The 55,443-nt window shown below is 72.2% G+C and carries 53 protein-coding genes (2 of these 53 only partly in view); 30 read left to right on the forward strand and 23 right to left on the reverse strand.

Annotated elements, in window-relative coordinates:
- Positions 1-397, forward strand: partial view of a pyridoxamine 5'-phosphate oxidase gene (pdxH, locus tag ABZ078_RS09775; protein ID WP_356573420.1) — the 3' portion only. Its footprint begins 272 nt before the window's first position; the window shows 397 of its 669 coding nt (coding positions 273-669); its start codon lies beyond the left edge, outside the window; it ends in the stop codon at positions 395-397.
- 467 nt (positions 398-864) lie between these two features.
- Positions 865-2,304, forward strand: coding sequence for a PAS domain-containing protein (locus ABZ078_RS09780; protein ID WP_356573422.1), 1,440 nt, complete (start codon positions 865-867; stop codon positions 2,302-2,304).
- Between the two features lie 54 nt (positions 2,305-2,358).
- On the opposite strand, the gene ABZ078_RS09785 is transcribed toward ABZ078_RS09780, so the two are convergent.
- Positions 2,359-3,114, reverse strand: coding sequence for an SIS domain-containing protein (locus ABZ078_RS09785; protein ID WP_356573423.1), 756 nt, complete (start codon positions 3,112-3,114; stop codon positions 2,359-2,361).
- Between the two features lie 241 nt (positions 3,115-3,355).
- On the opposite strand from ABZ078_RS09785, the gene ABZ078_RS09790 reads away from it, so the two are divergent.
- Together ABZ078_RS09790 and ABZ078_RS09795 are read left to right on the forward strand one after the other, a co-directional pair.
- Positions 3,356-4,048, forward strand: a complete 693-nt coding sequence (locus ABZ078_RS09790; RefSeq protein ID WP_019753883.1) for an iron dependent repressor, metal binding and dimerization domain protein — start codon at positions 3,356-3,358, stop codon at positions 4,046-4,048.
- Positions 4,049-4,745: 697 nt separating this feature from the next.
- On the forward strand, positions 4,746-5,615 hold the full coding sequence (locus tag ABZ078_RS09795) for an alpha/beta hydrolase (protein WP_356573425.1): 870 nt from the start codon (positions 4,746-4,748) through the stop codon (positions 5,613-5,615).
- 24 nt (positions 5,616-5,639) lie between these two features.
- On the opposite strand, the gene ABZ078_RS09800 is transcribed toward ABZ078_RS09795, so the two are convergent.
- From ABZ078_RS09800 to ABZ078_RS09810, 3 genes are all read right to left on the reverse strand, one after another.
- Positions 5,640-7,232, reverse strand: a complete 1,593-nt coding sequence (locus ABZ078_RS09800; RefSeq protein ID WP_356573427.1) for a transporter — start codon at positions 7,230-7,232, stop codon at positions 5,640-5,642.
- Complete coding sequence (locus ABZ078_RS09805) at positions 7,229-7,999, reverse strand: ABC transporter ATP-binding protein (protein ID WP_356573429.1); 771 nt, start codon at positions 7,997-7,999, stop codon at positions 7,229-7,231. Before ABZ078_RS09805 ends, ABZ078_RS09800 begins: the two co-directional genes overlap by 4 nt.
- Before the next feature lie 63 nt (positions 8,000-8,062).
- Positions 8,063-8,725 carry a bifunctional DNA primase/polymerase gene (locus ABZ078_RS09810; protein ID WP_356573431.1) on the reverse strand — a complete coding sequence of 221 codons (663 nt, stop codon included), beginning with the start codon at positions 8,723-8,725 and terminating at the stop codon, positions 8,063-8,065.
- A gap of 318 nt (positions 8,726-9,043) precedes the next feature.
- Here ABZ078_RS09810 and ABZ078_RS09815 point away from each other — a divergent pair, with 318 nt between their 5' ends.
- Positions 9,044-10,429, forward strand: coding sequence for a transcriptional regulator (locus ABZ078_RS09815; RefSeq protein WP_356573433.1), 1,386 nt, complete (start codon positions 9,044-9,046; stop codon positions 10,427-10,429).
- A gap of 201 nt (positions 10,430-10,630) precedes the next feature.
- Positions 10,631-12,457 (forward strand): hypothetical protein, encoded by a 1,827-nt coding sequence (locus tag ABZ078_RS09820; RefSeq protein ID WP_356573435.1) that lies wholly within the window; start codon positions 10,631-10,633, stop codon positions 12,455-12,457.
- A gap of 34 nt (positions 12,458-12,491) precedes the next feature.
- Here ABZ078_RS09820 and ABZ078_RS09825 read toward each other — a convergent pair whose 3' ends face one another.
- On the reverse strand, positions 12,492-13,802 hold the full coding sequence (locus tag ABZ078_RS09825; protein WP_356573437.1) for an ABC transporter substrate-binding protein: 1,311 nt from the start codon (positions 13,800-13,802) through the stop codon (positions 12,492-12,494).
- Positions 13,803-13,919: 117 nt separating this feature from the next.
- On the opposite strand from ABZ078_RS09825, the gene ABZ078_RS09830 reads away from it, so the two are divergent.
- Positions 13,920-14,420, forward strand: coding sequence for a hypothetical protein (locus ABZ078_RS09830; RefSeq protein WP_356573439.1), 501 nt, complete (start codon positions 13,920-13,922; stop codon positions 14,418-14,420).
- Between the two features lie 82 nt (positions 14,421-14,502).
- Complete coding sequence (gene purU, locus ABZ078_RS09835; protein ID WP_356573441.1) at positions 14,503-15,384, forward strand: formyltetrahydrofolate deformylase; 882 nt, start codon at positions 14,503-14,505, stop codon at positions 15,382-15,384.
- Between the two features lie 190 nt (positions 15,385-15,574).
- Here purU and ABZ078_RS09840 read toward each other — a convergent pair whose 3' ends face one another.
- A complete protein-coding gene (locus tag ABZ078_RS09840) occupies positions 15,575-17,020 on the reverse strand; it encodes a zf-HC2 domain-containing protein (RefSeq protein WP_356573443.1) in 1,446 nt (481 codons plus the stop codon).
- A complete protein-coding gene (locus tag ABZ078_RS09845; protein ID WP_356573445.1) occupies positions 17,017-17,610 on the reverse strand; it encodes a sigma-70 family RNA polymerase sigma factor in 594 nt (197 codons plus the stop codon). Before ABZ078_RS09845 ends, ABZ078_RS09840 begins: the two co-directional genes overlap by 4 nt.
- Positions 17,611-18,013: 403 nt before the next feature.
- Between ABZ078_RS09845 and ABZ078_RS09850 the strand changes: the two genes are divergently transcribed.
- Both ABZ078_RS09850 and ABZ078_RS09855 read left to right on the forward strand, forming a co-directional pair.
- Complete coding sequence (locus tag ABZ078_RS09850; protein WP_356573447.1) at positions 18,014-18,394, forward strand: STAS domain-containing protein; 381 nt, start codon at positions 18,014-18,016, stop codon at positions 18,392-18,394.
- A 151-nt stretch (positions 18,395-18,545) separates the two neighbouring features.
- Positions 18,546-19,058 carry an EF-hand domain-containing protein gene (locus ABZ078_RS09855; RefSeq protein WP_356573449.1) on the forward strand — a complete coding sequence of 171 codons (513 nt, stop codon included), beginning with the start codon at positions 18,546-18,548 and terminating at the stop codon, positions 19,056-19,058.
- Positions 19,059-19,061: 3 nt separating this feature from the next.
- Here the strand turns inward: ABZ078_RS09855 and ABZ078_RS09860 are convergent, their stop codons facing one another.
- The gene (locus tag ABZ078_RS09860) at positions 19,062-20,570 is read right to left on the reverse strand and encodes an AMP-binding protein (RefSeq protein WP_356573451.1); all 1,509 of its coding nucleotides are present in this window, start codon (positions 20,568-20,570) and stop codon (positions 19,062-19,064) included.
- Between the two features lie 156 nt (positions 20,571-20,726).
- Here ABZ078_RS09860 and ABZ078_RS09865 point away from each other — a divergent pair, with 156 nt between their 5' ends.
- The 3 genes from ABZ078_RS09865 (at position 20,727) to ABZ078_RS09875 (ending at position 23,709) form a co-directional block, all read left to right on the forward strand.
- Positions 20,727-21,860 carry an acyl-CoA dehydrogenase gene (locus ABZ078_RS09865; RefSeq protein ID WP_356573453.1) on the forward strand — a complete coding sequence of 378 codons (1,134 nt, stop codon included), beginning with the start codon at positions 20,727-20,729 and terminating at the stop codon, positions 21,858-21,860.
- Positions 21,861-21,863: 3 nt separating this feature from the next.
- On the forward strand, positions 21,864-22,739 hold the full coding sequence (locus ABZ078_RS09870) for an acyl-CoA dehydrogenase family protein (RefSeq protein ID WP_356573455.1): 876 nt from the start codon (positions 21,864-21,866) through the stop codon (positions 22,737-22,739).
- A 493-nt stretch (positions 22,740-23,232) separates the two neighbouring features.
- On the forward strand, positions 23,233-23,709 hold the full coding sequence (locus ABZ078_RS09875) for an ATP-binding protein (protein WP_356573457.1): 477 nt from the start codon (positions 23,233-23,235) through the stop codon (positions 23,707-23,709).
- 457 nt (positions 23,710-24,166) lie between these two features.
- On the opposite strand, the gene ABZ078_RS09880 is transcribed toward ABZ078_RS09875, so the two are convergent.
- The gene (locus ABZ078_RS09880) at positions 24,167-25,093 is read right to left on the reverse strand and encodes a cyclase family protein (protein ID WP_356573459.1); all 927 of its coding nucleotides are present in this window, start codon (positions 25,091-25,093) and stop codon (positions 24,167-24,169) included.
- 95 nt (positions 25,094-25,188) lie between these two features.
- On the opposite strand from ABZ078_RS09880, the gene ABZ078_RS09885 reads away from it, so the two are divergent.
- The 4 genes from ABZ078_RS09885 (at position 25,189) to ABZ078_RS09900 (ending at position 29,810) form a co-directional block, all read left to right on the forward strand.
- Positions 25,189-26,100 carry an SDR family oxidoreductase gene (locus tag ABZ078_RS09885; RefSeq protein WP_356573461.1) on the forward strand — a complete coding sequence of 304 codons (912 nt, stop codon included), beginning with the start codon at positions 25,189-25,191 and terminating at the stop codon, positions 26,098-26,100.
- A 116-nt stretch (positions 26,101-26,216) separates the two neighbouring features.
- Positions 26,217-27,368: an acyl-CoA dehydrogenase family protein gene (locus tag ABZ078_RS09890; protein WP_356573462.1), complete on the forward strand. Its 1,152-nt coding sequence runs from the start codon at positions 26,217-26,219 to the stop codon at positions 27,366-27,368.
- The gene (locus ABZ078_RS09895) at positions 27,368-28,417 is read left to right on the forward strand and encodes an alcohol dehydrogenase catalytic domain-containing protein (RefSeq protein ID WP_356573464.1); all 1,050 of its coding nucleotides are present in this window, start codon (positions 27,368-27,370) and stop codon (positions 28,415-28,417) included. The genes ABZ078_RS09890 and ABZ078_RS09895 overlap by 1 nt, the downstream gene beginning before the upstream one ends.
- A 142-nt stretch (positions 28,418-28,559) precedes the next feature.
- On the forward strand, positions 28,560-29,810 hold the full coding sequence (locus ABZ078_RS09900; protein ID WP_356573466.1) for an MFS transporter: 1,251 nt from the start codon (positions 28,560-28,562) through the stop codon (positions 29,808-29,810).
- Here the strand turns inward: ABZ078_RS09900 and ABZ078_RS09905 are convergent.
- Positions 29,721-30,737 (reverse strand): helix-turn-helix domain-containing protein, encoded by a 1,017-nt coding sequence (locus tag ABZ078_RS09905; protein WP_356573467.1) that lies wholly within the window; start codon positions 30,735-30,737, stop codon positions 29,721-29,723. The genes ABZ078_RS09900 and ABZ078_RS09905 overlap by 90 nt on opposite strands.
- Before the next feature lie 71 nt (positions 30,738-30,808).
- Between ABZ078_RS09905 and ABZ078_RS09910 the strand changes: the two genes are divergently transcribed.
- Positions 30,809-32,113: an MFS transporter gene (locus ABZ078_RS09910; protein WP_356573469.1), complete on the forward strand. Its 1,305-nt coding sequence runs from the start codon at positions 30,809-30,811 to the stop codon at positions 32,111-32,113.
- On the opposite strand, the gene ABZ078_RS09915 is transcribed toward ABZ078_RS09910, so the two are convergent.
- Positions 32,110-32,712: a flavin reductase family protein gene (locus ABZ078_RS09915; RefSeq protein ID WP_356573471.1), complete on the reverse strand. Its 603-nt coding sequence runs from the start codon at positions 32,710-32,712 to the stop codon at positions 32,110-32,112. The genes ABZ078_RS09910 and ABZ078_RS09915 overlap by 4 nt on opposite strands.
- A gap of 82 nt (positions 32,713-32,794) precedes the next feature.
- Here ABZ078_RS09915 and ABZ078_RS09920 point away from each other — a divergent pair, with 82 nt between their 5' ends.
- Positions 32,795-33,784, forward strand: a complete 990-nt coding sequence (locus ABZ078_RS09920) for a hypothetical protein (RefSeq protein WP_356573473.1) — start codon at positions 32,795-32,797, stop codon at positions 33,782-33,784.
- Positions 33,785-33,814: 30 nt separating this feature from the next.
- Here ABZ078_RS09920 and ABZ078_RS09925 read toward each other — a convergent pair whose 3' ends face one another.
- The 4 genes from ABZ078_RS09925 to ABZ078_RS09940 all read right to left on the reverse strand — a co-directional run bounded on the left by ABZ078_RS09925 (position 33,815) and on the right by ABZ078_RS09940 (position 39,981).
- Positions 33,815-34,636, reverse strand: coding sequence for an enoyl-CoA hydratase-related protein (locus ABZ078_RS09925; RefSeq protein WP_356573474.1), 822 nt, complete (start codon positions 34,634-34,636; stop codon positions 33,815-33,817).
- A gap of 25 nt (positions 34,637-34,661) precedes the next feature.
- The gene (locus ABZ078_RS09930; RefSeq protein WP_356573476.1) at positions 34,662-36,887 is read right to left on the reverse strand and encodes an acetate--CoA ligase family protein; all 2,226 of its coding nucleotides are present in this window, start codon (positions 36,885-36,887) and stop codon (positions 34,662-34,664) included.
- Positions 36,888-37,084: 197 nt separating this feature from the next.
- On the reverse strand, positions 37,085-38,542 hold the full coding sequence (locus ABZ078_RS09935) for an FAD-dependent oxidoreductase (RefSeq protein WP_356573589.1): 1,458 nt from the start codon (positions 38,540-38,542) through the stop codon (positions 37,085-37,087).
- Between the two features lie 248 nt (positions 38,543-38,790).
- A complete protein-coding gene (locus ABZ078_RS09940; RefSeq protein ID WP_356573478.1) occupies positions 38,791-39,981 on the reverse strand; it encodes an NAD(P)/FAD-dependent oxidoreductase in 1,191 nt (396 codons plus the stop codon).
- 253 nt (positions 39,982-40,234) lie between these two features.
- Between ABZ078_RS09940 and ABZ078_RS09945 the strand changes: the two genes are divergently transcribed.
- The 4 genes from ABZ078_RS09945 to ABZ078_RS09960 all read left to right on the forward strand — a co-directional run bounded on the left by ABZ078_RS09945 (position 40,235) and on the right by ABZ078_RS09960 (position 42,820).
- The gene (locus tag ABZ078_RS09945) at positions 40,235-40,684 is read left to right on the forward strand and encodes a DoxX family protein (RefSeq protein ID WP_356573480.1); all 450 of its coding nucleotides are present in this window, start codon (positions 40,235-40,237) and stop codon (positions 40,682-40,684) included.
- Positions 40,681-41,154: an OB-fold domain-containing protein gene (locus ABZ078_RS09950; protein ID WP_356573482.1), complete on the forward strand. Its 474-nt coding sequence runs from the start codon at positions 40,681-40,683 to the stop codon at positions 41,152-41,154. Before ABZ078_RS09945 ends, ABZ078_RS09950 begins: the two co-directional genes overlap by 4 nt.
- A gap of 21 nt (positions 41,155-41,175) precedes the next feature.
- The gene (locus tag ABZ078_RS09955) at positions 41,176-41,826 is read left to right on the forward strand and encodes a GNAT family N-acetyltransferase (RefSeq protein ID WP_356573484.1); all 651 of its coding nucleotides are present in this window, start codon (positions 41,176-41,178) and stop codon (positions 41,824-41,826) included.
- Positions 41,827-41,947: 121 nt separating this feature from the next.
- Positions 41,948-42,820: a GNAT family N-acetyltransferase gene (locus ABZ078_RS09960; protein ID WP_356573486.1), complete on the forward strand. Its 873-nt coding sequence runs from the start codon at positions 41,948-41,950 to the stop codon at positions 42,818-42,820.
- Between the two features lie 14 nt (positions 42,821-42,834).
- Here the strand turns inward: ABZ078_RS09960 and ABZ078_RS09965 are convergent, their stop codons facing one another.
- From ABZ078_RS09965 to ABZ078_RS09975, 3 genes are read right to left on the reverse strand one after another with little or no spacing between them, the layout of a single operon-like run.
- Positions 42,835-43,491, reverse strand: coding sequence for a pyridoxal 5'-phosphate synthase (locus tag ABZ078_RS09965; RefSeq protein ID WP_356573488.1), 657 nt, complete (start codon positions 43,489-43,491; stop codon positions 42,835-42,837).
- Between the two features lie 27 nt (positions 43,492-43,518).
- Entirely contained in the window at positions 43,519-43,944 is a 426-nt protein-coding gene (locus ABZ078_RS09970) for a pyridoxamine 5'-phosphate oxidase family protein (protein ID WP_356573489.1), read from the reverse strand.
- A gap of 31 nt (positions 43,945-43,975) precedes the next feature.
- Entirely contained in the window at positions 43,976-45,148 is a 1,173-nt protein-coding gene (locus ABZ078_RS09975; RefSeq protein WP_356573491.1) for an acetyl-CoA acetyltransferase, read from the reverse strand.
- Positions 45,149-45,224: 76 nt separating this feature from the next.
- On the opposite strand from ABZ078_RS09975, the gene ABZ078_RS09980 reads away from it, so the two are divergent.
- Both ABZ078_RS09980 and ABZ078_RS09985 read left to right on the forward strand, forming a co-directional pair.
- Positions 45,225-46,418 (forward strand): acyl-CoA dehydrogenase family protein, encoded by a 1,194-nt coding sequence (locus ABZ078_RS09980; protein WP_356573493.1) that lies wholly within the window; start codon positions 45,225-45,227, stop codon positions 46,416-46,418.
- Positions 46,415-46,888 (forward strand): nitroreductase family deazaflavin-dependent oxidoreductase, encoded by a 474-nt coding sequence (locus ABZ078_RS09985; RefSeq protein ID WP_356573495.1) that lies wholly within the window; start codon positions 46,415-46,417, stop codon positions 46,886-46,888. The genes ABZ078_RS09980 and ABZ078_RS09985 overlap by 4 nt, the downstream gene beginning before the upstream one ends.
- Before the next feature lie 5 nt (positions 46,889-46,893).
- On the opposite strand, the gene ABZ078_RS09990 is transcribed toward ABZ078_RS09985, so the two are convergent.
- Positions 46,894-47,517, reverse strand: a complete 624-nt coding sequence (locus tag ABZ078_RS09990) for a LysE family translocator (protein WP_356573497.1) — start codon at positions 47,515-47,517, stop codon at positions 46,894-46,896.
- Between the two features lie 82 nt (positions 47,518-47,599).
- Between ABZ078_RS09990 and ABZ078_RS09995 the strand changes: the two genes are divergently transcribed.
- Entirely contained in the window at positions 47,600-48,052 is a 453-nt protein-coding gene (locus ABZ078_RS09995; RefSeq protein ID WP_356573499.1) for an Lrp/AsnC family transcriptional regulator, read from the forward strand.
- A 117-nt stretch (positions 48,053-48,169) separates the two neighbouring features.
- Here the strand turns inward: ABZ078_RS09995 and ABZ078_RS10000 are convergent, their stop codons facing one another.
- On the reverse strand, positions 48,170-48,805 hold the full coding sequence (locus tag ABZ078_RS10000; protein WP_356573591.1) for a TetR family transcriptional regulator: 636 nt from the start codon (positions 48,803-48,805) through the stop codon (positions 48,170-48,172).
- Between the two features lie 134 nt (positions 48,806-48,939).
- Here ABZ078_RS10000 and ABZ078_RS10005 point away from each other — a divergent pair, with 134 nt between their 5' ends.
- The 3 genes from ABZ078_RS10005 to ABZ078_RS10015 all read left to right on the forward strand — a co-directional run bounded on the left by ABZ078_RS10005 (position 48,940) and on the right by ABZ078_RS10015 (position 52,999).
- Positions 48,940-49,695 carry a VOC family protein gene (locus ABZ078_RS10005; protein WP_356573501.1) on the forward strand — a complete coding sequence of 252 codons (756 nt, stop codon included), beginning with the start codon at positions 48,940-48,942 and terminating at the stop codon, positions 49,693-49,695.
- Between the two features lie 225 nt (positions 49,696-49,920).
- The gene (locus ABZ078_RS10010; RefSeq protein WP_356573503.1) at positions 49,921-52,290 is read left to right on the forward strand and encodes a PQQ-binding-like beta-propeller repeat protein; all 2,370 of its coding nucleotides are present in this window, start codon (positions 49,921-49,923) and stop codon (positions 52,288-52,290) included.
- 199 nt (positions 52,291-52,489) lie between these two features.
- The gene (locus ABZ078_RS10015) at positions 52,490-52,999 is read left to right on the forward strand and encodes a hypothetical protein (RefSeq protein WP_356573593.1); all 510 of its coding nucleotides are present in this window, start codon (positions 52,490-52,492) and stop codon (positions 52,997-52,999) included.
- A 1-nt stretch (position 53,000) separates the two neighbouring features.
- Here ABZ078_RS10015 and ABZ078_RS10020 read toward each other — a convergent pair whose 3' ends face one another.
- The 3 genes from ABZ078_RS10020 to ABZ078_RS10030 are packed head-to-tail and all read right to left on the reverse strand — an operon-like array spanning position 53,001 to position 55,340.
- Positions 53,001-53,771, reverse strand: coding sequence for an enoyl-CoA hydratase/isomerase family protein (locus ABZ078_RS10020; protein ID WP_356573505.1), 771 nt, complete (start codon positions 53,769-53,771; stop codon positions 53,001-53,003).
- Positions 53,768-54,184: an OB-fold domain-containing protein gene (locus tag ABZ078_RS10025; RefSeq protein WP_356573507.1), complete on the reverse strand. Its 417-nt coding sequence runs from the start codon at positions 54,182-54,184 to the stop codon at positions 53,768-53,770. Before ABZ078_RS10025 ends, ABZ078_RS10020 begins: the two co-directional genes overlap by 4 nt.
- Before the next feature lie 7 nt (positions 54,185-54,191).
- Entirely contained in the window at positions 54,192-55,340 is a 1,149-nt protein-coding gene (locus ABZ078_RS10030; protein ID WP_356573509.1) for a lipid-transfer protein, read from the reverse strand.
- A gap of 95 nt (positions 55,341-55,435) precedes the next feature.
- Here ABZ078_RS10030 and ABZ078_RS10035 point away from each other — a divergent pair, with 95 nt between their 5' ends.
- On the forward strand, positions 55,436-55,443 hold the 5' portion of the coding sequence (locus ABZ078_RS10035) for a FadD3 family acyl-CoA ligase (RefSeq protein ID WP_356573511.1). The gene runs 1,558 nt beyond the window's last position; 8 of the gene's 1,566 nt are visible here — the first part of the coding sequence; its start codon is at positions 55,436-55,438; the stop codon falls past the right edge of the window.

Raw genomic sequence — 55,443 nt, forward strand, 5'->3', positions numbered from 1 at the left:
GGCCCGCGACCTCGCCGAGAACCCGTACGTCTCCCTGCTGTTCCCCTGGCACCCCATGGCCCGGCAGGTCATCGTCACGGGCGTGGCGCGGCGCACCGGCCGCGACGAGACGGCCGCCTACTTCCGCACCCGCCCGCACGGCTCCCAGCTCGGCGCCTGGGCCAGCCCACAGTCCACCGTCATCCCGTCCCGCGCCGAACTCGACGCCTCCTACGCGGAGTTGGCGGCGCGCTACCCCGAGGGTGAGCAGGTGCCGGTGCCACCGCACTGGGGCGGCTTCCGGGTGGCACCCCAGACGGTGGAGTTCTGGCAGGGGCGCGAGAACCGGCTGCACGACCGGCTGCGGTACGTGGCGGAGCAGGACGGGAGCTGGCGGGTGGAGCGGCTCTGCCCCTGAGCCGATGTCGCTCTGAGGGCCGCACATGCAGACGACCCGCGAGCTCGGGTCCCTCCGTCGGTGACGGGGGGAGCCGGCCGGACGTGCCGGCGAGCTCGCGGGTCGGGTGACTGCTTGGGATTGGGCCGGCTGCACGCATCCGTCACGTGCTGGTCCGGCACCGCACTGGGTGGGGTGACGGGCCGCTAGCCCGCAGCCACCTCACGCGTCCGGTTCTCATACATCTGCCGAACCACCTCCCTTCTCGTGTGCCCCACACACTAAGAAGCGGTCGGCCCCCGATCAACCGCTTTTTTCCGTGTCCGTATCCGCGCTGGTCACCCAGACCGAGGCCGCACAACCGCTCGTACAACGATTCCTTCAATCTTGGGGAACTTGGTGTGCGCTGCGTCACGTTCCAGTTAGATGATTGCTGGTGAGCGAACGGACGCGTCGTACGTGCGGACGCAGCTTGGCAGGGGGTCCAGGTGAGTGCTTCCCGGCGTAGTGGGACCACCGACGAGCTGGGGCCGGACGAGCCCGAGCGGGACGGTCGGGGCGGTCCGGACGGTTCGGCGGCTGGTGCGGAGGGTTCGGCGGGCGGCTCGGATCTGCTGGCCGCGCTGCTGGACGGCATGGACGCGGCCTTGTGCGCCTTCGACGCGGACGGGGTCGTCACCCATTGGAACCGCGAGGCGGAGCGGATCCTGGGCTGGAGCGCGGCCGAGGCCGTGGGGCGGCACGGATTCGCCGGGTGGGCGGTGCGCGAGGCCGACGCCGAGGAGGTCGAGGGGCGGCTGATGTCCGCCATGCGGGCCCCCGGGCGGCAGGTGCACGAGTTCGCCCTGCTGACCAAGGACGGCGGGCGGGTGCTCGTACGCACGCAGTCGGCGGCGGTACGGGGGCCGGAGGGAAAGCCCGCCGGGGTGTACTGCGCCTTCAGCGAGGTGCACACGCAGATCGATCTGGAGCGGTCCATCGCGCTGAGCGAGGCGCTGTTCGAGGACGCCTCGTGGGGTGTGGTGCTGGTCGACGTCGATCTACGGCCGGCGGTGGTGAACGCCCATGCCGCGCGCGCCCTGGGCATCGGCCGCACCTCCGTCCTCGGCCGGCCCCTCGGGGACCTGCTTGCCCAGGGGGTCGAGGAACTGGAGAGCGCGCTCACCCATGTGCTGGCGGAGGGCGCGCCGCCCGCGCCCGCGGAGATCTGGGTGAGCGTACGGACGCCGGAGGGTGAGCGGCGCCGGTGCTGGCGCTGCGGATTCGTACGGCTGGCCTCGCCGCTCGCGGAGGAGCCGGTGCCGTTGGGTGTGGGCTGGATCTTCCAGGACGTGACCGAGGCCAAGCAGGGGGAGCAGGAGGCGGCGCTGCTGCGGTTCCGCACGAACCAGTTGCATCGGGCGGCCCGGGCCGCCGCGGAGTGCGAGGACGCCGCGGAGGCGGCGACCGTGCATCTGGACTTCGCGCTGGCCGGGTTCGCCGATCACGCGCTGATCGACCGGGTCGCGGGTGGTGCGGTCAGGGACGCGGAGGCGGCGGAGCCGGTACGGCTGGTGCGCGTCGCCGTGACGCCCTCCGGGGCGCCGGGACCGAGCCTCCTCGGCGGGGAGGCCGGGCTGCCGGTGCGGTACGGCGAGGGTCACCCGGCGCTGCAGTGCGTGGCGCGAACCGGGTCGGTGCGGGCCGACGCGGGCAACGTCCCGTCGGACCGGGCGCGCGAGTGGGCGGTGGGCCGGCAGTGGCCGGCGGACACCGTCCACGCGCTGTGCGCGGTGCTGCGCAGCCGGGGGCGGACGCTGGGGGTCGTCACGTTTCTGCGGGGGGCCGGGCGGAGCGCGTTCGAGCGGGCCGACGCGGTGTACGCGGAGGACGTGGCGGTACGGATCGCGTCCGCGCTGGATCTGGCTGCGGCGGTGGGACGGGAGTAGCGGGCGGGCCGGCCGCGCGGGTGGGGCAGCGGCGGGCCGGCCCCCGAACGTCCCTCAGCGCCGGTAGAAGATCCGGTCGCCGTACTTCTCGAACACCCGGCTGTTCCAGTCGTGGCCGCCGTCGACGTTGCCGGAGCGCAGGAGCGGGGGCTCGATGCCGCGGGCGGCCAGGGAGGCGGCGGCCGTGGCCATGACGGCCTGGAGGAGGGCCGTGGTGACGACCGTGGACGCGGGGGCGAAGGGGGCCGGGATGGTGTCGAGGGTGAGTTCCGCGTCGCCGATCGCGATCTTGGAGTCGAGGACGACGTCGCAGTGGTCCTTGAGGTAGGTGCCCGAGGCGTGGCGGGACTTCGTCTGCGAGGCGTACGCCACCGAGGTTACGCCGATGACCTTGACGCCGCGGGCGCGGGCGTTCATGGCCATCTCCACGGGGAGGGCGTTGCGCCCGGAGAGGGAGATGACGACGAGGGTGTCGCCGTCGCGCAGGGGCGAGCTGTCCAGGACGGCGCTCGCGAGGCCGTCGACGCGTTCCAGGGCGGAGCCGAGGGTGGCCGGCATGACGTCGACGCCCACGACGCCGGGGACCGCGAGCAGGTTCATCAGGGCGAGGCCGCCGGCCCGGTAGACGATGTCCTGGGCGGCGAGGGAGGAGTGACCGGCGCCGAAGGCGAAGAGTCGGCCGCCGGCGGCGACGGTGTCGGCGAGCAGGGTGCCGGCCGCCTCGATGTTCTCGGCCTCGTCGTCACGGACCCGCTGGAGCAGTCCGATCGCGGCGTCGAAGAACTGGTCGGCCGGCTTGCTGTCGCTCATGCGGGGCCCTCCCGGGGTGGCTGTCGGTGGGAGTGTGTCGCGGATCACCGTGCGGTCTGGACCAGTGCGGTGTCAATACGGCCGGGCTGCGTGCGGTACCGGCCGCGGTAACCGGCTGGTTTCCACGGCGCGGCACGGTTGTCAGTGGTATCCGGCAGAATTGACTGCAGGGCCAGCGCACGCGCCGTGGAGCTGTCTCGCTTCCGGCTGAGCTAATCGCAGAGCTAATCGAGGGGCACGTATGTCCGGACTGATCGACACCACGGAGATGTATCTCCGCACCATCCTCGAGCTTGAGGAGGAAGGTGTGGTCCCCATGCGCGCCCGGATCGCCGAGCGGCTGGACCAGAGCGGGCCGACCGTGAGCCAGACGGTGGCGCGGATGGAGCGTGACGGGCTGGTGTCCGTGGCGTCCGACCGGCATCTGGAGCTCACGGACGAGGGGCGGCGCCTGGCCACCCGTGTCATGCGCAAGCACCGCCTCGCCGAGTGTCTGCTCGTCGATGTGATCGGGCTCGAGTGGGAGCAGGTGCACGCGGAGGCGTGTCGCTGGGAGCACGTGATGAGTGAGGCCGTGGAGCGGCGCGTGCTGGAGCTGCTGCGGCACCCGACCGAGTCGCCGTACGGCAACCCCATCCCGGGCCTGGAGGAGCTCGGCGAGAAGGACGGCGCCGACCCGTTCCTGGACGAGGGCATGGTCTCGCTGGCCGACCTCGACCCGGGCACCGAGGGCAAGACGGTCGTCGTGCGCCGTATCGGCGAGCCGATCCAGACCGACGCGCAGCTGATGTACACGCTGCGGCGGGCGGGCGTGCAGCCCGGCTCGGTGGTGAGCGTGACCGAGTCGGCGGGTGGTGTCCTGGTGGGCAGCGGTGGCGAGGCGGCGGAGCTGGAGGCGGACGTGGCCTCCCATGTGTTCGTCGCGAAGCGCTGAGCCGGCGGCGTCTGTACCTCGCTGGGTCTCTCTTCCGCTCAACTCCCGGTAAAGCATTGGGAGTTGGGGTGATGCGCCGAGCGCGTCGAATCCAAGATCCAGTGCACCGAATCGCAGCGCTCGGACATTTCGCGTGCGAGGCTGTCGCGTGAGGCATATGACCTGAGGGCTCTTGGCGTGGTCGACGGCGATCGACCGGCCGGGGAGGGGGCGGGCGGATGTGCCGTGATCGTGGAGAGGGCCCCGGCGCCTTACGGCGCCGGGGCCTGTCCTCCCCTGTGCTGACCCGGAGCCCCGAGCTCTCAGGGTCATCCCCCTCGGACCGTTTTCCCCGAGCGGTCCGCCTCCCGCTGAAGATCTCCCCTCGGCAGTGCCGATCAATCCTTGAGGGGGGTCACTCGAATGAGGGGTGTTGTCCGGCGAGACCGCATTTTCGAATGCGAGTTCGATACTCTGCGGAGTGACGGGCCGCGCGGAGCGTGCGCTGATGGAATGTGCGCATAAGATCACGTCGGACACACAGGACATGCACATCGCGTGCGAGGGCATCCACCACGCGTGCCGCGCAGGTGGCGCGCGGCGCCCGAGCGGGCGACGGCAGATACGGCAGGCAAGGCAGGCAGGACGCTGTTCACGGGACCGGCCGGCTCGAGCGGGAGCGATCGGTCCGAGCGGAGCTAGGGGGGTGCCAGGACGAATGGCGCGACGCATCGACGTGACGGGGACAGGCGGCGTACGTCTCGCGGCCTGGGAGTTCGGCGACCCTCCCAAGACCGACCCGGCCAAGGAACACGACGGCTCCCCGGGTGTCCTGTTACTGCACGGCCTGATGGGCCGGGCCTCGCACTGGGCCCCCACCGCCCGCCGGCTCGCCGAGCGGCACCGTGCCGTGGCGCTGGATCAACGCGGCCACGGCCGTAGCGACAAACCCGCGCGGGCCGCCTTCACACGTGAGGCGTACGTCGAGGACGCCGAGGCCGCCCTGGAACAGCTGGGCCTCGCCCCGGCCGTCCTCATCGGCCACGCCATGGGCGCGCTGACCGCATGGCAGCTCGCCGCCAAGCGGCCCGACCTGGTGTGCGGCGTGATCCTCTGCGACATGCGGGCCTCCGCGCTCGGCGCGGCCTCGCAGCGGGAGTGGGAGGACTGGTTCAAGTCCTGGCCCGTCCCCTTCGCCACGCTGGCCGACGTACGCAAGTGGTTCGGTGAGGACGACCCCTGGGTCGAGCGGCCGAATCCCGCCCGGGGTGAGTTCTACGCCGAGGTGATGCACGAGTGCGAGGACGGGTGGCGGCCCGTTTTCGAGCCGGAGCAGATGCTCGCGTCCCGGGAGACATGGGTGTACGACGCGCACTGGGAGGAGCTGGCGCAGGTTCAGTGCCCCGCGTTGGTCGTGCGCGGGCTGGACGGGGAGTTGGGGCGGGCCGAGGCGCAGGAGATGGTGCGGGTGTTGCCTCGCGGGGAGTACGCGGAGGTGGCCGACGCCGGTCACCTGGTGCACTACGACCAGCCGGAGGGGTGGAGCGCGTCGATCGAGCCCTTCCTGGACGCGGTTCTCACCACATGAGACGGGGCCGGGTGCCCGGCCCCGTCACCCCCTGCTCACCGCCGTCAGGATCTCCGGAAGGCGGCCCGCCGTGCGCGGCGCCGCCAGCCGTAGCCCCAGCAGCGTGATCGCCGTCCCGTACAACGCCCCGCCCGGCAGCAGCAGCCACGTCCAGGCATCCCCGCCGTCGCTCACGTGCAGCCAGATCGTCACCGCGATGACGGGGGCGCACAGCAGGGAGGCCGCGATCATCCCGCCGAAGATCGAGATCCAGGCGAGGCCGGTCTGACCGGGAGCGACGTTCTTGTAGCCCTCCTGCGGGATGGAGTACGGGAAGCGGGCCGACGTCCAGGCGCCCGTCGCCAGCATCGCGCCGAGGAGGGCGAACGACAGGCCCAGCACCTCGGCGAGTCTGTGCCAGTCGCCGAGGAGCGCCGTCGTCAGGACGGTGACGAGCACGGCGTACGGCAGGGTGATCAGCAGCAGTGCCAGCGCCCGGCCGCGCAGCTCGACGTAGGCGTCCCGACGGGACGAGATCGTCATCGCCACCATCCAGAACGCGGACGTGTCCTGCCCGAACTGGTTGTACATCTGGATGCCGAGCATCCCGGCGGCGAAACAGGCGAAGTAGATCGAGCCGGTGCCCTGGAAGGCGTTGAACAGCGGCACGATCAGGCCGATGGCGAGCGAGGTCACCCAGGCCGCCTTGGTCTTCGGGTCGCGCCAGACGTAGCGCAGACTGCGCTCCATGACGGTGCCGGTGCGGCCGGCCGGCCAGAAGCGGGCCGGCCCGGTCGAGGCCCGTTCCCGTACGGCGCCCTCGGTGGCCGCCTGGAGCGTGGAGCCGTCGGGTGAGGTCATCAGCCGCGTCAGATGCCGCGACCACACGCCGATCAGCGCCACCAAAGCCGCCGCGCTCAAGGCGAGTTGCAGGAGCCCGGTGCCGTACGACCCCTGGCTCACCGACTCCACCGCACCGATCGCGGACGCCGGTGGCACCCAGCGCAGCACGTCCGCCAGCGGATCGAGCTGGGCCAGCCCCGAGGAACCCAGCCGCTGCGCCCCGAAGTTCACGACCTGCGCCCCGATCGCGATGACCAGCCCGCTCAGCACCGCCAGATCGCGTCCCTTCCGGCTGGTCAGCAGCCGGATGTTGGCCACGGCGACCGCCCGCGCGAACGCCACGCACACCAGCAGCGCCAGGGCGACGCCGACGACGGCGACGACGTAGGCCAACCCGCCGCGCGCGAGCGCGATCACCGAACCCACGAGCAGACACAGCGTGAACAGCGGACCGATCCCCACCAGCGAGGCCACGAGCAGGGCCCGCACCAGCGGTTGGGGCCGCAGCGGCAGCATCACCAGCCGTGTCGGATCGAGGGTCTCGTCCCCGCCGGGGAAGAACAGCGGCATCACGGCCCAGCCCAGCGCGAGCACCGCCACCAGCAGGACGACCAGGGAGTCGGCGTGTGCGGTGCCGCGCAGCATGATCAGCCCGAGGAGTTGCAGCGCGGCGAAGATCAGCACCGTGACGGCCGAGGCGATGTAGGCGGCCCGACGCCCGCCGGACTGCCGCAGCCCGTTCCTGAGCAGCGACAGCTTCAGCCGTACGACGACTGCGGTGATCTCGGTGCTCATCGCGCCCCGCCGCCCAGCCAGTCCAGTTCGGTTCCGGCGTCGCGGCCGTTCGCGCCGACGAGTGCGAGGAACGCCTCCTGCAGCGAGGCCGCCTCCCCGCGTACGTCGGCGAGGGGCCCGTGAGCCCGGATGCGCCCGGCGGCCATGACGGCGACCCAGTCGCACAGCGACTCCACGAGCTCCATGACGTGGGAGGAGAAGACGACGGTCGCGCCGGAGGCCGTGTAGCGCTCCAGCACGCCCCGGATGGTCTGGGCGGAGACCGGGTCGACGCCCTCGAACGGCTCGTCCAGGAACAGCACTTCGGGATTGTGCAGGAGCGCGCTCGCGAGCCCGATCTTCTTGCGCATACCGGTCGAGTAGTCGACGACGAGCTTGTGCTGGGCCCCCGCCAGATCGAGCACGTCGAGCAGCTGGGTGGCCCGCTTGTCGACCTCGGCCCCGGGAAGCCCGCGCAGTCGTCCCGAGTACGCGAGCAGTTCCCGTCCGGAGAGCCGCTCGAAAAGCCGGAGCCCTTCCGGCAGCACTCCGATCCGCGCCTTCACCTCGACGGGGTCCCGCCACACGTCGTGCCCGGCGACCTCGACGGACCCCTGATCGGGCCGCAGCAGCCCCGTCACCATGGAGAGAGTGGTGGTCTTGCCGGCTCCGTTGGGACCGACGAGCCCGATGAACTTCCCGGCAGGCAACTCCAGATCGATCCCCGCGACAGCAACCTGCTGCCCGAACCGCTTCCAGAGCCCACGCACACTTACGGCCGACGTCATGAAGGCCAACCTAAGGGGGCGCGGGGCGGTTTGACGATCAACCGGACAGATGAGCGGGCGCTTCTACCGATCCCTGCCGCAGGCGTAGGCGAGCGGCGAGATCAACTCCTCCGCGTCCGGCAGCCACCGGTTCGCCGGGGTCGGCCGGCAGGCCCACTGCACGGCCCCCCGCGACCCGAACCGCGTGGGCGGCGCCGCCACATACGCCCCCTCGCCCAGTGTGACCAGGTCCAGCGACGCCACCGACCACCCGAGCTTCCGCACCAGTTCCGGCACCTTCACCGAGGCGCCCGGCAACACGAAGAAGTGCATCCGGCCGTCCGGCGCCAACGTCACCGGCCCCAGCGTCAGCTCCATCCGCTCCATGCGGGCCAGCGCGAGAAAGCCGGCCGTCTCCGGGACGGAGATCGCGTCGAAGGTCCGTCCCGTCGGCAGCAGGATCGACGCGTTCGGCTGCTTCTGCCACATCCGGCGCGCGACCGTCGCGCTCCCCGTCGCCTGCGTCGCCCAGTCCGGGCGCGTGGGGTGCGCGCCGGGCGCGGGGCACGCGGCATCGCCACAGGAGCAGTGCTGCACCCCGTCGACGGCTTCCAGCCAGGTCCCCGGGAACACGTCCCAGTGGCGCTCCTCGGCATAGCGAACGGCGGTATCCAGCAGCGTTTCCCCGCGCTGCTTCGGAATCTGTGCGGCTTCGGTGGCCGGGATCGTCTCTTCCACGCTGAACACAACTCCCGCACCCACCTGGAGTTACGGGGCCGGCGCGCGCGGGGGAGGAGCATCGATTCCTCTTCTGGGGCGCATGGGTGCATGGGTGGGGGCGCGCGGGAGGATCCGTGGCCGCGGCTGGGTAGCCCCATGTGGGGTCGGCTTCCGCCGTTACCCCGGCAATCCTCGCAAGCCTCGCATTTTCGGTATGCCGACGGGGCATTGATCTTCACGGCCGGTTCCTTTCGGCGCACCGCCGGTGCGTCGATCCCGATCCGGCACGTGGAAGACACGTCAACTCGGTGCGTGGGCAGGCACCGCAGCCACAGGGGGTACGCCATGGCCGCAAGGCCTCTCGTCGCGCGACAGCCGAACGAACGGCTGCAGGCACTCATCCAGGAAGCGGGTTGCTCGAACGCAGGGCTGGCCCGCCGCGTCAACATGTGCGGCGCGGAGCACGGCCTCGACCTGCGCTACGACAAGACCTCGGTGGCCCGTTGGCTGCGCGGACAGCAGCCGCGCGGGCGGGCGCCGGCGATCATCGCGGAGGCACTCGGCCGCAAACTGGGCCGTACGGTCACGATCGACGAGATCGGCATGGCCAACGGCAAGAATCTCGCATCGGGCGTCGGTCTCCAGTTCTCGCCGACTGTACTGGGGGCCATCGAGCAGGTCTGCGAGCTGTGGCGCAGCGACGTCGGGCGCCGGGACTTCCTGTCCGGCTCGTCCGTCGCCGCGTCCGCGCTCGTCGAGCCCAGCCGCGACTGGCTGATCTCGTCGCCCGACTCGCAGGTGGCGCGCTCGGCGGGGCCGCGTGTGGGGCAGTCCGACGTGGCGGCCGTGCGCGCGATGACGCAGGCGCTCGTGGATCTTGATCACCAGTACGGCAGCGGACATGTGCGCCCGGTCGTCGTGCACTACCTCAACAGCGTCGTCTCCGGGCTGCTGGCCGGCTCGTACCGGGAAGCGGTCGGGCGGGAACTCTTCGCCACCGTGGCGCGGTTGACCGAGCTCGCCGGGTACATGGCGGTCGACACGGGGCAGCCGGGGCTCGCGCAGCGGTACTACATCCAGGCGCTGCGGCTGGCGCAGGCGGCGGGTGACCGCGGGTACGGCGGGTATGTGCTGGCCGCGTCCATGAGCCACCTCGCCGCGCAGCTCGGGAACCCGCGTGAGATCGCGCAGTTGGCACGGGCGGCGCAGGAGGGGGCGCGGGGGCGCGTGACCCCGCGCGCGGAGGCGATGTTCTACGCGGCCGAGGCGCGCGGGCATGCCCTGATGGGCGACGCGCGGGCCGCCCAGGTGGCGTCCGGGCGGGCCGTCACCGCGCTGGAGACGGCGGAGCCGGAGTCCGGGGACGACCCGGCCTGGATCACGCACTTCGACGAGGCCTACCTCGCCGACGAGTTGGCGCACTGCCATCGCGACCTCGGCCAGGCCGAGGCGGCGGCGCGGCGCGCGGAGGAGTCGCTGGCCGGGCTCCCGGAGACGAAGGCGCGGCGCCGCGCGATCGGCTATGTGCTCCTCGCCACAGCGCAGGTGCAGCAGCGCGAGATCGAACAGGCCTGCCACACCGGCCTGAAGGCCGTGGAACTGCTGGAGACGCTCCGCTCCAACCGGGGCGCCGAGTACCTGGAGGACTTCCAGCAGCGGCTGGAGCCGTACCGGGACGAGCCGGTGGTAAGGGAGTTCGGGGCGCGACTGGACCTCCAGGCCGCGGCGTGAAACCAGGGGGTACGGCGGCGTGAACGACAGGGAAATGAAGGCTCCGGCGTGAAGGGAGGGCGTATATAGCGGATGGGGGGACCGGGTTGTTACGGAGGTCACAGGGACGCAGGTCAGGTCCTTGACTGCGTAGCACCCGGAACGGAGGACCCGGTAGCGTGAGCCGACAATTCCGAAGGTCCCCCATTCGTAGGAGTCCCGGTGACGCAGAGTGGACAGGGCGAGGAGCCCTCGGCGCGGCCCGCGCGCGAAGGCATCGTGCTGCCCTCCGACGGTGGTGAGCCGCTGCTGCCGGGTATGACGGGCGGGCAGGGCGGCCGGCCCACGTCGGTACCGGCCACGCCGCCGGCGCCCCCGCCCTCGGCACCGCCCGGCGGCCAGGCGTGGGGCACCCCGTGGGGACCCGACCAGAACCAGAACCCGAACCAGAACCAGAACCCGCCCTCGCCGTCGGTCGCGCCCGGCCAGGCCTGGGGGACGCAGCAGCCCGGCCAGTCCTGGGCCGGGCAGGACCAGCAGTACCAGCCGCAGCCGCAGTCACCGCAGCAGGCGCAGGCGCCGGCCCCGTGGAACGGGGCGCAGGGCGTGCCGCCGAGCACGCCGGCGTACGGCCAGGGCACCCCGGCCGGCTCACCGATGCCCGCGCCGCAACCGTCGTACGGCCAGGGCGGTCCGTCGGCGCCACCGCTGCCGCCCGCTCAGCAGGGCGCCGCCCCGGGCTCCGGCATGCCCCTGCCCCCCGCCCCCGCCGCGCACGGCGCTCCTCACGCGCCCCTGCCGCACCCGGGTGCCGGTGCCGGTGCCGGTGGCTTCGGGGCGCCGTTGCCGCCGGCCGACGAAGGCGCCACCCAGTACATACCGCCGGTCAGCGCCGCCCCTGCGGGCGCGGACGACCAGGCCACGCGCTACATACCGCCCGTCGGCGCGTCCCCCGCGTCCCCCGCTCCCCCCGCGCCGCCCGCGCCCGCCGCCGACGAAGGCGCCACGCAGTACCTCCCGCCGGTGGGGCCGGGGCCGCTGCCGCCCGAGGCGCCCGCGGAGAGCACGCAGATCCTGGGACGGGCCCGGCGACGCGGCGGCGCCGCGCCTCAAGGCGGTGCCGGACCGATGCCGCCGGCCTCGGGTCGCGACGCGGAGGCCACGCAGTACCTCCCGCCCGTCACCGGTCAGCCGGGAGGCGGGCCGCAGCGGCAGCCGCTCTCCGACTTCGACAGCCTCTTCCGCAGTGAGCCGGGCGGCGAGCCCCCGGCCGCGGCCACCCAGCAGATGCCGAGCTTCCAGCAGCCGCCTCCGCAGCGGCCCGGCCCGCACGAGGCGGGGTACTTCCCGCCCGGCCCGCCCGGCGGATACGGCCCGGGCGACGGCGGCCGGGGCGGTCGCGGCGGCGGTCGCAAGAGCTCCAAGGTGCCGCTCCTCGCCGGCGTCGGCGTCGGCATCGTCGCCCTCGGCATCGGCGCGGGCGCGCTGCTCGCCGGCGGGAGCGGGGACGAGCAGAAGACCGACAACCGGCCCGTCTCCGCCACGGCCCCGGCGACCGAGGGCAATTCCCCCTCGCCGTCCGCCGACCCGGCCGAGCGGCAGGCGATCGCCCTGGACAAGCTGCTGGCCGACAGCGGGGACAGCCGTACCGCCGTGATCAACGCGGTGGCGGACGTCAAGTCCTGCGACAATCTCGCTCAGGCCGCCAAGGACCTGCGCGACGCGGCCAAGCAGCGCGACCAGCTGGTCACCGATCTGTCCAAGCTCGCCGTCGACCGGCTTCCCGACCACAGCGCGCTGACCAGCGCGCTGAACAAGGCATGGAAGGCGTCGGCGTCCGCCGACAACCACTACGCGGCGTGGGCGGACCAGGTCGCGGCCAAGAAGGGCCAGCTCTGCAAGAAGGGCCAGGCCCGCACCACCGGCCAGACCCAGGCCGGCAACCGGGCCAGCGGCACCGCGAGCGCGCAGAAGAAGACGGCGGCGCAGCTGTGGAACACGATCGCCGAGAAGTACGGCCTGACTCAGCGCCAGCCGACCCAGCTCTAGCGGGCTCCCGTGACCGCCCGGAAGGGCCGGGCGGTCAGTTCAGCTCGGCGTTGCGCAGGGTCCTCGTCACGTTGATGAAGCCCTTGCGGGCCGCCACCAGCCGGCCGTCCCGTACGACCTGGAGGGTCACCTCGCGGTTGACCAGACGGGGGTAGCCGACGGCGGCCAGGACGTCCTGGAACTTCCACCCGAGGGTCGGTGTGAGTCCGCCCGTGGAGACCCTCAGGCCGTCGTTCAGCGCCCCTCGCACGGCGTCGGCGGTCACCTCGCGGTCGCCCAGCGACTCGACCGCCTTCCTGAACACCGTGTACGCGATCCACGTGGTCTGCACGCCGGCGTCGGCGGGATCGATGCGGTTGTCGCCGAAGGCCTGCTGGCTGATCACCTTCTTCATGGCGTCCCAGCGCGGATCGCTCGCGACGGGGTACCAGCCGGTGAGGTACGACCCCTCGTACGGGCCCGACGCACCGCCGTTCGCGTTGATCACGGTCTGGTCGACGCTGCCGAGGACGGTGGCGGTGCGCACGTCGGGGTAGTCCGCGCGGGCACGCCGGAAGGAGTCCATGAAGGTGGTGGTGCGGTCGCCGAGGGCGGGCACGACACAGCCCCGCCTGGTCGCGTCGGTGGTGGAGAACTCCAGCGCCCGTACCGCCTGGCCGCCGTACTCGGTGGCGTCCTCGTCGGCCAGCTGGTCGCTGGACGTGGTGTGTCCGCCCGCCCTGAGGCCGGAGTTGAGCAGCGGCGGCAGCTCGTCGCCCGCGATGGTGTCGGGGCGCACCAGCATGACGGGGCCGCAGGAGCGGGCCAGTTCCCTGCCGAGACCCGCCAGGAGGCTGGGCTGGCCGCCGTTGACGGGGTAGGAGACCGGGCTGGTGAACTCCGCGTTGGTGACGCCGTAGCCGCCGATGTAGGGGATGCCGGCGCCCTCCAGGGAGGGCAGGAAGGTCTCGCCGTACTGGCTGTAGGAACCGACGACCGCGACGACGTTCTCCTCGACCGCGCGGTCGGCGCACCTCGCCGCGGCCACGCTGTCGTTGTGGTCGTTGCAGGTGAGGACCTTCAGCTTGCGGCCGCCGATGCCGCCGTGGGCGTTCACCCAGCGGGCATACGCCTGCGCGAAGGCCGGCATACCGGGCTTGTTGGTGGCCTTGGTGCCCTGCGGGGCCCAGGTCATGACGGTGATCGGCGCGTCCCCGGAACCCCCCGTGGTGCCGGGGACGGCACCGCACCCGACGGCGAGCGACGCACATGTCACCAGCGTCGCCGCGGAGCGGGCCACCGCTCTCGCGGGCCGGTCGGTGATCACGGGGAGGGAGGTGCTGCGGATGCGTCGCCTGCCGGTCATGGGCACGCACGATTCCGCCACACACCAAACCCCGGCGTGACCTTCGGTTATCAGGTGGTGACCGGAAGGTGAATTGCGGGGGGCGGTGACGCTCCCGTGAAGAGGATCGTACGATCGATGACCGTGCAAGGTTCGGAAAGTTCTTCCCGTCGCGGCCGTCGCTCCTCCACCATGGGCGGCATGCCACTCAACGACATGCCGTGGTGGCGCTGGCGCAGCAATGTGCGCTCCGCGCTGCACATGCTCTCCGATCCGGTGTTCCAGCGGGACGTCTGGCTGGCCGGCGTCGACGGATACGGCGACGTCACCGACGCCGTGTACCGCCTGGTCGAGGACACTTGGCTGGACAACTGGTCCGCCGAGAAGTACGTCGGCACGATCTTCCGGGACTCGCAGGAGGCGGCGCTCGTCGACACCGCCGTGCTGCGGGTGCTGCGGATCATGCACCAGGTCGGCCCGGACGCGCCGGTCTCCGCGTACCTGGAGAACCAGGGGTGGCCGGAGGCGGTGCGGGCGGCGCGGGACGCGCATGTCCGGATGGCCATGGCCGACGGCGAGGACCCGGACGCCCCGCCGCGCACGCTCGAGGTGCTGCGGATCATGACGCGGTCCGCGTAGGGATCACGACGGGGCGGGCCGAGCGGTCCGGGTGCCGGGACGCCTGCCCACCGGGCGCCCCGGATATGGGACCCTGTGCTGCATGAACGAGCAGTCCACCCGAGCCGCGGTCCCCTCCGACCAGTACGTCCTCACGCTCTCGTGCCCCGACAAGCAGGGCATCGTGCACGCCGTGTCGAGCTACCTCTTCATGACCGGCTGCAACATCGAGGACAGCCAGCAGTTCGGCGACCACGACACGGGACTGTTCTTCATGCGCGTCCACTTCTCGGCGGAGGCGCCGGTCACGGTGGACAAGCTGCGGGCGAGCTTCGCGGCGATCGGGGACTCCTTCCACATGGACTGGCAGATCCATCGGGCCGAGGAGAAGATGCGGGTCCTGCTCATGGTGAGCAAGTTCGGGCACTGCCTGAACGACCTGCTGTTCCGGGCGCGGATCGGTGCGCTGCCGGTGGAGATCGCCGCCGTGGTGTCCAACCACACCGACTTCGCCGAACTCGTGGGGTCGTACGACATCCCCTTCCACCACATCCCGGTGACGAAGGACAACAAGTCCGAGGCCGAGGCGCAGTTGCTGGAGATCGTGCGCGAGGAGGGCGTGGAACTGGTCGTGCTGGCCCGCTACATGCAGGTCCTCTCGGACGACCTGTGCAAGCAGCTCAGCGGGCGGATCATCAACATCCACCACTCCTTCCTGCCGAGCTTCAAGGGCGCTAAGCCGTATCACCAGGCGCATGCCAGGGGTGTCAAGCTGATCGGTGCCACGGCTCACTACGTCACCGCCGATCTCGACGAGGGGCCGATCATCGAGCAGGAGGTCGAGCGGGTCGGGCACGACGTGACGCCGGACCAGCTGGTGGCGATCGGGCGCGATGTGGAGTGCCAGGCGCTGGCTCGGGCCGTCAAGTGGCATGCCGAGCGGAGGATTCTGCTGAACGGGCGGCGGACGGTCGTTTTCGCCTGATAGCTCGGGTACTTCTGGTTTACGGCGGCTGCGGGTGGTTCGTGGCTGCTCGCGCAGTTCGCCGCGCCCCTTGAGTACGTGCAGTGGACGCACCTCCGGGGGCGCGGGGCTGTATCGATATGCGGCTCCGCCGCGTGGGCGCGACCAGCCCACACACACCCGCAGGCGCCCGTGAATCCGCAACCCACCCCTACATACGGCTCAAGCTCGCCGCGGCGAACAGGACGTCCCTGATCGCCTCCCGGTCACCGACCTGCCCCGCCGCCGCCTCCGTCGGAGACACATGGCCCGCGGCCAGCCGGCAGAACTCCCCGCCGTCCAGGGCGACATGCGCCACCTCGTGCTCCGCGGAGCCGACCGCCGCCGGGGAGTCCAGCGGGATCAGCCACTCTCCGCCGCCCGAGCCCTCGATCTCCAGGCGCAGGCTGCGGCCCGGCTCGCCGGCCGGCACCAGACGGCGGTGCGGTCCGGGAGGCGGCGGTGCCGCCAGGCCCGCGCGGCGGCGGGCGGCCAGGACCGTGGGGAGCATACGGGCCGCCAGGTCGACCAGGGAGTGCAGGTCCCGGCCGGTCGGCGGCTCGTACGGGTAGTTCACCGCCTCGGCGATGTCCTCCGCGTGCACCCAGCACTCGAAGGCGCGGTCCAGCATCGCGTCGTGCAGCGGCAGTTCGAAGTCGCCGTAGGGCACCGACAGTCTGCCCGCGCCGCCGCCCGTGAAGGACACCGTGCGGACCAGGGCATGGGTCTGCTCGCGCCACGGTGCCCGTACGGCGCGGGTCGGCGGGTAGTGCGACGCCCGCCAGTACGCCTCCGTGCGCGCGGCCGGCGTCGGCCGGTCCGCGGCCACGTCGCCCAACGGGTCGTCCAGTCCCAGCGCGACCGCCACGAGCCCGTCGACCGTCAGCAGATGCGCGATGACCCCGGCGACGGTCGTACGACGGCTCGTCGGCTCGTCGCCCCGGAACCACCGCAGCCGCACGGGCGCGTGCCACTCCGCGTCCCCGAAGTCCTGGAGCAGGGCGTCGAGGCGGGCCGTCTCGGCGTCGTACGGCCTCGCCCACTCGGGCACCGGGATGCGCGGCGGGCGCCGTTCCAGGCAGCCTCGCAGGACGCGGGTGCGCAGGGACGGGTCAAGGTCGAGGGTCTCGGCGGGGTGCAGCAGACCGACGGCCTCGCGCAGCCGCCTCGCCTCGTCGGCGCAGGGGCCGCAGGTGCCGAGGTGCTCCTCCACGGCCGCCGTCTCCTCCGCGGAGCACGCGGCCAGCGCCCACGCCCCGAGGAGCGACTTCAGGACGCGGTGCTCAAGGGCGAGGGCAGGCGGACCGGGCAACTCGTCGAGTGGGGGCAGGGGCCGGCCGGTGTCCTCCACGGAGGCGCGGGGGAGAGGTATGCGGGGCGGCTGCTCAGGGTCGGGGCCGGGGTCGGGGTCGTTGCCCTGTCCGTCGCCGGGGCCGCTCGGGCCGCCCGTGCCGGTGCGGTCGTCCCCGGCGGTCCTCCGGAACTCCTCGTGTCCCTCCTGGCCGTCGTGCGCTGACCGCTCCTGGCGTCCGTCGTGATCGCGTCCGTCGTGGTCGTGTCCGTCGTGGTCGTGTCCGTCGTGGTCGTCGTACGCCTCGAAACCGCCCGCTCCGCTCACGCCGCACCCCCGTACCCCGGCGGAGCGCCCGGCGCTCCGGCGTCGTGGGCCGTGTCGTGGGCCGTGGAGAGCAGTTGCAGCCCCAGACGCAGGCGGCGACGGGCCTCGTCCTCAGTGACGCCGAGGTCGGCCGCGGTCTGGCGGTAGTCACGGCGCTGGAAGTACGCCAGCTCCAGTGCGGCGCGCAGCGGGACGGGCATGGACTGGACGATGTAGTCGGCGCGGGCGGCGACCGAGGCGTGCCGCACCTTGCGCTCCAGTTCCTCGGTGGAGCCCTGGCCGGCCCGGGCCAGGGCGGCGGTCTCGGTGGCGCGCAGGCGCTGCACGGCGAGGCGGTGGGTCAGCGCGGCGACCCAGCTGCGCAGCGGGCCCTGTTTGGGGTCGTAGGTGTCCGGGTGCTCCCAGACGTGGGCGAAGACGTCACGGGTGAGGTGGTCGGCGGCGCGCTCGTCGCCCAGCACGGTGTGGGCGAGGCCGTGCACGAGCGAGGCGAACCGGTCGTAGAGCTCGCCGAGGGCGGCCGCCTCGCCCCGGGCGAGCCGCTGCTGCATCTTGCGGTCCCAGCGGGGCAGTGCGTCCTTCTTCGCCATACGGCCCCCCTTCAGAGCCTGTGAACCATTCCCCGTCTGGGCCGCGACGTGGATGGGTTCACAGGCTCTCACCGGTCCGTCCCTGTCCAGCGTGCGTCCATCGTCTCCCCGAATGTAGTCGGCACGTCTGACAGCGCACGCCCCTTTGTGGCAATGTGCGCCCCTTGAAGAGTCATGGCTGGTGACGCACCTCGCGTTCGTGATAGAGGACCTCGCACTCGCTCGGCTACCCGTGAGCCGTCCGATCAGACCCGATCGAACAGGATCGAATGCGATTGAAACAAGCCTCTTCTGATCGGTGACCGTTTTCTGGAGGGTGTTTCAGGGAACAGCCGCTGGGCAGCCGCGCTGCAAGGAAGCGTAGGAGTCGCTTCCGTTTCGGCGGGTCCGGCGAGCGAGGGGCGTGGTGATGACGGTGAAAGTGACCGGCGGTGAGCGGGGCGACTGGGCCGTGCTCCAAGTGTCGGGCGAGCTGGACCTGGTGACGTCGCCGGCCCTGCGCCAGCACATCCATGACGCGGTGGCCGAGGGCCGACACAGCCTCGTCCTCGACCTGTCCGAAGTCATGTTCTGCGACTCCAGCGGCGTCGGCGTCCTGATCGCCACCCGCCGCCTCATCCGTTCATGTCAGGGCAGCCTGCGGCTGATACTCCCGGCGCAGGGCGCGGCGGAGGGGTCGCACGTCAACCGGGTCCTGGGGGCGCTGGGGGTGCGCCGGCTGTTCGAGGTGTACCCGGACGTCACGGCGGCGGTCGCGGACGACGCCGGACCCCTGTCGGCCTGAACAGCCCCGATTCCCCCCGAAGTGCCACACCGTTGTCGCAAAATTCCCCCGGTCTTGGCACAACCGCCGCTTTCCCGCGCCCGAACGGCTCCCGGCGTCGTACGCTCCGTGCGAGAAGCACCCCACGTGACGTAAGGCGGCCCGATAAGACATGGTCAGCAGCGAGTACGAGCGCGAGATCGCCGCCCGGTTCGCCACCTTCGACCAGGACGGCAACGGCTACATCGACCGGGAGGACTTCAGCGGAGCGGCCAAGGCGCTGCTCGCGGAGTTCGGCGTCGCCGCCCGGTCCGACAAGGGCCAGGCGCTGTACGGCGGCGCCGAGGCGTTCTGGCAGGGCATGGCCGGGATAGCGGACCGTGACGGAGACCAGCGCATCAGCCGCGAGGAGTTCGTGAACGGCGCGGTCAAGCGGCTGCGGGACAACCCCGACCGGTTCGCCGAGATCGCCCGCCCCTTCCTGCACGCCGCCCTAGACCTGGCCGACTCCGACGGCGACGGAGCCGCGACCGTCACCGACACCGCGCGCGTGCTCGTGTGCCTCGGCGTGGCACAGGACGTCGCCCGGGCCGCCGCCGCCACGCTCGACGCGGACGGCGACGGCAGGGTGGCGGAGGACGAGATCATCACCGCGTTCGCCCGCTACTTCACCGTTCCCGAGTGACCTCTACGACGTTCGCGAAAAACGCTCCCTGAGCTGGTACTTGAGCACTTTGCGCAGCGTCTCGTTGCGCGGAAGGGCGTCCACCACCTCCAGTTGCTCCGGCAGCTTGTGCGTGGACAGCCCTTCGCCGCGCAGATACGACGTCAGCGACTGAAGGGTCAGCTTCCGCGCGCCCGCCGGCTGCTCCACGACCGCGCAGACCCGCTCCCCGCGCTCCGGGTCCGGCAGCCCGATGACGGCCACGTCCACCACCGCCGGATGCCGGTGCAGCAGGTCCTCGATCTCCTTCGCCGAGATGTTCTCGCCCTTGCGGATGATCACGTCCTTGAGCCGGCCGGTCAGTACCAGATGCCCAGCGTCCGTCAGGTACCCGAGGTCACCGGTGCGCAGGAACCCCTCCTCGTCGAAGGCGGCCGCCGTCTGCGCCGGGTCCAGATAGCCCCGGCACACCGCCTCCCCGCGCAGCCGCACCTCCCCGTCCACGATCCGTATCTCCATCCCCTCCGGCGGCCGCCCTTCCGTCGTCGCCAGGTTCTCCGCCGTGTCGTCCGGGTCCCCCATCGTGATCATCGGCACCTCGGTCATGCCGTACCCGTGCGTGAGCTGCACGCCCATCTCACGGACCACGGCGTGGTAGAGCTCGGGCGGCTTCGGTGCCCCGCCGCCCGCCAGCAGCCGCAGCGAGGGGACGGCCTTCGCGCCGGACGGCTGCCTGCGCTGCTCCTGCAGGAACATCGAGTAGAACGCCGTCGACCCGCCGGCGATCGTCACACCGTGCTCGCGGTACGCCCCCAGCGCGTCCGGCAGCGCGAACTGCTCGAACAGCACCGCCGGGAACCCGTGGAGCAGCAGCATCACCATGTAGTCGGGGCCGCCTATGTGCGCGTACGGGAAGGCGATCGAGCCGACATCGGCGTCCGTGGGCCGCAGGGCGTGCGCCAGGCACGAGCCCCCCGCGATCAGCGAGCGGTCCGTGTGCAGCACGCCCTTGGGGTCGGACGTCGTTCCCGAGGTCCAGTAGATCCAGCGCACCGAGGTGCCCTCGGCGGGTGGCGGGGGCAGTACGGACGGATCGCCGTCGGGCAGGGTGTCGTACGCCTCGAAGATCCCCTTCGCGCCCAGCCGCCGCGCCATCTGCGTGTGGTCGAAGCCCCGCCACACGCCCGGCACCGCGAAGAACTCCGCCTTCGACTCCCGCAGCGCGAAGCCGACTTCGCGGTCCCGGTAGAACGGGATGACCGGCGACTGCACGGCGCCAAGGCGGGCCAGCGCGAAGGAGAGCAGGACCGTCTCGATACGGGTGGGCAGCTGCCAGGCGACGACCGTGCCGGGGCGTACGCCCAGGTCGTACAGGCCGGCCGCCACGCGCTCGGCACGCGCGCGTAGCTCGCCGAAACTCAGGCGGCGGTCGTCCTGGAGGAGGACGGGGCGGTCGGGGGTGCGGTCGGCGCGGCGGGCGAGAAGGTCCCAGAGGGTGCGCGAGGAACCCAGGGCGTGAGCGGTGTCGGTCATGACGGCCCCCTGCCGTAGCTGACGGTCAGTCAGATAGTGGGCAGAGCGTAGGGCTCACCGCCTTGTCGGTCCAGGGGTGCGGGTCTAGCCTTCCTGTGAGTCATTGATCTGACGTCACGTCAGATTCTCCCGTTCCGGTGGAGGGGGATCCGTCCGGTGGACCTGGCGTACACGCCCGAAGAAGAGGAGTTCCGCGCCCGGTTGCGGGAGTGGCTGGGCGAGGTCCTGCCCACGCTTCCGCCGAAGCCCTCCCCGGACGACTGGCCGGGGCGCCGCGCCTACGACCTCGGCTGGCAGCGCATGCTCCACGACGCCGGATACGCCGATGTCCACTGGGACGCGTCCCCGACCGTACGGCTCATCTTCCTGGAGGAGACCGAGAAGGCGGGGGCGCCCTATGTGGGGGCGGGCTTCGTCGGGCTGCTCCACGCGGGGCCGACCATCGCCGCCGAGGGGACGGCGGAGCAGCGGGCGCGCTGGCTGCCGCCGATCCTGCGAGGCGACGAGGTCTGGTGCCAGGGCTTCAGCGAACCGGAGGCCGGGTCCGACCTCGCGGCACTGCGCACGCGCGCGCGTAGGGACGGCGACGACTATGTGGTGAGCGGGTCCAAGATCTGGACCTCCCATGCGGAAGTGGCCGACTGGTGCGAGCTGTTGGTGCGCACCGACCCCGACGCGCCCAGGCACCGCGGGATCAGCTGGCTGGCCATGCCCATGGACGCGCCGGGCATCACGGTCCGGCCGCTGAGGACCCTCGCCGGGTCGACCGAGTTCGCCGAGATGTTCCTCGACGAGGTGCGGGTGCCGGTCGCCCACCGGGTCGGGGACGAGAACGACGGCTGGCGCGTGACGATGGTGACCCTCTCCTTCGAACGCGGCACGGCCTTCGTGGGCGAGGTCGTCGCCTGCCGGCGCGTCCTGCGCGAACTCGCCGTTGCGGCGCGCGAGAACGGACGCTGGGACGACCCGGTGCTGCGCCGCAGGCTCGGTCGGCTGAACGCCGAGTTCCGGGCGCTGTGGCGGCTGACGCAGTGGAACGTGAGCGACGCGGAACAGAGCGGAGGGGTGCCGGGGATCGGGGGTTCGGTTTTCAAACTGAGGTTTTCGCACGCCCGCCAGGACCTCTACGACGCCGCGGCCGACGTACTGGGGCCTCAGTCCCTGGACCTCGACCGGCCGTGGACGCTCGACCGGCTCTCCTCGCTGTCGTACACCATCGCCGCCGGCACCTCGCAGATCCAGCGGAACATCGTGGCCGAGCGGATCCTCGGGCTGCCGAAGGGGCGGTGACGGATGCGTTTCCAACTGACCGAGGACCAGCGGGCGTTGCGGCGCGCAGTGCGGGAGCTGCTGGCGCGGCGCTTCGGCGGGGAGGCGCTGCGGGCCGCCGTCGACGCGCCCGGCCGCCTGGACCGGGCCCTGTGGCGGGACCTCGGCGCCGCAGGGTTCTTCGCGCTGCGGCTGCCCGAGACCGGGGGCGGGGTCGGACTCGGGCTGCCGGAGGCGGTGTTGGCCTTCGAGGAGGCGGGGCGCGCGCTGCTGCCCGGGCCCCTGGTGGCCACGCATCTCGCGGCGGGGGCGGTGCCCGGAGCGGCCACCGGGGAGGCGGTGGTGGCGGCCGCCGGCAACGGGCTGGTGGAGTGGCTCGCCGAGGCGGACGTCGTACGCGGGGACGCGACGGGAGCCGTACCGCTGCGGTCGGTCGATCCGCTGACGCCCCTGCACCGGGTTCCCACGGCCTGCGGCGTGGACCCCGTCGCCGTACTCCTCACCGCGGCCGAACAACTGGGCAGCGCCACACGCGCGTGCGAGCTGGCCGTGCAACACGCCCGGGCGCGTGAGCAGTTCGGGCGGCCGATCGGAGCCTTCCAGGCGGTGCAGCACCTGTGCGCGGAGATGCTGGTGCGCACGGAGACGGCGCGCGCGGCCGTCTACGCGGCGGCCGTCACCGCCGCCCCGGCCGACATCCACACCGCCCGGCTGCTCGCCGACGAGGCCGCCGTGCGCGGCGCCCGCGACTGTCTCCAGGTGCACGGCGGCATGGGATTCACCTGGGAGTTCGAGGTCCATCTGCATCTGAAGCGCGCATGGGTGCGAACCCATCGTGCGGGCGACGCTACGGAGAGTGAGGAGAACCTGGCCGCCGAACTTCTCACCGGATCGACCTGAAAGCCCCTGGTCTGCGGTGTCGCCGTCCATACCCGAGCGGATGTCGCGGATTGTGGCATACCGGAATTACGGAGCGTTGATATCGGGTTGTGTCCTACGCGTGACTCGTCACGGCCTGGAGTCGGCGGTCCGCTCCGGTACCTTGTGTCAGATGCGAGTGGTTCCGAGTACGAGCCATGCCGGAGTTGCCTTCGAGGCGGCTCCGGATCCGGCGGTGCGCGCCGCTGCTCGCAGGGCGGGAGGGCTTTCTGTCCCCGCCTGTTCGACTCCCCGCAGCAAGCGTCGCACAGTATGGCGCACGGGTAATCCTTCGCGCTGGAATATGCCCGAAGCGCTTGTTGGGGTGACTGTACGTCAACCATGCTGTCAGCTAAGGGATTCACGTTCCGTGACCCTAGCTTTGGCCATTGTTCTGGCCATGAAAAGAATGGCTAGGATCGTGGCCCTCGTGAGGCGCGGGGCTATGTGTCCGCCGGTTCGGATGGTGTGAGCGGTGCAGGTGCTTCAAGTGCAGCTGGAGATCCGGCCCGACCCCGCTGAGGTGGGGCGAGCCCGGCGGTGGGCCCGCTCGCGGCTTGCCGGGTCCGGGATAGGGGTCGATGAGCCGCTCGCCGAGACGCTGATCCTGCTCGTCTCCGAACTCGTCACCAACGCCGTGGTGCACACCGGTTGCCCGGCCGTGCTGCGGCTGTCCCTGCCGGGCGCGGCCCAGGAGTCCGCCACCGTACGGCTCGAGGTGACCGACCGCAGTGACCGGGCGCCGGTGCCCCGGTGCCCCGACGGTGACGCGACGGGCGGCCGGGGCCTCGCGCTCGTCGACGGCCTGGCGGACCGGTGGGGCTGGTGCTCCGAAGGTGCCGGCAAGCGGATCTGGTGCGAACTGGATCGGGCCGCCGGTGTGAACGGGTCCGCCTCCGCCTGTGGCAGCGGGGTGCCGGCCTACGAAGGGCTGGCGTACGAGGCGGTCTGACGGGCGCACGGCGCGAGAACTTCGCCGATTCGGGGGCACGGTTGCAGTAAGCGCCGTTCCTTCAGCTCGGGTGAGCGTCGATGCGCCCGGGCATGCTTCCGTGCGCGGCCGGGGAAAACGGGACGTAAGTGACAAATCACCGATTGGGTGTTGACGCCGAGTGTCCGGTTGATCACGCTTGTGGTCAGCGATTCGCCGCGAGGGGACGACGAGGGTTTCGGTGACGGAGACCCTCGCCGAGTGTGGGTCGTGATCGGCGTCGGTCTTCTCGGGGCCAGGGGGACCGGGGCGGGTACGCCGGAGTCGGATGGCGGCGCGCGGTGCCGTGCTCGGGGCGGATGGGGCACCTCCCAGCTCGGGCGGAGCCGAGAACTGGGAAGCCGCGCCGCCAGCCGACCTCGTCACGACGTCACAGTGCCGCGGTGTCACGACGTCGCGGTGTCACGACGTCAGAACGTCAGAGCACGGCCACGGGCGCCACGGGCGTCCCCGTACCGCCGACGAAGGGCTCGGGCATCGCCGACAGCAGGAACGTGTAGCGGCCCTCTTGTCCACAGGCTGTGGACAACTCTTCGAGATTCCAGTTCTGCCCCTGCAGCATCCCCATCTCCACCAGGTCGAGCGCGTGCACGGGCAGCCACAGGTCCTCCGTCTCGGGCGGGAATATCTCGAAGGTGAGGGTGTCGTTCGCCACGGCCGCCACATCGCGCGCGTGGAACCACTCAGGCGTACGGATCGACAGGCCGGGTGAGGGATGGCCGTACGCGTGCTTGTCGCCGGCGAGATAGACCTGGATCTGCCCCGTCCGTACGAGCACGATGTCACCGGCGCGCACGCGCGTGCCCGCGAGTTCCTCGGCCGCCTCCAGGTCCTCGGGGGTGACCGCGTGCCCGCCGTCGAGCCGGGTGACGCCACGCGCGCGTGCCACGTCCAGCAGCACTCCGCGCGAGACGATGTGCCGCGCCTTGTCGATGCCGCTGAACTCGGCGCCGCCGTGCGGGGTGATGGTGGCGGCGGGGCGGCCGTTGTAGAGCCGGCCCGAGTGCGAGACGTGGGTGAGCGCGTCCCAGTGGGTGGCCGCCTGGAGGCCCATGGTCACGGTGTCGTCGCTGCACGCGACGGTTCCGGGGCCGAAGATCTCCTGGTTGATCTGCACCATGGCGTGCAGCGGGTTGACCCGCCCCGGGATCATCCCGGTCTGTACGCCGTCCTGCCGGAGAGGCAGGGCGAGGGGGACACGGCGGCCGGTGCGGACGCAGGCGGCCGCCTCGCGGACGACCTCGTCGGTGATCAGGTTGAGGGTGCCGATCTCGTCGGCCGCCCCCCAACGGCCCCAGTTGTTCACGCGTTTGGCGATCTCGTGGAACGCGTCCGGCAGTGACATGAGTCCTCCCCGGGGCTTGTCTCCGCGTATCTGACGGGTCGTAGAATCAAGTCGAATCTAACGGACCGTCAGAAACTGCGGGAAGGGGCCGGGGCGTGGGGAACTTCTTGGCAGGCAAGGTCGTCGCCGTGACGGGTGCCGGGCGGGGGATCGGGCGGGCGGTGGCGTTGGCCGCCGCCGCCGAGGGCGCGCGGGTGGTCGTCAACGACTACGGGGTGTCCGTGGCCGGGGTCTCGCCCACGAGCGAGGTCGCCGAGGGTGTCGTCAAGGAGATCGAGGCGGCGGGTGGGGAGGCCGTCGCCGTGGCCGACGACGTGTCCACGATGGCGGGTGGCCAGCGGGTCGTGGACGCGGCGGTGTCGGCCTACGGGCGGATCGACGGGGTCGTGTGCGTCGCCGGGATCCTGCGGGAGCGGATGCTGTTCAACATGACCGAGGAGGAGTGGGATCCGGTCGTCGCCACGCACCTGAAGGGCACGTTCACGGTGTTCCGGGCCGCCTCCGCGGTGATGCGGAAGCAGGGGGCGGGAGCCTTGATCGGGTTCACCAGTGGCAATCATCAGGGGTCGGTTTCGCAGGCGAATTACAGCGCGGCGAAGGGCGGGGTCATCTCGCTCGTGCGGAGCGCCGCGCTGGGTCTGCACAAGTACGGGGTGATCGCGAACGCCGTGGCGCCGGTTGCTCGTACGCGGATGTCGGCGAACGTTCCCACGGAGTTGACGGAGATCGGGGAGCCGGAGGACGTTGCCGCGCTGGTGGTGTACCTGCTGTCCGACGGGGCGAAGGAGCAGGGCGTCACCGGGCAGGTGTACACGGTCGCCGGGCCGAAGATCGCGGTGTGGGCTCAGCCGCGGGAGCTGCGCGCGGCGTATGCCGAGGGTTCTTGGACGCCGGAGCGGATAGCGGCGTTTCTGCCGGGGGCGGTGGGGGTGGATCCGATGCCGATGTTGGAGCGGGTGGAGGCGATGGCTCGGGCTGCGGCGCGGGGGGAACGGCCGAACGCCTGAGAGCTCGGGGATGCCGTCGTACGGCGGCCGCGGGTGGTTCGTGGCTGGTCGCGCGGGTCCCCCGCGCCCCTGGAGAAAGGGCGTTGTCCGTAGCCGGTGATTACAAGGAGGCCCCTGTGGACTTCGGGTTCGCACCTGAGGACGAGGCGTTTCGTGTGGAAGCCCGGGCGTGGCTGGAGGAGCATGCCAAGGACGCTCAGGACCGGCGTGGTTGGGAACGAATGCTCGGAAAAGCCGGGTGGATCGGGCTGGGTTGGCCCGAGTCCGGTCATGGGAACCGAACCGCCACCCTCACCCAACAGGTCGCCTGGGCCGAGGAGTACGCCCGGTCCGCCGCGCCTGCGCGGTCGGGGCACATCGGCGAGAAGCTCCTGGCGCCCACTCTCATCGCCCATGGCACCGAGGAGCAGAAGGCTCGCTTTCTTCCGCCGATCGCCGCTGGGGACGAGCTCTGGTGCCAGGGATACAGCGAACCCGGCGCGGGGTCGGATCTCGCGGGTGTCCGGACGCGGGCCGAGCTCGGTTCGGACGGGACGTACCGCGTCACCGGGCAGAAGATCTGGACCTCTCTCGCGCACGAGGCCGACTGGTGTTTCGTGCTGGCGCGCACCGATCCGGACTCCCGGCGCCATCACGGCCTCAGCTTTCTGCTCGTGCCGATGGACCAGCCGGGCCGCATCGAGGTGCGGCCCATCCGGCAGCTGACCGGCACGAGTGACTTCAACGAGGTCTTCTTCGACGGCGCGCACGCGCGCGTGGAGCACGTCGTCGGGGGCGAGGGCGCGGGGTGGCGCGTCGCGATGAGTCTGCTCGGGTTCGAGCGGGGTGTGTCGACGCTGGCCCAGCAGGTCGGGTTCGCGCAGGAGCTGGGGACGGTCGTGCGTGCGGCCGTCGAGTCGGGGGCCGTCGAGGATCCCGTCGTACGGGAGCGGCTGGTGCGGCAGTGGGCCGAGCTGCGGGTGATGCGGTGGAACGCCCTGCGGACGCTGGGGGGTTCGGGGGACGCGGGGGCGCCCAGCGTGGCCAAGTTGCTGTGGGGCGGCTGGCATCAGCGGCTCGGGGAGCTGGCGATGCGGGTGCGGGGCGCGGCGGCCGGGGTCGGGCCGGCGGAGTGGTCGCCCTCGGCGCCGTACGAACTCGACGAGGCGCAGCACCTGTTCTTGTTCTCCAGGGCCGACACCATCTACGGCGGTTCGGACCAGGTGCAGCGCACGATCATCGCCGAGCGTGTGCTCGGCCTGCCGAGGGAACCCAAGGGGATTGCGTGATGCGCGGCGTGGTGTTCGACGGGAAGCGGGCCGAGGTCGCGTACGACCTGGATGTGCGAGGTCCCGGTCCGGGTGAGGTGCTGGTCGCGATCTCGGCGGCGGGGCTGTGTCACAGCGATCTGTCCGTGGTGGACGGGACCATACCTTTCCCGGTTCCTGTGGTGTTGGGCCACGAGGGCGCCGGAGTGGTGGAGGCCGTGGGTGTGGGTGTCACCCATGTCGTGCCCGGCGACCATGTGGCCCTGTCCACGCTCGCCAACTGCGGTACGTGCGCGGAGTGCGACCGGGGGCGGCCGACCATGTGCCGGCAGGCCATCGGGCGGCCCGGGCAGCCGTTCACGCGAGGGGGGCGGCCCGTCTTCCAGTTCGCGTCCAACTCCGCTTTCGCCGAGCGGACCGTGGTGAAGGCCGTGCAGGTGGTGCGCGTCCCGAAGGACATTCCGATGCCCTCCGCCGCGCTCATCGGGTGCGGGGTGCTGACCGGGGTGGGCGCCGTGCTCAACCGGGCGAAGGTCGACCGGGGTGACAGCGTGCTCGTGATCGGGACCGGAGGCATCGGCCTCAACGTCCTTCAGGGCGCGCGGATCGCCGGCGCGCTGCGCATCGTCGCCGTCGACGCGAACCCGGCGAAGGAGGCGGTGGCGCGGCAGTTCGGGGCGACCGACTTCCTGACCTCGACGCAGGGCGTGCGGGAGCTGCTGCCGACGGGGGTGGACCACGCCTTCGAGTGCGTGGGGCGCGTGGAGCTGGTCCGGCAGGCGGTCGATCTGCTCGACCGGCACGGGCAGGCGATTCTGCTGGGGGTGCCGCCGACCGGCGCCGAGGCGTCCTTCGTCGTGTCGTCGATGTACCTGGACAAGGCGATCCTGGGCTGCCGGTACGGGTCGTCGCGGCCGCAGCGGGACATCGCGCTCTATGCCGAGTTGTACCGGGCGGGACGGTTGATGCTGGACGAACTGGTGACGCAGACATATCCGGTCGAGGAGTTCGAGCGGGCGGCGGCGGACGCGGAGGCGGGGAAGGTGGCGCGCGGGGTGCTCACGTTCTGAGGTCCGGTGTGGCCGCTGTGGGGGTGTCTCCGGCGCGGCGGCTGGACGTACGGCCCGGCGCCGATCGGCTGCTCCACGCCGTTTTCCACAGGCCCGGAAAACCGCTGCCGCGTTGTCAGCGGCAGCGCCTACCGTCGTTTCCATGACCTATCGAGACGTCGCCTCCAAGCAGGTCCTGATCTGGGCCTGCACCGCCGTCGCCTCGCGTATGCCGGTCGCCATGACGCCGTTGGCCCTGGTGTTCCTCGTGCGCGAGCGTCCCGGCGGCTACACGCTGGGGGCGACGCTCGCGGCGGCCTATGTGCTCGGCGAGATCATCTGCGCCCCGGTCCTCGGGATGCGGCTGGACCCGGCTCGTGGCCGGCGTCATCTGGCCCTCGGACTCGCGGGCGGGACGGTCGGGTTCACGGGGCTCGGGGCGCTGGCCGGGGCGCATTCCCTCGTGCTGGGGGCGTTCGCGTTCCTGGCCGGTGCGGCGCCGGCCGCGGTCGCCGGAGGGCAGCGGACGCTGCTGACCTCGCTGGTCCCGGAGCGTGCCGTGGCGCAGGCGCTGTCGACCGAGTCGATGCTGATGTCGGGCGTGTGGGCGGTCTCCCCGGTCGCGGTCGCCGGTCTCGCCCTCGGGGTGGCGCCACGGGTGCCGCTGCTCCTTGCGGCCGCCCTGATGGCGATGTCGATCGTGGGCCACTGGCTGCTGCCCGCCGGCTGGGCCAAGGGGGAACAGGACGGGGAGGCAGGGCGGGTGAAGCTCCGCGTGCTGATCCACGCGTGGCCGGTGTACGTCACGGGCGCGGCCAGCATCACCCTGCTCGGCCTGTCCGAACTCACCCTGCCCGCCCTCCTCGAACAGCGCGGCATCGGTGTGGGCTGGTCCGGCCCGATGCTGGCGGGCATGGCCATGGGAGCGGGGCTCGGGGCGTTCGTGTACGGCCTCCGGTCGTGGCCGGGGCGGCTCCGGGTGCGCAGCGTGGTGCTGATGTGCGGCATGTCCGTCTTCGTGATCCTCGCCGCGCTGATACCGGGGGCGGCCGGGATCGCGGTCGTCCTCGTCCTGGCGGGCACGCTCCAGTCGGGCGCGCTGATCACCCGCAACCTGTCCCTGCGCGAGGCCCTGCCGCCGGGGGCACTGGCCGCCGGCTATTCCGTGATGTACGCGGCCGCGGGCGCCGGTTACGCGGCGACGGGCTCCCTCGCCGGCGGTCTGCTCCAGGTGGTGGCGCCGTCCACGGCCATCCAGGCCGGCGTGGTGGTGACTCTGTTGCTGTCGGCGCTCGGCTGGTGGGGAGAGGTCCGCCGGGAGGGCTCAGGTGCGGGTGGTGACCTGGCTGTCGGCCTCGCCGGCGCGGAAGGTGCGCCGGTAGCTGGTGGGCGTGACACCGAGCGCCGCCTGTAGGTGCTGTCGCATCGACTGGGCCGTGCCGAAGCCGGCGTCCCGGGCGACCTGGTCCACGGACAGGTCGGTGGACTCCAGCAGGTACCGGGCTCGTTCCACCCGCTGCTGGGTGAGCCACTGGCCGGGGCTGATGCCGACCTCCTCGCGGAAGCGGCGCGTGAAGGTCCGTACGGACATGGCCTCCTGCTCGGCCATGTCGCGCAACTGGATCGGCTCGTGGAGCCGGCCCAGGGCCCAGGCGCGTGCCGTGGTCGTGGACGCCTGCTGGGGGTCGGGGACCGGGCGGTGGATGTACTGGGCCTGGCCGCCGTCGCGGTGGGGCGGTACGACCGTGCGGCGGGCCACGTCGTTGGCGATCGCCGTGCCGTGGTCGCGGCGGACCATGTGCAGGCACAGGTCGATCCCGGCGGCGACGCCGGCCGAGGTCAGCACGTCGCCGTCGTCGATGAACAGGACGTCCGCGTCGACCTGGACCCTCGGGAACAGCCGCTGGAAGCGCTCGGCGTCCGCCCAGTGCGTGGTGGCCGGGCGGCCGTCGAGGCGGCCCGCGGCGGCGAGGACGTACACGCCGGTGCAGATGGAGGCGAGCCGGGTGCCGGGGCGGATGTGGGCGAGCGCGGCGGCCAGTTCGTCGGTCAGCACGCCCTCCTCGAAGACCGGGCCGAGTTCGTAGGACGCCGGGATGATCACGGTGTCGGCGGTCGCCAGGGCCTCCGGGCCGTTGGCGACGTCGATGGCGAAGTCGGCGTCGGTCTGGACCGGCCCGGGTGGCCGGATCGAGCACGTGACGACCTCGTACAGGTGCCGCCCCCGGGCGTCCTTGGGGCGGCCGAAGATCCGGTGCGCGATGCCCAGCTCGAACGGCAGCGCGCCGTCCAACGCGAGGACGGCCACACGATGGGGACGCAACTCCGGCTCACCGCGCATGGCCCGATCCTAACGAATGCTGTCCTTCGGGCCAATGGATCAGCGGGCGCGCAGGCCCGAAGCTCGATGTCGTGACGCAGACAACCCAAGCCACCGCCGTCGACAAGTCCCCGCCGGAGCCAGGTCGTGGCCGCATCCACCGTGCCTGGTACGTCGCCGCCGTCGCCTTCGTGACGATCCTCGGCGGCGCCGCCTTCCGCTCCCTGCCCGGCCTGCTCATCGATCCGTTGCACCAGGAGTTCGGCTGGTCGCGCGGCACGATCGCGGCCGCGGTCTCCGTCAACCTCGCGTTGTACGGCCTGACCGCGCCCTTCGCCGCCGCGCTGATGGACCGCTTCGGCATCCGCCGGGTGGTCGCCGTCGCGCTCACCGTGATCGCGCTGGGCTCGGGCCTCACGGTCTGGATGACGGCACCCTGGCAACTGCTGCTGTGCTGGGGGCTGCTGGTGGGGCTGGGCACCGGTTCGATGGCGCTGGCCTTCGCCGCGACGGTCACCAACCGCTGGTTCACCGAGCGGCGCGGCCTGGTCACCGGCATCCTCACCGCCGCCTCTGCCTCCGGCCAGCTGATCTTCCTGCCCGTGCTGGCCCTGATGGTCGACGCGGGCGACTGGCGGCCGGCCGCCGTCACGGTCGCCCTCGCCGCCCTCGCCGTCGTTCCCTTCGTCTGGCTGCTGCTGCGCGACCATCCGGCCGACGTGGGCCTGAAGCCGTACGGCGCACGAGAGTTCGTGCCCAAGCCCGCCCCCGTGCCGGGCGCCGCGCGCAGGGCGGTGAAGGTCCTCTTCACGGCGGCCCGCACCGGCCCCTTCTGGCTGCTCGCCGGCACCTTCGCGATCTGTGGCGCCTCCACCAACGGCCTCATCCAGACCCACTTCGTGCCCGCCGCCCACGACCACGGCATGCCCGTCCCGGCCGCCGCCTCGCTGCTCGCGGTCATCGGCGTGTTCGACGTGGTCGGCACCATCGCCTCCGGCTGGCTCACCGACCGCTTCGAGCCCCGCCGCCTGCTCGCGGTCTACTACGCCCTGCGCGGTGTCTCGCTGCTGTTCCTGCCGATGCTGCTGTTCCCGACGGTCCACGTGCCGATGCTCTTCTTCATCGTCTTCTACGGCCTGGACTGGGTCGCCACCGTCCCGCCCACCGTCGCCCTGTGCCGGGAGCACTACGGCGAGGACAGCGCGATCGTCTTCGGCTGGGTCCTCGCCTCCCACCAGGTCGGTGCCGCCCTGGTGGCCTTCCTCGGCGGGGTCGCACGCGACGTCTTCGGGTCGTACGACATCGTCTGGTGGGCGTCGGGGGCGCTGTGTGCGGCGGCGGCGCTGATGGCGCTGGTGATCCGCCGGCCGGCGGCCCCGGTCACGGTGGCGGCCTAGAGGAACCGCCCCTTGTGGAACAGCAGCGGCGGCTCGTCCCCGTCGGCCGCTCCCAGCGCGTCCACCCGGCCCACGACGATGAGGTGGTCGCCGCCCGTGTGCACCGCGTGGATCGTGCAGTCGATCCACGCGAGCGTGCCGGCGAGGCGGGGGGAGCCGGACACCGGGGCCGCGTCGTAGGCGACCCCCGCGAACTTGTCGGCGCCGCTCACCGCGAAGGCGCGGCACAGCTCGCCCTGGCCGGCGCTCAGGACGTTCACGCAGAAGTCGCCCGCGCGCGCGATGCGCGGCCATGTCCTCGACGTACGGCCGACCATGAAGGCGACCAGGGGCGGATCGAGGGAGAGGGAGGAGAAGGACTGGCAGGCGAAACCGGCGGGGGCGGCGTCCAGGGGGTCGTTGGCGGTGACGACGACCACACCCGTCGCGAAGTTCCCCAGCACCCGCCGGAACTCGGTCTGCCCGACCGGCGCCCGCTCGTCCTCGCCGACGCACCGCAGCTCGGGCCGCGGCAGCACTTCGACGGGCTCGCGTGCGGGGGCTGCTCTGACCGACCTGAGGTAGCGGACGGCGGCGGCCGCCATTCCTGCGTGTCCCATCACACCGACCATTGAAGCTGACGGTGTGTCAGATAGGAAGGGGTCTGACCGGCCGCGGAGCACGCGCGCGTACGCTGCACCCATGGGGTGGGGAGACAGCGGACGGGGCGAGGGGGACGGCGACGCGCAAGGTGACAGACCCGGTGGCGCGGTCCGGCCGTTCGTCGAGCTGAACGCCGCCGCCGCGGTATGCGCGGCGCAGTTGCCCGCGCTCGGTCTCGCCTGGTGGATCGGAACCCAGTCGGGCGACGACTACGGCGGCACCCCGTACGGCTTCGCCCTGCTACTCGCCCTGGCCTGTCTGCTCGCCGCGGCACCTGTGGTGCTGCCGTTCGCCGGCCTCATGCACGCGGTCGCGCACATCGTGCCGGCGGACCTCCTCGCGCGCGTCGTCACTCGCCGGCTGCCCGGTCCGGCATGGGCCTGGCACCTGCTTAGCACCACGGCGATCGGCGCGGCCTGGGCGGCGCTCACCGCCCTGCTGTGGGGGTGGCCGGTCACCGCCACCGCGCCCCTCCTCGCGGCCCTCGGCGTGCTGCCCGCGCTCGGCCTCGCCCACTTCCGCAGACGCGCGCGGGTCACGGGCCGGCCGCAGGGGTACTGGGCCGTGTGGCTGCCCTCGCTGTTCGCGTCGGTCACCCTGTTCCTGCTGGTCTTCGTAGGCGGCGTGCTGGCCACGATCACAGGGCTGGTCGAGGACTACGAGCCCCCTGTGCTGTCCGCCGAGCAGCTCGCCGGCGACTGGCGCGACGACCAGGGGGCGGTGCTGCGGCTGCGTCCGGACGGAGACGCCGAACTCACGAAGGTGCCGCTGCAGCCGCGGATCTACGACGACTCGGCGGATCCGCCGGACCCGGTCCTCGTCCGGTGCGACGGCACCGGCACCTGGGACCTGCGCACCGACGACCCCTACGGCGACAGCGAGCGGGACGGCGTCCTCGTACGCCTGCGCGGTGGCTGCGGGGACGAGACGTACTGGACGGTCGGCGGCACCGCCGACGAACCCGAACTGTTCGTGCGGTTCGGCGATCCGGACGCGCCGGACCTGCGGATCCTGAGGCGCGATTCGTGAGCGTCACCGCCCCTTGAACCCGGTGAAGCGTCACCGCCCCCTGAACTCGGGGCTCCCGCGCCGCACGAAGCTCGCCACCCCCTCCCGGGCGTCCTCCGTCGTCATGTTGATCTCCTGCGCGGCGGCCTCCGCGGCGAAGGCGGTGGCGCGGTCGGTGTCGAGGGAGGCGTTGACGAGCTGCTTGGTGAGGGCGAGGGCGCGGGTCGGGCCGGCGGCGAGGCGTTCGGCCCACTCGCGGGCCGTCTTGCCCAACTCGCCGTCCGGCACGACCCGGTTGACCAGGCCCAGCCGCTGCGCGTCCACGGCGCTGAGTGCGTCGCCGAAGAACATCAGCTCCTTCGCCCGCTGCGGCCCGACGAGGCGGGGGAGGAGGTAGGCGCCGCCGCCGTCCGGGACGAGGCCCCGGCGGACGAACACCTCGATGAACTTCGCCGACTCGGCGGCCAGGACGAGATCGCAGGCGAACGCGAGATGCGCGCCGAGGCCGGCCGCGGTGCCGTTGACCGCCGCGATCACCGGCTTCTCGCAGTCGAGGACGGATGCGACGAGGCGCTGGGCACCGAGGCGGATCGTGCGGGCGACATCGCCGGGCACCCGCGCCCCGGCCGCCGATCCTCCCCGCAGATCAGCCCCGGCGCAGAAGCCCCGGCCCGTCCCGGTCAGTACGACGGCCCGCACGGCCGGGTCCGCGGAGGCGTCGGCGAGCAGCCGGATGAGGCGTTCGCGCTGGTCAGGGGTGAGGGCGTTGAGGGCTTCGGGGCGGTTGAGCGTGATGCGGCAGACCTGATTGTCAGTGGCGTGCTGTACCAATGAATCGACGGAATTTCCGGGCACACGGGGGGAACCGGGCATGTTCATCTCATCATCGGCCTTCATGTCAGCGGCACACCACCAGCGCGTCCAGGGCCACCGCGCCCTGCCCTCTGGGCAGCACCATCAGCGGATTGATGTCGAGTTCCGCGAGGTCGTCGTCCAGCTCCAGGGCCATGCGCTGCACCCGCAGGACGACTTCGACGAGCGCGTCCAGATCCGCCGGGGGGCGCCCCCGGACCCCGTCGAGCAGGGCCCGCCCGCGCAGTTCGGCCAGCATGTCCCGCGCCTGCTCCTCGCCGAAGGGCGGCACGCGTACGGCGGTGTCGTGCAGCACCTCGACCAGGACCCCGCCGAGCCCGACCGTCACGGTCGGCCCGAACAGCGGGTCGCGCGTGGCGCCGACGACCATCTCGACGCCCCGCTCGACCATCTGGCAGACCAGGACGCCGTCCAGGGAGACGTCCTCGTAGCGGGCGATGTCGGTCAGCTCCCGGTAGGCGTCCCGGACCTGACTGGCCGAGGTCAGCCCGATCCTGACCAGGCCCAGCTCGGTCTTGTGGGCGATCCGCGCGCCGGACGCCTTCATCACCACGGGGTAGCCGACCAGGGCGGCCGCCCGTACGGCCGCCGCCGCGCTGGTCACCAACTGCTCGCGCGGGACGCGGATGCCGTACGCCCGCAGGAGCTGCTTGGCCGCGTGCTCGCTGAGCTGCTGCCCCGGCCGCATCAGCTCGCGCGTCTTGCGGAAGGAGGGGGACGGGGTGCGCGGTGCCCGGTCGAAGGGGGAGCGGTAGCCGGTGACGAAGCGGTGGTGGTCGAGGTAGGCGCGGACGGCGGTGATGCAGTTCGCCACCGTGCGGAAGGTCGCCACCCGCGAGGAGCCCAGCAGCACCTCGCGGTAGGCCGGCTCGGTGCCGACCGGCGACCCCCAGACCACGCACACCAGTTTGTCCGTCCGCTCGGCCGCGTCCACCAGGTCCTGGACGAGCCGGTCGCTGAGCGGCGGGAAGGGGCCGGTGACCGGGCAGATCAGCACCCCGACCTCGGGGTCGTCGAGGATCGCGTCGATGATCTTCCGGCCGCGCCGGTCGCCGACCGGATGGCCGCCGTTGTCCACGGGGTTGGCCACGCTCAGGTACTCGGGTATCCACTGGTGCAGCTCGGCCTGCTTGGCCTCCGACAGCACCGGCAGCCGCAGCCCCGCCTCGCTCGCCAGGTCGGCGAAGTGCGCGCCCGTGCCGCCCGAGATCGAATAGACGACGACGCCCTCGGCGCGGGGCGGCCGTGCGCGGGCCAACAGGGTCGCGGTGTCCTGGAGTTCGTCCAGACCGTCGACCCGGATCACGCCGTACTGCCGCATCGCCGCGTCCACCACCGCGTCCGCGCCGGTCAGCTTGCCGGTGTGTGAGGCGGCCGTGCGGGCGCCGGTCTCGGTGCGGCCCACCTTGACGGCGACGACGGGCACCTTGCGGCGGGCGGCGCGGTCGGCGGCGAGCAGGAAGGAGCGGCCGTCCTTGAGACCCTCGACGTAGCAGGCGATCGCGCCGACCTCGGGCCGCTCGGCGAAGTAGGAGATGAAGTCGGCCGTCTCCAGGTCGGCCTCGTTGCCGGTGGGTGCCCAGTGGGTCAGCCGGACACCGAGCTCCTGGAGGGCGAAGACGGGCCGCCCCTGGTGGCCGGACTGGGTGATCAGGGCGATCCCGGGTCCGTCCAGGTCGTCGCGGAACCGCTCGAAGGCGTTGAGGTTGGTGTTGGGGCCCAGCAGCCGCATCCCGGACCGTTCGACGGCGGCGGCGAGGCGGTCCTGGGCGGCCGCGCCCTCCTCGCCGGTCTCCGCGAACCCTGAGGCGAACACGACGGCGAACCTCACCTTGGCCGCGGCCAGTTCCCCGATCACCGCAAGGGGGTCGGCGATCAGCAGTACGGCGAGATCGACCTGTTCGGGCAGGTCGGCGACGGAGGGAGCGCAGGGCATGCCGAAGACGGAGGGGCGGCTGGGGTGCACCGGATGGAGCCGGGCGCCGACCCGCTCGGACCAGGCGATCAGCTGCCGGGTGACACCGGTGTTGGGCCGGCCCTCGGCGTCCGAGGCGCCGATCACCGCGACCGACTCCGGCCGGAAGAAGCGGTCCAGATCGGGTACGTCGCAGTACAGCGGACGGCCGCTGACGTCGAGATCGTCGACCTCGGCGGGTCGGCCGTGGACGGCGGGCCCGGGCTGCTCGCCACAGGCGATGACCCGGGCCCGGCGGGAGTCGGTGGTGAGGGTGCCGTGGGTTGATCCAAGCATCGGTCCGCCCGCTCCTGTGTGACAGCGATTAACTGACGCAGTGTCAGATTAAAGGAACTGACGCCATGTCAGGAACGGCTGTGCACGCAAAGTTGGGCGGAGCGCACCGGCAGTCGGGCAGGACGCACGCCCAGTCGGGCAGGGCGCACGCCCAGTCGGCCGGGGTGTGCGGTCGACGTACGGCGTGCCGGCCATGGTCACAGCACCGCCAGCACCTCCTTCGCCACCCGCTCGCCCGACCGCACCGCCCCGTCCATGAACCCCATCCAGTAGGTGGAGGTCTCCGTCCCCGCCCAGTGGACACCGCCGACCGGTTCGCGCAGGGCGGGGCCGTACTGGGTCAGTACGCCGGGCGCGGCGATGGAGACGGGGCCGCCGCGGGTGTAGGCCTCGTTGTTCCAGCGTTGCAGGACGAAGGAGGTGGGAGAGGCCGCTTTCTCGCCGAAGTACGTCGTGTAGTCCTTCAGCACGGCCGCTCTGACCTCCGCCTCGCTCGCCGCGTCCAGCTTCCGGGCCTCGTCGGCCTCGATGAAGCCCATCAGGGCGCCGTAGGAGGCGTCGGGCGGGGAGTTGTCGAAGGTGGAGCTGACCACGCCGGTGTCGCTGACGACCTGGCCGTTGAGGCCGTCGGCACGCCAGAAGGGGGTGTCGTAGAGGGCGATCGCCTTGCCGACGGAGGCCATCGGCAGGCGCTGGGTGAGCTGGTCGCGGGCGGCCGGAAGGAGGGGGTCGTAGGAGATACGGGCGGCGAGGGGCGGGGGTACGGCGACGACGACCTTCTTGGCGGTGACGGTGATGCCGTCGGCCGTGACGGTGTACCTGCCGCCGGACCGGGCGATCGTGCGCACCGGGGCGCTCAGCACCACCTGGTCGCCGAGCCTGGCGGCGAGCTTGACCGGCACCAGTTGGGAGCCGCCGACGAAGCGCAGTTCCTGGGCGCCGTTCGCGGTCTCGGTGAGGCGTTCCAGAGTGCCGGGGGTGGACGCGTTGCCGGCGGCGGCGATGTAGAAGAGGACGAACAGGAAGGAGAGTTCCCGGGGCTCGGCCGAGAAGATCGACGTGCAGGCCACGTCGAAGAGGAACTTGGCCGACGGGACGACGGCGTTGGCGCGCAGCCAGGTCTCGAAGGTCTGCCGGTCCCATTCGTCGGCCTTCGCGGCGGTCCAGGGCGCGTCGACCGGGATCTGCTTGGCCAGGTCGTCCAGTTTGGCCTGCACGATCGCGGCGTTCGCGAGCCCGGCGGCGTCGATGGGCGGGACGGCGCCGAGCGGTCCGTCGGTGGAGTAGGGGGTCTTCTTGCCGTCCTTGTAGAGGAGGTTGTCACCGGTGTTGTAAGTCGTGAAGGTCGCCACGCCGAGTGAGTCGGCGAGCGCCTTGATGCGGTCCTGGGTGGGGCCGATGAACTCGCCGCCGCCCTCGGTGACTCCTCCGCCCGCGAGGTTCAGGCCCACGACCCGGCCGCCCACCCGGTCGCGGGCCTCCAGGACGACGACCGACTTGCCGGCCGCCACCAGGTCGCGTGCTGCCGTGAGGCCGGCCAGCCCGGCGCCGACGATCGCGACGTCCACTTCGCGGGCGGTGGCCGCCGAGGCGGGGCCGGCGGCGGTCGCGGTGAGGGTCGCGGCGCCGGCTGCGGCGGCCGCGCCGCCGAGCAGGGAGCGCCGCGAGAGCCGGGGGTTCCGGGGGAGTCGGGGGCCCCGGGGGAGTTGATTTTCGGGTTGTCCTTCGCTTGCCACGTGCGTCCTCCGTCGTGCGAGAGGGGAGAGTGGAGCCTGAAAAGTTGAACAGTGCTCACATTCTGACTCCGTGCGGTGGCGGGGTACAGCCCTCCCGTAACTTCTGACTCACAGGTAACAGGGGGTAGAGGTAGGGCAGTTGAGGGTGTCGAGCGTGTCGAGGGTGTCTACGGCACCGGCAGGCGCGAGATGCGCAGGTCGCGGTTCCGGGCGACGGCCTTCGCGATCTTCCTCGCGTCGATCGCCATCTCCCTGAGGTTGCCGCTGATGGGGTTGGTGAAGCCGGTGAAAAAGAGGCCGGGCGCGTTCGCCGGGGTGCGGGCGCCCTGGACGACCGGCCTGCCGCGCGGGTCGAGCACGCCGAGGTGTCCGACGAGATCGTCCAGGGCGCGGACGTATCCGGTGGCGGCGATGACGGCGTCCGGCGAGACGCGGTTGCCGTCAACGAGGATCACCTTGTCGTCCTCGAAGCCGTCGACGGCGGCCACCACCTCGACCCGGCCCTTGCGCACGGCGTCGACGAGGCCGACGTCGAGAACGGGGATGGCCCCTTCCTTGACCCGGCTGTAGAGGCCGGTGTCCGGGCGAGGCAGCCCATGGCCCGACAGGTCGGGCACGCTGAGCTTCGCCACCGGTCGCGCGAGCCGGTCGACGAGCCGGACCGGCAGGCGCCGTACGAGGATGCTCGTGAACTGGGCGGGCCACCCCGCCGTCGAGCGGCGCACGATGTGCGGGACCGTCCGCACCGACAGCCGCACGCGCGAGGCCCCGCCCTCCGCCAGGTCCACGGCGATCTCGGCGCCCGTGTTGCCGACACCGACGACCAGGACGTCGCGGCCGGCGTACGGCGCCGGGTCGCGGTACTCGCCGGCATGCCGGAACTCGCCGCTGTAGGTGTCCCGTCCGGGCCAGTCCGGGATGCGCGGGGTGTGGTTGTGGCCGGTGGCCACGACGACCGCGGCGCCGGTCAGTTCGCGGCCGCCGGTGGCGTGCAGCAGCCAGCCGGCGCCGTCCGGTGAGCGCTCGACGCGGGAGACCTCGACGCCGGTGACGATCTCCAGATCGTGGTACTCGGCGTATTTCTCCAGGTAGCGCACGACGTCGTCCCGGGACACCCAGCGCCCGAAACGACGCGGTATCGGCAGCCCCGGCAGGCCCGACAGCCGGCGGACGGTGTGCAGATGGAGCCGGTCGTAGTGGCGCCGCCAGGAGGCGCCGACCCGGTCCGACTTCTCCAGCACGACGGCGCGCAGTCCCTGGGCGCGCAGCGCGTACGCGACGGAGAGTCCGCCGGGGCCGGCGCCGATGACGTAGACGGGGTGGTCCGTGGGGGTCGGGGACGCTGTGGAGTCGGCCATGGTCGGGAGCGTAATCACGCTGCTGGTTGATGGGTCTCGGTCAAGACCGGAATTGATTGCGGATCGATCACGGCTGTAGGAGGAGTGGGTGGGGCCTGTGGCGTAGATCTCCTGGTTGTGGGGCTGGAGTGGATGTGGAGCGGGTCCGGACGTGCGGCCGAGGGGAAGGCGTCTCTGCCGCCGGGCCGGGTGACGGAGGTGTTCGCGGACAGGTGATTGTCAGCCCTCTCCGATCTGACGTACCGTCAGATTCATGGACGCGATCTGGCTCACAGGTGCGGAATGGCTGGCCGTGCTCCGTATAGGTCTCGGGCTGTGGTGGCTGGAGAGCTGGCGGCACAAGGACAAGAGAAGCTGGTTCGAGGGGGGCGGCATTAGGTGGGCGGCGGACGTGGCGGCCAAGCACCGCTGGCACGCCGTACGGTCCGGCTTCGACGTCGTCGTGGCACCCCGGCCACGGACCATGGCGTACGTCGTCCTGTACGCGGAACTGGCCCTGGGACTCGGCCTCGTCCTCGGGTTCCTGACCCCGATCGCCCTCGTCGGCGGGCTGCTGCTCAACCTCCTCTACTTCGCCCTGATGATCCACGACTGGGCCGAGCAGGGGCAGAACTCGATGATGGCGCTGATCTCGCTGGTCGCGCTGTTCGGGATGTCGTGGCAGTCGTGGTCGGTGGACAGCGCGCTGGGGCTTTTCCTATGAGCGCCCCGCGTTCCGAGACCCCGCGTTCCGAGACCCCGCGTTCCGAGGCCCCGCGCTCCGAGACCCCCCGTTCCGAGACCCCGCGCTTCGACCTCCCGGAACCCGACGCCTTCACGCGCGCGTACTGGGACGCGGCAGCGGAGGGGCGGCTGCTCATCCGCACGTGTCAGGCGTGCGGACGCTCCCACCACTACCCCCGCGAGTTCTGCCCGCACTGCTGGAGCGAGGACGTGACATGGCGGCCCGCGAGCGGTCGGGCCACCCTCTACACCTGGTCGGTCGTCCACCGCAATGACCTGCCGCCCTTCGGGGAACGGACGCCGTACGTCGCCGCGGTCGTCGATCTCGCCGAGGGCCCGCGGATGATGACCGAGGTCGTGGAGTGCCCGGACGCCGGGCGGCTGCGCGCCGGGATGGACCTGGAAGTCGCCTTCCGCGACGGGACGCCGGTGTTCCGTCCCCCGAGGTGACCGGCACGTTTCAATGACCGCATGAGCGACACCGATCCATCCGAGCACCCCGAGCACCCCGAGCACCCCGAGCACCCCGACATACGGCCGTCCCCCCGCCCCCTCCCCGACCTGCACGCCCACGGCCTCCGCCTGCGCCCCTGGGACGCCGACTCCGAGACCGACCTCGACGTCTGGTTCCGGGGCCGCACCGACCCGGAGTTCCGGCGCTGGAACACCCCGCTGCGGATCACCACGGACCTCGACAGCGCCCGAGATTCCCTGCGCGCCGCGGCACACAACGCGGCGGAGGGCACCTCGGCGGCGTACTGCGTCACCGACGCCGCGACCGGCGCACCCCTCGGACACATCGCCGTCAACGTCATCGACCGGGTGATGAACTCCGCCCGCGTCGGCTACTGGGTCCTCCCCGAAGCCCGCGGCCGCCGCGTCGCCACCCGCGCCCTCGCCCTCGTCGCCCGCTGGGCCCTCGCCGAGCCGGGTCTGGGACTGCACCGCCTCGAACTCGACCACGCCGTCGGCCACGACTCCTCCTGCCACATCGCCGAGCGGTGCGGTTTCCGGTACGAGGGGACCCTGCGGGGCGCGATGTGGGAGGCGGGGCGGCACGACGCGTACCGGGACATGCATCTGCACGCGCGGCTGGCGACGGACCCGGACGTCAACCTGTAGACCCACGCGACCGTGAACACGGAGCCCCTCGACCCCCGCCTGAGAGTGGGGACTTGTGTCGGCTTCGTGTCCGCGGCGGAAAAGGGTGCACAACTCCCGCCCGGGCGCGGGATCATGAGGTATGCGCACGGACGACTGGTACGGCACCCAGGACCTCACCGGCTTTCTCGCCCACGCCGGAGGCTTCCTGCGCTCACGCCCCGATCTGCACACCGTCGCCCTGACGGTCACCGAGACGCTGCGCACGAACGGGCCGCGAGCGTACGGTGACGAGGCGCCCGTCTTCGGGGTGCTGGAGGTGGACGGCCAGGTGCGAGCCGCCTACTTCCGCACCCCGCCCTACCGGCTGAACGTCACCCCCCTCACCCCCGACGAGGCCGACGCCCTCGCCGCCCACCTGGTGGCCCTCGGCCACGAGGTCCCCGGTGTCGTAGCGGCCCGCGAGACCGCCGAGGCCTTCGTCGCCGCCTGGCGCCGGCGCTCGGGCGTCCGGGCCGCCGTCAGCCAGCGCCAACGCCTGTACCGGCTCGGCAACCTGACCGTGCCGCACCCCCTTCCGGCGGGCCGAGCGCGCGTCGCGGGCAAGGAGGACCGGGCGCAACTCATCCGCTGGCACCGCGAGTTCGTCGAGGCCGTCGGGGGCGTCGCCGGCCGCGACGCCGACGCCTGGGCCGACTCACGGATCGCCTACGGAGGCATCACCCTCTGGGAGAGCGAGGACGGCACCCCCCTGTCCATGGCCGGCGTGACCCCGGTCGTCGCCGGCCAGGCCCGGGTCTCCCCCGTCTACACCCCGGCCCACCTGCGCGGGCGCGGTTACGCCGGCGCGGTCACCGCACAGGTCAGCCGGTCCGTGCTCGCCTCCGGGGTGCGCGAGGTGCTGCTGTTCACGGACCTGGCGAACCAGACCAGCAACGGCCTCTACCAGCGCATCGGATACCGGGCGGTGGCCGAGTTCGCGGCGTACGACTTCCGCGGGAACCGCGCCTACTGAGAGGCGACAGGCCCTCAGGGCCAGAGCAGCTCCCGCGTCCACCCGTCCTGCGTACGGCGATAGACGAGCCGTACGTGGCGGCGCTGTGCGTCGCCCTGGAAGAACTCCACCTCCTCGGGCCGCAGGCGGTAGAGGGTCCAGGACGGGACCGGGGCGTCCGGTTCGCGCCGGGCCCGCTCCCAGGCCGCCTGTGACTCCCGCGCCAGTTCCTGCACCGAGGACAGGACCTCGCTCTGGCGGCCGGTCAGGGCCGCCGCGAGCGCGCCGGTCGAGCGGGCGTGCAGGTCGGCCTGGGACTCGGCGGACGGGGCCGCCGTCACCGAACCCCTCACCCGCACCTGGCGGCCCTGGGCCGGCCAGTAGAAGCCGAGGGCCGCGTACGGGCGGGCGGCGAGCTGGCGGCCCTTGCGGCTGCCCCGGTGCGTGGCGAAGGACCAGCCGGCCGCGTCGGCGCCGTGCAGCATCACCGTCCGTACGTCCGGCAGGCCCTCCTCGTCCGCCGTGGCCAGGGACATCGTGTGCGGCTCGACCTGCCCGGCCGCGACCGCCTGCGCGAACCAGGCCGTGAAGAGGGCGAGCGGTTCGGCGGGTGCGGTGTCCGGGTCGAAGGAGGGCAGGTCGACGTCCCACACCCGCAGCGACCTCAGCAGCTCATGAAGATCCGTTCCCATGCCCCGATTGTGGCCGGTGGCTCCGGCTCACACCTGCCCGAGGTCGGACGACACCCAGCGTTCGGGCCGCATGTGCAGGACGACCTGCTCGCCGTGGTTCTTCCAGGCGAAGTCGACATAGCCGTCGACCTTCTCGGCCGGGAGGTAGCGGGCCGAGATCTCCCGGAGCTGATCGAGGGTGGCGGGGGTCGTCCTGACGACCGGTCCCTCCACCGACACGTACCGGATGGTGGGCTCCAGCCGGTCGACCATCAGGGAGAGGCGGCCCGCCTCCTGGATCAGCCGGTTCTTGCGGGAGTCCCGCTCGGTCATGATCCATACGTCGCCGCCGGGCTCGTACTGGTACCAGATCGGCACGGTCAGCGGGGCGCGCCCCGCCCCCGCGTCGACCGCCAGCGCGGCGACATGGGGTTCGGACAGGAACTGCTCACGCTCTGCGCGGGTCAGGGCCATGCCTGTTCCTCTCGATGTGCTCTCGACGGTCTCAATCCCTGCCCAGTACCAACGTCCCCGACGAGCAGAACCATCCCCCGGTCGCCGACGCGATTCCCAATCGGGGCAACTCCCCGTCCGCCGCGCGCACTTGACGCTCCCCGCCCTCGCCCCGCAGTTGCCGCACCGCCTCCACCAGGAGGAACAGCCCGCGCATCTCAGGGTGTTGGGCCGACAGCCCGCCCCCGTCCGTGTTCACCGGCAGCTCCCCGCCCCGCACCAGCAGCCGCCCCTTCTCCACGAACGCCCCGCCCTCGCCCTTCCCGCAGAAGCCGAGGTCCTCCAGCGTCACCAGGGTCATGTAGGTGAAGGCGTCGTAGATCTGCGCGAAGTCGATCTCCTGCGGCCGCACCCCGGCCCGTTCGAAGGCGAGCCGTCCGCTCACCGCCGCCGGTCCGGTCGTGAAGTCGGGCCACTCGGACATCGCGGCGTGCGAGACGTGCTCCCCGGTGCCGAGGATCCACACCGGTGCCGTACGGCAGTCCCGTACGAACTCCTCGGCGGCCAGCAGCACGGCCGCCCCGCCGTCGGAGCGGACGCAGCAGTGCAGCTTGGTGAAGGGGTCCGCGATCATCGGGCCCGACAGGACGTCGTCCACGGTGATCGGGTCGCGGAACATGGCCTGCGGGTTCAGGGCCGCGTTCGCCCTCGCCTGGACGGCCACCTCCGCCAACTGCTCGATCGTCGTGCCGTGTTCGATCATGTGGCGGCGGGCGGCCATGGCGTACTTGGCGATGAGGGTGTGGCCGTAGGGGACCTCGAACTGCGACGGCCCCCGGGATCCGAAGGACAGGGTCCCCGTGCGCCGGCCCGCCCTGACGTCCGCGCGGGCGGTCGAGCCGTAGGCGAGGAGTACGGCGTTCGCGTGCCCGCTCGCTATCGCGTCCGCCGCGTGGGCCGCCATGACCTCCCAGGTGGAGCCGCCGACCGAGGTGGAATCCACCCAGGTGGGGCGCAGTCCCAGGTACTCGGCCACCTCGACGGGGGCGAGGGTGCCGAGCCCGGCGGAGGCGAAGCCGTCCACCGCCTCGCGGCCGAGCCCGGCGTCGGCGAGGGCGCGACGGGCCGCCTGGGCGTGCAGGGCGTAGGGGGTCGCGTCGTCCACTCGGCCGCAGTCGGAGAGGGACACACCGACGACGGCGACTTTCCGGCTCCGGGCGGTCATGCGCGGCCTCCAAACCCTGGGCATCTCGTTGCGGCCCTCCTAATATGACGGCCCGTCAGATACGGAGGGAAGAGTCATGGACGCCCGCTTCACCCCCGAACAGGACGAGATCCGCCGCACCCTCCGCGAGCTGCTGCACAGCCGCTGCGGCCCCCGCGAGCTGCGCGCGGCCCTCGACACCCCCGCCGGACACGACCCCGCCCTGTGGACGGCCCTCGCCGGACGGCTCGGCCTGCCCGGGCTCGCCCTTCCCGAGGCGTACGGCGGTGTCGGCTGCTCGGCGACCGAACTCGCCCTCGCCTGCGAGGAGACCGGGCGGGCGCTGGCTCCCTCCCCGCTGCTGGCCACCGCCGTGCTCGCCGCGCCGCTGATCGCCGCCCTCGGCACCGAGGCCCAGCGCGCCGAGTTGCTGCCCCGCCTCGCCGGCGGCACGCTCACCGCCGCCCTCGCCGTCCCCGGCACCGCGCTCGCCACCGCCCTCGCCCTCACCGGCACCAGCGGCGGGGACTGGGCCGGTGGTGGACGTGCCGGGGGCGTGCAGGCACGGCGGGCGGCGGGCGGCTGGCGGCTGTACGGGCAGGTCGACCAGGTGCTGGACGGGCACAGCGCTGGGCTGCTGGTGGTCGCCGCGCACGCCGGGGGGTTCGCCCGGTCGCGCACGCTGCTGTTCCTCGTGCCGGGCGACGCGGCGGGGGTCGTACGGGTGCGGCAGACCGCGCTGGACGCCACACGGCCGCGGGGGCGGCTGCAACTGCGGGACGTGGAGGCGGAGTTGCTGGGGGAGGAGGGCGCGGATGCGCTGGGTGCCCTCACGGCGGTGGGGGATCCGGCCGCGGCCGTCCTCGCCTGCGAGGCCGTGGGCGCCGCCGACCGGGCGCTGGAGCGGACCGTGGAGTACGTGGGGCAGCGGGAGCAGTTCGGGCGGGCGATCGGGTCCTTCCAGGCGGTGAAGCACCGGCTGGCGGACGTGTACGTGGGCGTGCAGGCGGCGCGCTCGGCCGCCTACTACGCGGCGTGGGCGACGGTCCACGGGGAGCGGGCCGGCGGGCTCGCCCTCGCGCAGGCCCTGGAGGCGCTGCGGATCGCGTCCGCCGAGGCGATCCAGCTCCACGGCGGCATCGGTTTCACCTGGGAGCACGAGGCTCACCTGTACTTCAAGCGGGCCGCCGGTGACGAACTCCTCTTCGGCCCCACGCACCGGCTGCGGGCGCACGCCGCCGACGCGGCCCGGGTCTTCTCGGTGTCCGAGGCGCGGGAGGTGGCGGTGTGATCGGTGTGCGCGTCGTGCGGAAGGTGTCCTCGACGCGGGGCTTCGCCAAGGTCGCCCCGTATGTCGTCCCCGCGCTGGACCGTGCCGTGCACCGGCTCAGCCGGGGAACGGTCCTGCTCAGCGCGCGGCTGCTGCCCGGCGTGATCCTGACCTCGACCGGCGCCCGCAGCGGACGGCCCCGCCGTACGCCGCTCGCCTGCATGCCCGAGGACGGCGGCCGCTCCTGGATCCTCGTCGGCTCCAACTTCGGCCGCACCGCTCACCCCGCCTGGACCCACAACCTCCTCGCCCATCCCGACGCCGAGGTCAGCTGGAAGGGGCGGGACATCCCGGTCAGGGCCCGGCTGCTGGAGGGGGCGGAGCGGGCGGCGGCGTGGCGGGCGGTGCTGGACTTCTGGCCGCCGTACGCGTCGTACCAGGCACGGGTGGAGCGGGAGATCCGGGTCTTCCGGATCGTCCGCAGGTCATAGCGTGGTCACAGCGTCGCCAGGCGCTGTACGAGCAGGAACGCGCCGATCCCCAGCATCGCCGCCCCCGACGTGCGGGTGACCGCCCGTGCCGCCGCCGGACGGGCGCCGAGGACCGCGCGGGCCGTGCGGCCCACGGTCAGGTAGACGGCGGCGCAGCACGCCATGTGGAGCAGGCCGAGTACGGCGGTCTGGGCGGGGACCGGCAGGTGCGCGCCCTTCGTCACCAGGAACTGCGGCAGCACGGAGAGGTACAGGAGCAGCCCCTTGGGGTTCAGGCCGCTGATCGTGGCACCCCGCAGGAAGGCGCGGGCCGGGCTCGCGGCCACGGTCTCCTCGGCCGCCCCCGGCGTGCCCGGCCGGCGCAGCACCCCCCACCCCAGCCACACCAGGTACAGCGCGCCGGCCGCCGTCAGCGCGGTCAGCAGCCCCGGCTCGCCCGCCACCAGCACCGCCAGACCGGCCACCGCGAGGACCGTGTGCAGCGCGTACCCGGTGACCAGGCCCGCCACCGCCGTCAGCGGCGAGCGGTCGCGCAGCCCGGCGGAGATCGCGTACGCCCAGTCGGCGCCCGGCACGCAGACCAGCAGCAGGTCGATGGCGAGGAAGGAGATGAGCAGTCCGGAGTCCATGGTGGGGACATTAGGCGGGAATGGCCCGAAAGTGTTGTCGAAGTTTGCCCATGACCTGCGGGTTTGAGGGAAGATCTGCCTCATGGACGACGTGGACAGAAAGATTCTTGCCGAGCTTCAGCAGGACGGGCGGCTGACCGTGACGGAGCTGGCCGCGCGGGTGCGGCTCAGCGTCTCGCCGTGCCACCGGCGGCTGCGGGAGCTGGAGCGGGCCGGTGCCATCAGCGGATACCGGGCCGTCGTGGACCCGGCCGCCGTGGGGCTGAACTTCGAGGCGCTGGTCTTCGTCTCGATGCGGCAGGAGGACCGGGACACGGTCGCCGAGTTCGAGCGGGCGCTCGGCGATGTGCGGGAGGTGCTGGAGGCGCAGCGGCTGTTCGGGGAGCCGGACTACCTGCTGCGGGTCGTCGCCGCGGACCTCGCCGCCTACCAGCGGCTGTACGACGAGCGGCTGGCCACGCTGCCCGGGGTGCAGCGGCTGACGTCGACGCTGGTGATGAAGCACGTCGTGCGGGACCGGCCGCTGCCGGCGTAAGCCCCTGCGGGGCGCTGCCCCGCCCTGAACGTGCAGCAGGCGGTGGTCCACCTGGGTGGACCACCGCCTGTGAGACAGGACTTGGGGTGGGAGAAAGGGAGTGTCGGCCTCCCGGCGCTACTTGGTCGGCTTCTTGCCGGTCACGCCCAGGTGCACCAACAGAGCGAGGTTGGGCTTGAGTTCGGCCTGCTTGACGCCCCACGTCTGGAAGCCCTTCTGGTGCGAGGCCACCGCCGCGAGCATCGCGACGATCGACCCCGCGACCGCGGCCGGGTTGACGTCCTTGTCGACCCTGCCCTTGGACTGCAACTGCGCGACGGCGTCCGTGAGGGAGTTGTTGACGGAGTTCAGGATCTTCATACGGATCTTGTAGAAGCGTTTGTCGCCCTCGGACGCGCCGAGGTCGACGACGCGGAGGATCGCGTCGTTCTTGCGCCAGAACTCCAGGAATCCGTCCACGAGTTCCTGCGCGGTGTGCCAGCCCGCCTTGCCGACCCAGCTGCGGCCCTCCACGAGCTCGGTCAACGCCGCGCCCTCGGCGGCCATTTGCTCGGCGATCTCCAGGACGGCGCCCTCGACGTCCGGGAAGTACTGGTAGAAGGTCGCGGGTGAAGTCCCCGCCTTCCGGGCGACATCGATGACTTTGACGTCCCGGTAGGGGGAGGAGCTGAGCATCTCGCTGAGGCAGTCGAGCAGCTTCTGCCGGGTCGCCTGCCCACGCCGGCCGGCCACGCGGCCGTCGACGGTACGCACTTGTCCTGTCATGTCGTCAGCTTACCGAGGCGTGATCGGGGCGCGATTCGGCCGACTGCAAATGGGGTGCGCGGGGACGTGGAGGCTGGTGTGCCTGGTCTGCGGGTTGCGCGGGAGGCCGTTACTTTGGCCGCATGGCCGAAAACAGGGCATCCGCAGACGGAACGGGATACGGAGAGGGCGTCCCGTGCTGGGTGGACGCGCAGCTCGCCGACGTGGAGGCGGGCAAGCGGTTCTACGGTGACCTCTTCGGGTGGACCTTCGAGGAGGCGTACGACTCCACCGTATGGGCCCGGCTGGACGGCGACCGGGTCGCCACCCTCTCGCGCAAGACGGACGGGCGGATGCCCACCGTGTGGACGGTGTACTTCGCCACCCCGGACGCGGAGGCGCTGGGCAGGCGGATCCGCGAGGCCGGGGGGCAGGTGGTCACCGCGCCCGTGGAGGTGGGGGCGGGCCTCGGGACGGCCGCCCTGGTCACCGACCCGGAGGGCGCCGTCTTCGGGCTCTGGCAGGCGGGCGAGCACCCGGGTTTCGGCCGCAGGCACGAGGTCGGCACCTTCGGCTGGGCCGAGCTGTACGCCCGGGACACCGAGGTCGCCAACTCGTTCTACGGCGGACTCTTCCACGACGCCCTGTTCGGGCCGGACGCGGAGCCGGACTTCGGTCGTGCGGCCGTCGAGGAGGTCTTCCCGGCGATGATGCCGCCCCATTTCGTCGTCCACTTCCGGGTGGCGGACTGCCAGGAGGTCCTCGGCACGGTGAACCGGCTCGGCGGGCGGGTCCAGGTTGCGCCCTTCGAAACGTCGTACGGAACGGTCGCCGTGGTCAGCGACGATCAGGGGGCGTCCTTCGCGCTCCTGGAACGCCGGGCGGCGCCGGAAGTCTGACCTCACTCTTACCTCAGGCGTCCCAGTATGCGAACCGGTGCTTTCCGTCGGACGCCGGGTGTGGTTTTGTCCCAAGACACCCCGTTCCGCCCTCGGGTTCGCAACGACGCCCTCGGACAGGAAGAATCGGGGTGCGTGCCGCCAAGGCGGTGCGGTGGTGAGACGCTGCACGGGGTCGCGTACATATGTGGGTGACGGGGCCCGTACGGGGAGGTGGCAGGCAGAGTGGTGGATCAGCTGACGCAGCACGATCCGCGCAGGATCGGGCCGTTCGAGGTGCTCGGACGGCTGGGTGCCGGCGGCATGGGGCTGGTCTATCTCGCGCGCTCGGCGTCCGGGCGGCGCGTGGCGATCAAGACGGTGCGTACGGAGCTCGCCGAGGACCAGCTGTTCCGGGTCCGCTTCACCCGTGAGGTGGAGGCGGCCCGCGCGGTTTCCGGCTTCTACACGGCGGCCGTCGTCGACGCCGACCCGCGCGCGGCCGTGCCGTGGCTGGCCACCGCGTACGTCCCCGCGCCCTCCCTCGAAGAGATAGTGAACGAGTGCGGGCCGCTCCCGGCCCAGGCGGTGCGCTGGCTGGCGGCCGGTGTCGCCGAGGCACTGCAGTCGATCCACGGCGCCGGGCTGGTGCACCGGGACCTCAAGCCGTCCAACGTGCTCGTCGTCGAGGACGGGCCCCGGGTCATCGACTTCGGTATCGCGTCGGGCGTATCGAACACGCGGTTGACGATGACCAACGTCGCCGTCGGCACGCCCGCCTACATGTCCCCGGAGCAGGCGAAGGACTCGCGCAGCGTCACCGGCGCGAGTGACGTCTTCTCGCTCGGCTCGATGCTGGTCTTCGCCGCCACCGGGCATCCGCCCTTCCACGGCGCCAACCCGGTCGAGACGGTCTTCATGCTGCTCCGGGAGGGTCCGGACCTGGAGGGCCTCCCGGACGAGCTGCGGCCGCTGATCGAGTCCTGTATGCAGATGGACCCGACCGCCCGCCCCAACCCGGCCGACCTCCAGGCCCAGCTCGCCCCGCACCTCTTCGGCTCCGGCTCCGACGACAGCGGGACGGCGTCGGCCTGGCTGCCCGAGCGGGCGGTGAGCCTGATCGAGGCGCGCAGAGGCGGCCGTCCGGCGACGAAGCCCTCGCCCGGCGGGGCACGCAGCGGCGGCCGGATCGCCCCCGTCCCGGTGCCGCCCCCGCCCTCGCGCGACCCGGTGGTCCCCGGCCCGCAGCCCGCGCCGGTCCCCGTCGGCGGCCCCGACACCGGCCCGGTCCGGCTGGCCGGCGCGGCGGTGCCCATCGGCCCAGGCCCCCGGGTCGCCGACGTCCGCGCCGCCGCCATGCAGGCGCCCCCTCCGGAGGCCGGTCTGGTGGCCTCCTGGTCCAAGCCCCGCCCCGGCGTCAACGGCGCGGATCCCGCCGTAGGCCCTGCCGTGCCGGCGCCGCCGCCGGTGCCCCCGGAGACGGCGGCCGGCTGGCGCCCCTGGCGTTTCCGCATGTCGAACGACGTCTGGGGCACCCCCTCGGTCGCCGGCGACCTCGTCTACGTCACCTCCTTCGAGGTCCACGCCCTGGACGTGGCCACCGGTCGGCGCCGTTTCAAGACGCGGGACGTGGCCTGGTCGATGGCGGTCGCGGACGGCCGTATCCACGCCTCCGACGGCCCGACCCTGTTCGCCCTGGACTGCCGCGAGGGCGGCGACCTGTGGCGCCTGCAGATGGACGCCTGGGTGTACTCGCTCAAGGCCGACCGCGGCACGGTCGTCACCGGCACCCGCGGCGGCGGCGTCCAGGCATGGGAGGCCTCGAACGGCCAGAAGCTGTGGGAGATCACCGGGGCGCAGACCGACTTCGAGTCGCCGGAGGCCGGCCCCGCGCTGTACGACGGCACGGTGTACGTCTGGCAGGACGCCCGGCTGCGGGCCTTGGACGCCCGGACCGGCGACGAGCGCTGGTCGTACCCCATCGGCGACGCCGCCTCCTGCGGCGGGGTGCCGGTGCGGGTGGCGCAGGCGCCGGACGGCTTCGTGTACGTCTCGGCCGGGACACGGGTCCTCGCGCTGGACGTGGCGGGCGGCCATGTCCGCTGGCACTTCGAGGCCCCGGCGGTCTTCCTGTGCCCGCCGGCCTTCGTGCCGGGCCCGGCGGTGACCGGCGGTGGCGTGTACCTGGCCGACTACCTCGGCACGGTCTACGCCCTGGACGCCACCGACGGCCGCGACCGCTGGCGCATCGCCACCGAGTCCCGTTCCTCGGTCGACCCGGTGCTGGTGGCCGCGGGTCATGTCCACGTCGGCAGCGGCAAGGGCCTGTACACGCTGGACGCGGTCACCGGGACACCGAAGTGGCGCTTCCAGGCGGGCGGCGACATCGTGGGCGCCCCCGCGGTGGCCGAGGGCCGGATCCACTTCGGCTCCACGGACCACCTGCTCTACACCCTGAAGGCCGACGACGGCCGGCTGCGCTGGAAGCTCGCGACCGGCGGCGAGATCACCGGCTCTCCGGTGGTCAAGGACGGGGTCGTGTACGCGTGCAGCAAGGACCGGTGCGTGTACGCGCTGGACGCGGAGAAGGGCACGGGCACGGCCCGCGGCGCATAGGCACGGGATGTGTGACGGCCGTCGCACCGGCGCACGGAAGGGATCCGGACGGCGGCCGTCCCGCACGGAGCGGCCATCTTCACCGCTCCTGCACGAGACGCTACGCCCGGTGAGCGATCCCCGCCACGCGACCGCTGCTAACGTGACGTGCTCACGATCAGAACAACGGGGTCGCAGCACTTTTCGGGGGTTGAACGACGTGAAGCTTCGCCATGTCCGCGCGGTGGCCGTGTTCCTAGGCGTGGTGGTCGCCCTGACCGGGGCGCGGCACTCCAGCGGCGGCGGCTGCGACAGCGGCTCGAACTCCAGCAGCTCGTCGAGCGGTTCGTCGGGCGGCGGCACCCACTACGACGACGATGACGACGACTACGGGTCCTCGGGCGGCACGGGTACCGGCGGCGCGACCGCTTCCGCCGAGCCCACCGCCGACGTGACGCTGGAGAGCTGCACGTACGACGCGAGCCGGGGCATCGTCGCCCGCGTCAAGGCCACCAACAGCAGCTCGATCACCACGTACACCTACGACTTCGGCGTGACCTTCCGGGATCCCGAGGGCGCGTCCGTGCGCACCAGCGCCTCCACCATCCCCCACGTCTCGCCGAGTTCCAGCGGCACACTGGACGTGGCCGCCGTCTACGTCCCGGACGCCGGCGCGAGCACGAGCGGCGTCACCTGCGTGCTGGACGACGTGACGCGCACGGCGCGGTAGCTCACCGGAGCCGATGGCCGCGGCCCCGCGCCCGGAACAGCTCGCCCTGCCGCTCGGCCGGCAGGTTGCCCAGCGAGACCAGGTGCGGCGCCTGCGCGAACGCCTGCGCGAGAGCGGCCTCCTTGGCCGCCCACAGCGCCCGCACGGTCCCCTGCACCGCCGCGGCCGGATACCCGGCGATGACGGTCGCGCAGTCGACCGCCGCCGCCAACGCCCCGCCGGGCTCGGTGAGTTCGGAGACGAACCCGATCTCATGGGCCCGTCGCGCCGACATCCGCTCCGCGCTGCCCATCAGCGCCGTCCGCGCGGCCTCCCCGTACGGCATGCGCAGCGCCATGAGCATCGACTCGTAGGCGCTGACCATGCCGTAGGTGGTGTGCGGGTCGAAGAAGGTGGCGCTCGGGTCGGCGACGACGAAGTCCGCCTCCCCGAGGAGGTAGAAGGCGCCGCCGCAGGCCATGCCCCGGACGGCGGCGACGACCGGTTTCCACAGGTCGTTGGCCTTCGGCCCCACCCGCAGCAGCGGATCGTCCAGCATGTACGGCGAGCCGGGCTGCGGGACGACGGCCTCCCGGTCCAGCCCCGTGCAGAAGGCCCGCTCCCCGGCGCCGGTGAGGACGACGGCCCGTACGGTGTCGTCGAACCGCAACGCCCGCCAGGCGACGACGAGTTCGTCCCGCATCGCGAGGTCGATGGCGTTGAGCCGCTCGGGCCGGTCGAGGGTGACGACACAGACTCCGCTGTCCTTGTCGGCCGTGACGTCGAGGCTCATGGGCGCTCCAGGACCCACCGGAGCAGGCCGGTGCGGCTGAAGACGGCCTGGACCCTGGCGCCGATGCGGAGGCGTTCCGGGGGGAGCGAGTCGAGGGGCGCGTCCGGGCCGGTGACGAGGTTGCCGACCAGGCGGATGCGGGGGAAGTCGGCCAGCTCGACGAGGACGACGTTGTACGGCGCCTGCTCCGCGTAGTCGGGCAGCAGGGGCGGGTGGGGGACGACGTAGGACCAGACGCGGCCCTGTCCCGACGTCCGGCGCCACTCGCTCGCGAAGGACCGGCAGTGCGGGCAGCAGGGGCGGGGCGGGAAGCGGGGTTCGCCGCAGTCGGCGCAGGTCTGGACGCGGAGTTCGCCCTGGGCGGCGTACTGCCAGAAGGGGGCGCCGTCGGGATCGGTGACGGGGGTGAGCATCCTTGCATCAACTCCTCAACAGCAGCGCGGAGGTGGGGACGCCTTCGCCGGCGGTGACGAGGCAGGTGGCGGCGCCGGGGACCTGGGCGGTGCTGGTGCCGCGCAGCTGCTTGACGCCCTCGTTGATGAGGTTGAACCCGTGGACGTACGCCTCACTCAGCCCGCCGCCCCCGGTGTTGAGGGGCAGCGCCCCGCCGATCTCCAGGGCGCCCCCTTCCGTGAACGCCCCGCCCTCCCCCCTTTCGCAGAAGCCGTACCCCTCCAGCGACAGCGGTATGAGAGCCGTGAACGCGTCGTAGATCTGCGCGACGTCCACCTCCCGCGGAGTGAAGTCGGCGTGCTTCCACAGGTGCCGGGCGGCGGTCCACGCGGGTCCCGTGAGCGGGTCGTCGTTCCAGTAGTTGACCATGCCGTGGTGCTGGGCGGGCAGGCCCTGGGCGGCGGAGTGGACGTAGACGGGGGTGTGCCGGCAGTCGCGGGCGCGCTCGCGACCGACGACCACGCAGGCCAGCGCGCCGTCCGTCTCCAGGCAGTTGTCGAAGAGGCACAGGGGCTCGCTGATCCACCGGGAGGTCATGTACATCTCGCGGGTCAGCGGCCGGTCGTACATGATCGCGGCGGGGTTCTGGTTGGCCCGGTTCCGGCAGGCGAGGGCGACGTTGAAGAGATGGTCCCGGGTGGCGCCGTACTCGTGCATGTAGCGGCGGGCGAGCATGGCGATCTCGTCGACGGGGCGCAGCAGGCCGTAGGGCCGGGTCCACTGGGCGGGCGTGGGCAGTTGGGCGGTGGTGTCGCGCCAGGGCCGGGGGCCGCTGCCCCGCTTCCGTGACCGCCAGGCCACGCCGACCGTCGCCTGCCCGGTGGCTATCGCGGCGGCGAGATGGGCGACCGTCGCGCACGAACCGCCGCCGCCGTAGCCGACCTTGCTGAAGAAGGTCAGGTCGCCGAAGCCGACGGCCTTGGCGAGCTCGACCTCGTCCGTCTCCTCCATCGTGTACGAGGCGAGGGCGTCGACCTCGCCGGGGGCGATCCCCGCGTCGTCGAGGGCGGCGAGGACGGCACGGCAGGCGAGGGTCCTCTCGTCCTCGGGGAGGTGTCTGGCGAACGGTGTCTGCCCTATGCCGACGATGGCGGTCGCGTCCTTGAGTCCGGCCATGTGCACACCTCCGCGCCGCGGACAGGTTGCTGACAGGGCGTCAGGCTACAGCTAATCTGACGGACAGTCAGCTATCGAGTTCGGGGAGGCCGATCGTGCAGTG

Source organism: Streptomyces sp. NPDC006385 (assembly GCF_040612485.1).
Taxonomy (GTDB): domain Bacteria; phylum Actinomycetota; class Actinomycetes; order Streptomycetales; family Streptomycetaceae; genus Streptomyces.

Bases quoted from the DNA above. Each gene is read 5' to 3' on its own strand.
- ABZ078_RS09785 (WP_356573423.1), bottom strand. From the start codon at position 3,114: ATGAGCGACAGCAAGCCGGCCGACCAGTTCTTCGACGCCGCGATCGGA.
- ABZ078_RS09790 (WP_019753883.1), top strand. From the start codon at position 3,356: ATGTCCGGACTGATCGACACCACGGAGATGTATCTCCGCACCATCCTC.
- ABZ078_RS09795 (WP_356573425.1), top strand. From the start codon at position 4,746: ATGGCGCGACGCATCGACGTGACGGGGACAGGCGGCGTACGTCTCGCG.
- ABZ078_RS09800 (WP_356573427.1), bottom strand. From the start codon at position 7,232: ATGAGCACCGAGATCACCGCAGTCGTCGTACGGCTGAAGCTGTCGCTG.
- ABZ078_RS09805 (WP_356573429.1), bottom strand. From the start codon at position 7,999: ATGACGTCGGCCGTAAGTGTGCGTGGGCTCTGGAAGCGGTTCGGGCAG.
- ABZ078_RS09815 (WP_356573433.1), top strand. From the start codon at position 9,044: ATGGCCGCAAGGCCTCTCGTCGCGCGACAGCCGAACGAACGGCTGCAG.
- ABZ078_RS09825 (WP_356573437.1), bottom strand. From the start codon at position 13,802: ATGACCGGCAGGCGACGCATCCGCAGCACCTCCCTCCCCGTGATCACC.
- ABZ078_RS09830 (WP_356573439.1), top strand. From the start codon at position 13,920: ATGACCGTGCAAGGTTCGGAAAGTTCTTCCCGTCGCGGCCGTCGCTCC.
- purU (WP_356573441.1), top strand. From the start codon at position 14,503: ATGAACGAGCAGTCCACCCGAGCCGCGGTCCCCTCCGACCAGTACGTC.
- ABZ078_RS09845 (WP_356573445.1), bottom strand. From the start codon at position 17,610: ATGGCGAAGAAGGACGCACTGCCCCGCTGGGACCGCAAGATGCAGCAG.
- ABZ078_RS09855 (WP_356573449.1), top strand. From the start codon at position 18,546: ATGGTCAGCAGCGAGTACGAGCGCGAGATCGCCGCCCGGTTCGCCACC.
- ABZ078_RS09860 (WP_356573451.1), bottom strand. From the start codon at position 20,570: ATGACCGACACCGCTCACGCCCTGGGTTCCTCGCGCACCCTCTGGGAC.
- ABZ078_RS09870 (WP_356573455.1), top strand. From the start codon at position 21,864: ATGCGTTTCCAACTGACCGAGGACCAGCGGGCGTTGCGGCGCGCAGTG.
- ABZ078_RS09880 (WP_356573459.1), bottom strand. From the start codon at position 25,093: ATGTCACTGCCGGACGCGTTCCACGAGATCGCCAAACGCGTGAACAAC.
- ABZ078_RS09895 (WP_356573464.1), top strand. From the start codon at position 27,368: ATGCGCGGCGTGGTGTTCGACGGGAAGCGGGCCGAGGTCGCGTACGAC.
- ABZ078_RS09900 (WP_356573466.1), top strand. From the start codon at position 28,560: ATGACCTATCGAGACGTCGCCTCCAAGCAGGTCCTGATCTGGGCCTGC.
- ABZ078_RS09905 (WP_356573467.1), bottom strand. From the start codon at position 30,737: ATGCGCGGTGAGCCGGAGTTGCGTCCCCATCGTGTGGCCGTCCTCGCG.
- ABZ078_RS09915 (WP_356573471.1), bottom strand. From the start codon at position 32,712: ATGGGACACGCAGGAATGGCGGCCGCCGCCGTCCGCTACCTCAGGTCG.
- ABZ078_RS09920 (WP_356573473.1), top strand. From the start codon at position 32,795: ATGGGGTGGGGAGACAGCGGACGGGGCGAGGGGGACGGCGACGCGCAA.
- ABZ078_RS09925 (WP_356573474.1), bottom strand. From the start codon at position 34,636: ATGCCCGGTTCCCCCCGTGTGCCCGGAAATTCCGTCGATTCATTGGTA.
- ABZ078_RS09930 (WP_356573476.1), bottom strand. From the start codon at position 36,887: ATGCTTGGATCAACCCACGGCACCCTCACCACCGACTCCCGCCGGGCC.
- ABZ078_RS09940 (WP_356573478.1), bottom strand. From the start codon at position 39,981: ATGGCCGACTCCACAGCGTCCCCGACCCCCACGGACCACCCCGTCTAC.
- ABZ078_RS09945 (WP_356573480.1), top strand. From the start codon at position 40,235: ATGGACGCGATCTGGCTCACAGGTGCGGAATGGCTGGCCGTGCTCCGT.
- ABZ078_RS09950 (WP_356573482.1), top strand. From the start codon at position 40,681: ATGAGCGCCCCGCGTTCCGAGACCCCGCGTTCCGAGACCCCGCGTTCC.
- ABZ078_RS09955 (WP_356573484.1), top strand. From the start codon at position 41,176: ATGAGCGACACCGATCCATCCGAGCACCCCGAGCACCCCGAGCACCCC.
- ABZ078_RS09960 (WP_356573486.1), top strand. From the start codon at position 41,948: ATGCGCACGGACGACTGGTACGGCACCCAGGACCTCACCGGCTTTCTC.
- ABZ078_RS09965 (WP_356573488.1), bottom strand. From the start codon at position 43,491: ATGGGAACGGATCTTCATGAGCTGCTGAGGTCGCTGCGGGTGTGGGAC.
- ABZ078_RS09970 (WP_356573489.1), bottom strand. From the start codon at position 43,944: ATGGCCCTGACCCGCGCAGAGCGTGAGCAGTTCCTGTCCGAACCCCAT.
- ABZ078_RS09975 (WP_356573491.1), bottom strand. From the start codon at position 45,148: ATGACCGCCCGGAGCCGGAAAGTCGCCGTCGTCGGTGTGTCCCTCTCC.
- ABZ078_RS09980 (WP_356573493.1), top strand. From the start codon at position 45,225: ATGGACGCCCGCTTCACCCCCGAACAGGACGAGATCCGCCGCACCCTC.
- ABZ078_RS09990 (WP_356573497.1), bottom strand. From the start codon at position 47,517: ATGGACTCCGGACTGCTCATCTCCTTCCTCGCCATCGACCTGCTGCTG.
- ABZ078_RS09995 (WP_356573499.1), top strand. From the start codon at position 47,600: ATGGACGACGTGGACAGAAAGATTCTTGCCGAGCTTCAGCAGGACGGG.
- ABZ078_RS10005 (WP_356573501.1), top strand. From the start codon at position 48,940: ATGGCCGAAAACAGGGCATCCGCAGACGGAACGGGATACGGAGAGGGC.
- ABZ078_RS10020 (WP_356573505.1), bottom strand. From the start codon at position 53,771: ATGAGCCTCGACGTCACGGCCGACAAGGACAGCGGAGTCTGTGTCGTC.
- ABZ078_RS10025 (WP_356573507.1), bottom strand. From the start codon at position 54,184: ATGCTCACCCCCGTCACCGATCCCGACGGCGCCCCCTTCTGGCAGTAC.
- ABZ078_RS10030 (WP_356573509.1), bottom strand. From the start codon at position 55,340: ATGGCCGGACTCAAGGACGCGACCGCCATCGTCGGCATAGGGCAGACA.